Below are 57,671 nucleotides of genomic sequence, written 5' to 3' on the forward strand. Positions count from 1 at the left end.
AATTCTGTGCTAAACGTGCCCCTTGACCCCGTGATTTCCCTCTGAAAGGGAACGATTCTTCGCTAATCGTTCCTCTTCATCCCGCGAACTCCTTTTGTAAGGACACGATTCTGTGCTAAACGTGCCCCTTGACCCCGTGATTTCCCTCTGTAAAGGAACGATTCTTCGCTAATCGTTCCTCTTCATCCCGCGAATTCTTTTTATAAGGACACAATTCTGTGCTAAGCGTGCCCCTTCATCCCGCGCACTCCCTATATAAACTCTATTAAAAAGAGAAATGAAGAACATTTCTCTAACTGCATTAATTTAGGTGAATTACAATCATTGTATGATGACATATGGGAATGCATCCGTCTGTTATGATATATTAAAGGTAATCACGTCTTGATAAGGGGTTGAGTTCGATGGAATGGTCCAATAGAGATGAACAGGTTCTGGAGGAGATCCGGCAATGGCAGGATTCCTTATATGATTATGAAGCGAATGACCTTGAGAATACATATGTGAAATGGCTGGACAGTGCTTTTTCAAAGCTGCCGCTTGAGCTGCAGGAACAGTTTTTTCAAAGGCTGGACGGCTGGTTGTTTCACCTTCATTCGCTGTTACAGGGTTCACAGCTGCAGAATGATGCAAGGGAGCGGATTTTAAAGACGGCACGTGCTTTCAATCAGGAAATCGAAACCATACAAGACTTGCATTTGTTAACAGTGGATCAGCTTCACTATATTGCGATGCAGCATACTGGAAGGCATCAGCTGTACTCTTTTCTCCAAGGCGGAATGACGGGGAGCGGAGGAGCCGCTGTGCTCAGCGCAGACCTGCCGGCATTGGGTGTCATTAACTTGCGCTCGGTGCAGCTTGTGGCAATTTCGTATGGGTTTGACGTTCAGTCACCTTTTGAAATGATGACATCACTCAAGGTGTTTCATGCAGCTACCCTGCCGTCCAGGTTGAAAGCTGAAGCTTGGGAAGAGTTGATGGATGATCTTGAAAAAAAAGAAAATGACTATTTTTATGACGGTACTGAAAAACTGACGGATTATACATGGCTGGAAGGACCGCTGAAGCATATGCTGAAAGGCCTGGTCATCACCATGTTCAGGAAAAAGCGTATGTCAGGAATGCCTTTGATCAGCATGGCTGTCGGAGCAGGGTTCAATTACCAATTCACGAAGAAGATAAATGATTTTGCAGAGAAATATTATCAGTACCGCTACTTATCCAGTAAGCGAAGTGAGATGGAATAAAAAAAGGCTGCCTTGTGGATTTTATCCGCGGCAGCTTTTTTGGTTAATCACCTAACAAGTAGGAGGAATAGGAGCCGATGATTTTGACTTTGCATCCAAGGGCTTCCATTTCGTTAATTGCACCAGGAAGCAGGACCTCATCCATATCCTGTTGGACATCAATAAGAAAAAAATAGTCGCCTAGTCTTGTTTTCAACGGTCTTGATTCAATTTTACTGAGGTTCAAATTCCTCCAGGCAAAAGCTGAAAGTACTTGATGAAGGGCTCCGGAGCGGTCCTTCGGCAGTGTAACCATCAGCGTGGTTTTCTGCGTGCTTTTGCTGGCGGGAAGCTCGAGTTTCACGGGTTTCTTATGAAGGACGATGAATCGTGTATGATTATAGGCAAAGTCATGAATGTTTTCATGAACGATTTCAAGACCATAAACTTTGGCAGCCAGCTCATTTCCGATTGCCCCAAGTGTTTCTTCAGGATGTTCACTCAAATATTTGGCTGCCGCAGCAGTGGAAGTCGTCTGCTCCAAAAGGGTTCCGCGGTATGTAGTGTTAAGAAACTTATGACATTGGGCCAAGGCATGGGGATGAGACAGAATTTTTTCCAATTCTTGTACAGAGCGTCTGTTGCTTGGGTGGACCATGAGATGCTGCTGAATTGGAGAGGTAAGTTCCGCCGCGATGGATAAGTCAGCTTCATGAAACAAGTAATCCACTGTAATATGTACGGACCCCTCGAGTGAATTTTCCATAGGAACAACCGCATAATCAACTTCTTCTTTAATTGCAGCCTCAATGCAGTCAGGTATTGTCACACGTGGTATTGCTTCGCTTTTTGGAAAAGCTTTTTTCACAGCCAGATCGGTGAATGAAGCTTGAGGCCCCAGATAAGCAATCTTCAATGAACCACTTCCTCTCAAGAAATTATTGAATATTCTAGCATGTTATTGCTTGGATTGTATAGATATTATTCAGAAAAAATCTCTTCTTTAAAAAAGGCTCTTTTCGTAGACTTTGTTGCTATTCACTATAAATTTCAACTAATATCCTGGTATATCGTCGTGAAAACCCCCGGTGAGAAGGCAAGAAAAGAGCTGCTCGTCCCTTTTCGAGAGTAAAACCTTTGTATACAGGGGAAAAATCCGGCACCTGGGATTTTTCCGAAAGCAACAATATATGTGAAAACAGCCTTAAAAACACAATAAAAAAGCTTGCAGAGGAATGCTCTGCAAGCTTTAAAAAGGTGATTAATCCCGGTCGTCTGTCCGGACGACAAGGACATCGCACTCAGCTGAACGGGTGATGTGTTCTGACACACTGCCGATCAGGAATCTTTCCATCGCACTCAATCCCGTGGCCCCGCAGACAATCAGGTCTGCCTGCACTTTTTTTGCTCCGTCTTTGGGAATGACGACTTTAGGTGACCCATACTCAATCAACGTATGGACATCGGTTAACCCTGCCCGCTGTGCCTGCTCTTTATAAGAAGTCATGATTTCATCAGCATACTTACTTGCCTGTTCACCAACCGCTTGATCATAAGATTCAACTGTTGCGAAAGATCTTGAATCAATGACATGGATGATTGAGAGTTTTGCTTCATTACGCAGGGCAATATCGATTGATTTCTTAAATGCCCATTCTGCTTCCTTTGATCCATCAACAGCCACGAGTATATTCTTGTACTTTAAAGTCATGTCTAATCCCTCCTCATCTAAAGTTTACTATATATTTCCTATAATAACTGTTACAGAATTTCAAAAGATATTAGTAATTATTTTTCCTGAAAAGGAGGAGATTAAACCATGGACAAAAAGAATCGATTGGAGCAGCAGAGTTTCTACGATGAAAAGGCAGCCGAGCAGACAGCAGCGCAAATCATGGCTTCATATGAGTCAGGACTGCATGATGGCGAAGCGGGACCTTTGAGTTCAGAAGCAGCGGATCAGGAAGGGAAGATGTAAAGAGAAAGCTGTCCGTCAAAATTTAGTCGGACAGCTTTTATTGGCTTTATGTTTAATCTTCTAAATGAAGATCATTAAGGACTTCAGCAAGAATATCTGCTGTTCGAAATTCTTCATCCAGTGTGTTTTCAACACCGCCGATATTTACTGATAAGGAATGATTAAACAAATCCTGATTATAGGTTGATTGTACAGGGCTATTATTTTTTATAAAGACCCCCCTGGACATTCCGGGAAGTTTTCTTTCTAAACTTTGATGAACCTTTTCCGCAAATTGCTTTACTTCCTCAAAGTTCTTTATGTTTGAAGATACAAAAAATGCTACCCTTCCAAGACTTTCTCCTTGGTACTCAAAAGTTGTCACATTTCTTGGCTGGCTGTCCCGATGCACATCAAGAACCATCTTTAAACTGTCACTATTTTGTTTTACCATCTCGGTTACATAAGGACGTGACATATCATAAGAACTTTCGTAGTCCAGGTTCTTATCCTCAAGCTCGGTAATAAAATCCAGGTATTCATGTTTCACTTTTATACCGCTTTCCTTCAAGGTCTTGGCGAGATGCTGTCCTACCAAGCTGATATTTCTTTTTTTGTTGTGTGCCTGTTCAGCATTAGTAATATTATTCAATTCGGGAATGAAAGATTCCCTGCTATGTGTGTGATAAATATAAATTTCAGTTTCTTTAATAGATGAAGAAGTCGTAGAAGGCAAAGTACTCATAATATCCTGTATATTAGAATGCAGATTTCCAAAGCTCAACCAGCAAATCAAAGCTATACTCGTCATCAATGAAAACGAGAGGTAGGAATATCGATAAACTCTTTTCTTTCTTAGATATTTTGCTTCTTCATCCACCAACATGGAAAGGGTCTTTTGGTTAAAATCTTTAGAAGGAAGGAATTCCTTGGAATGTTTTAGATGACTTAGAAGTTCTTGGTTCTTATGCATTATTTAATACCTCCTTCATGCCTGATATTTCAATATCTTCCTTTAACTTTTTCAGTGCTCTGTGATAGGTGACTTTTACTTTTGATATACTGCAATTTAAGATATCTGCGGTTTCTGCAACAGAAAAATCATTGATGCTGCGAAGGATGATAACAGTTCTGTAGGATGGTTTAAGTCGAAGTATGGCTTGTTGAATATTGCTTTTGATTTCATTATGAATTAATAAGTCCTGTGGGTCTAAGTTGACAGAGGTAATTTTTTTGAAGAACGAGTCTTTGACGATGGAATAAAACCTCTGCCTGCGAAAATGGTCAACAGCAGTGTGTTTCGCTATAGAAAATATCCATGTAGTTATTGTACAGCTGCCGTTGTATCGTGAAATCGATTTTATTACCTTTATAAATACCTCCTGTGTTAAATCTTCTGCCTCATCTTTACTGCCTGTGAAGCAGGCTAGAAACCGATAAACATCCTCATGATACTCCTGATATAACGTCTCAATATCGGGTCTGTTCATATCTCCCCTCCTTGTAGCATTCAATCATTAATCGTTTTAATGATAAAAAGGTTACACTATTCCTGAAAAGAAACATCAAGTTAATATATACAAGAAAAAATCTTCATTACCTTTTTCCATAGCATTTATGTAAATCACACAAATCGCACTCTTCAGGCTGAATTCAGACTTATATAATAAAGAAAATCGTCTTGAATCCCATGAGAAGTTTCAAATAAATAAGTATGCAGAAATAAAAGTTAAAGGACCAATACTTTTCTTTACATGTTCAGTATTTTTCATCCTCACCATCGTAAAAAATTCTCTCTTGTTTTAAATATAGCTGTTAACTCTTTGGGAGAATTGCCTCCTGCTTCAATTATTTTCCCTAAGTTGAAAGGCGCACTTGTATTAGCGTGAAGCTTTATTTGTTCAACTGCTTCTATGACTGAAAGCCACTGACTCTTATCAATTTGATTCTTTTTTATAACAACATTCTTCATTTCTTCGGTTATAAGGAAACTTAATGAACCGGAAATAGTTATTGTCACCACCTGCTGCACTAGCCTGAAGGGGAAAGAAACAATACTTCCCAAGTGGAATTGCCGTAATAGCGTATTTTTACTGCCTGAACTTGCCCTCCATAAAAACATAAATTTCTTCAAACTGCTGATAATATTGCTCTGCTCCAAGAGTCATGAGTGACACCTCAGGATTATGGGAAAAATATTTTCGATGGTTTTGAGGTTTAGGTGCTTTCGACTTTCCTGAATATCAAATTGGTAATTGGTTGGTTTCAATACTTGACGGCCAAGTCTAAAAAGGTTAAATCTCTTATGTTAGCTGAGAGGTAATAATGGTCTCGAAGGGTTGATTGGAGTGGAAGGCGTACGACCTCCTGCGGGATTAGCGGGACAGGTGAGACCCCGCAAGCGCAGCTGAGGAGGCTCACCGCCAGCCCCACGGAGTCGTGCGCAAGTAGCGGAAATCAACCATCCATTTCCAATAAGGGATTTTAAATAAGCGGAGCCGCCATGTCTAAAGAACATGACGGCTTTTATTATGGTCATCCAGCTTTTTTTCGGACTGGCTCGAAACCATACTATACACCATAAAGGTCAGCAGGAAACTGATGAAGCCTGGTGACCAGCCTTCAGGTATCAAGAAATAGATCACAAGGGAAGCGGCTATTGTATAAATAGCTTTAAGATTATACTTGAATGTTCCTGATGCAAGTTTGGCCAGATCTTCCTCTGAAATTCTCGCTTTCTTGATATACAAGTAGTCAGCCGCAATTACGGCAGATAACGGGATGACAAAGGCTCCAAGCAGGGAAATGTAATCCTGTGCATTGTTGACGAGTACCGGAAAGCAGCTTAAGAAAATGCCTGCTGCTCCAAATACAAGAGCACTTTTAATCCTTCCGAGAGCAGGGATTGCATTGAGGAGGCTGAATCCTCCTGTGTAGGCGTTGCTGAGATTGATGGATATCATAGAAACCATCGAGCAGATTCCAATCAATAGAGTAAGAAGCATGGAGTCAGTCTGCTCAGTGGCAGCAACAAAGGGATTGGAATTTTGAAATAACGCAGCACTGAATGTCCCAAGCAGGGCAGTCATGAAGAAACCGAAAACGTTTCCTGCAAACAGTCCCCAAAAACCCTGCTTTCCAGACTTTGCGTACCGAGTTATATCAGATGATGCGCTTACGCCGGAAACATATTGGACGAAAGCAAGGCTAGCAAAAAACACAAAAGCCCCTAAAGAGAATTCCCCGCCTGAAAATAAAATGCTGCTTCCCATTTTGTCCGCTGCCGTAGTAATGAAAATAAGAAGGATGGCAGCTTGCCCAAGCAAAAGAAACGGCATGAACATCTTTGTCGCTTTTTTCACCGCCTCAAAACCGATCAGCGCCAAAACCGTCATGATCAATGCAAGGGATATAGCGACGGGGATAAGCGGCAGTTCAACACCTAAAGATTTATTTACAAGAGACAAAACAACCAATGTCCCGCCAATGGTCTGGACGCTGAACCAATAGAGGGATGTCAGCGAACGGACTGGTGAAGCGACAAGCCTGGAAAGCTTCGTTCCAATCATCGACCTGATGACATATTGTGCGGGAAGTCCATATCGGGCCCCCGGCAGCGAGAGGACAGAAACAAAGAAGAAAGCAAGACCGGCTCCCAGCAAAGTACTGAGGATAGCCCAGCCCATTGACAGTCCGCCTTCCAATACAGCTAATGCAGGTACAAGAAAGTTCCCTGAGTTGACTGAAAAGGAAAGTTGTATAATGAAGTATTCAAACCAGGTCGTGTTCTTTAACTTTTGTGGAACGGATTCTAGCCCTAATCTTTCTATTGCTGGATTTTTCATGTAGAGAACTCCTTATTTACATCGTCGGATTAATTCTATTTCTATTGTAAAGGAAGTTTGCTAAAAAGGAAGAGAAGGAAAAAAATCAGTAGCGGGAACCCATACAGGATAGGGAAAATTCAGGCTTTTCTGTCTAAATGTAAATGCTTACATTTTCGTCAAAATTGTTTAGCATTTTAATTATGATAGTGTTATATTTGATTAAGAAGTTTTACATATGGATGAATCAAGGAGGTTTTTTTAATGCGTATCGGAGTACCTACAGAAATAAAAAACAATGAAAACCGTGTGGCAATGACACCGGCAGGAGTGGTGAACCTTACCCTGTTTGGTCATGAAGTATATATTGAATCCGGTGCGGGCCTCGGATCTGGTTTTACAGATGAAGATTATACTGCCGCTGGAGGACACATTGTAGGAAGCGCAGCTGAAGCATGGTCCATGGATATGGTCATGAAAGTGAAAGAACCGCTGCAAAGCGAATACCAGTATTTCCGTGAAGGATTAATCCTGTTTACATATTTACATCTGGCTCCGGAACCTGAACTGACAAAAGCGCTTATTGAAAATAAAGTCGTCGGCATCGCTTATGAAACAGTGGAAGTGAACCGTACATTGCCGCTGTTGACACCAATGAGTGAAGTGGCAGGCAGGATGTCCACTCAAATCGGAGCTCAGTTCCTTGAAAAGATCCATGGTGGAAAAGGAGTTCTTTTATCCGGCGTACCGGGAGTTTCACGCAGCCGTGTAACGATCATCGGAGGCGGCGTCGCTGGAACAAATGCCGCGAAGATTGCTGTAGGAATGGGTGCACAGGTAACCATCCTTGACTTGAGCCCTGAACGCCTTCGCCAGCTTGATGATATTTTCGGAGGCGATGTACAAACTTTGATGTCCAATCCGCTTAATATCGAGAAGGCGGTCGCAGAATCTGACCTGGTAATCGGCGCTGTATTGATTCCGGGAGCCAAAGCACCAAAGCTTGTAACAGAAGACATGATCAAGTCCATGATGCCTGGTTCAGTGGTAGTGGATATCGCTATTGACCAGGGCGGAATCTTTGAAACGACTGACCGCATCACAACGCATGACGACCCTACTTATGTGAAGCACGGTGTCGTTCACTATGCAGTTGCCAATATGCCTGGGGCTGTGCCGCGTACGTCCACGATTGCACTGACGAATGTGACGGTGCCGTATGCAATCCAGATTGCCAACAAGGGCTACAAAGATGCCTGCCTTGATAACGAAGCATTGCTTAAAGGCATCAACACATTGAACGGTTATGTGACTTATAAAGCAGTAGCTGAAGCACATGATCTTGATTACTCGGATACAAAAACACTGCTTGCACAAGCATGATTTTACAAAAGGCTGTTTCGCTGAAAAGGTGAAACAGCCTTTTTTCTTTGGAATTGGATTTTTCAGGGAGTGCTTTTTAAGACTCTATTTTTGGGGTAAAAAAGAAGGGGATGCTTGATTGAAGGAGGAGTTGTCCCATCAATCAAGAAATAAGTATGAGTGACAAGTATTTTGAGGGAGGGCTTACGAATGAAAGTTTCTTATCATGGACACTCAGTAGTGAAAATTGGTACAGACAGCCACACGATTTTGATCGACCCGTTTATCAGCGGTAATGAACTTACCGACCTGAAAGCTGAAAACGAAAAACCGGATGTGATCCTGCTTTCGCATGGTCACAATGACCATGTTGGAGACACAGTCGAACTGGCGAAGAGAAATGACGCCCTTGTCGTAGCGCCATTTGAATTGGCTACATACCTAAGCTGGCAGGGAGTGAACACCCATCCCTTGCACATTGGCGGGGGATACGATTTTGATTTTGGAAGAGTGAAGCTGACTCAGGCTTTCCATGGCTCTTCCTATGAGACGGATGACCAGCAGATCATCTACACAGGAATGCCAGCGGGGATCCTTCTTACAGTCGAAGGCAAGACTATCTATCATGCGGGAGATACCGGTCTCTTCTCTGATATGAAATTGATCGGCATGCGCAACACTATTGACCTTGCATTCCTGCCAATCGGGGACAACTTTACGATGGGGCCGGATGATGCAGCGCTGGCAGCAGAATTCATCAATGCCAAAACAGTTGTGCCGGTCCACTACAATACTTTCCCGCCGATCAAGCAGGATCCAGAGAAATTTGTATCCATGCTGAAAGGCCAGGAAGGAAAAGTCATGCATCCAGGAGATGTCATCGAACTTTAATGTATGTTTGAAACACTGATCCGTTAAACGGGTCGGTGTTTTTTTTAGGGATGGAAGCTTTATTCCAGCGTGATTTTTGGTTTGTGAAGGATTGATGTATGAAAAGAGCGGTGATTGCGGCATGATTTTTGGTTTGAGCTGATTTGATGTATGAATAAGACCGTAATTCCAGCATGATTTTTGGTATGAGAGGATTTGATGTATGAAAAAAGCGGTGATTCCGGCATGATTTTTGGTATTAGAGGATTTGATGTATGAAAAAAGCGATGATTCCGGCATAATTTTCCGGTTTGAGAGAATTTGATGTATGAATAAGACCATAATTCCGGCATGATTTTTGGTATGAGCGGATTTGATGTATGAATAAGACCGTAATTCCAGCATGATTTTCCGGTTTGAAAGGATTTGATGTATGAATAAGACCGTAATTCCAGCATGATTTTTGGTATGAGAGGATTTGATGTATGAAAAAAGCGGTGATTCCGGCATGATTTTTGGTATTAGAGGATTTGATGTAGGAATAAGACCATGATTCCAGCATGATTTTCCGGTTTGAAAGGATTTGATGTAGGAATAAGACCGTAATTCCAGCATGATTGTCCGGTTTGAAAGGATTTGATGTATGAATAAGACCATGATTCCGGCATGATTTTCCGGTTTAAGAGAATTTGATGTATGAATAAGACCGTAATTCTGGCATGATTTTTGGTATGAGAGGATTTGATGTATGAATAAAGCGATAATTCCAGCATGATTTTTGGTATGAGAGGATTTGATGTATGAATAAAGCGGTAATTCCAGCATGATTTTCCGGTTTGAAAGGATTTGATGTAGGAATAAGGCCATGATTCCAGCATGAATCCCAATTTAAGAGGTTTTCATGTATGAATAAGCCCCTCTTTCAACTATTATTTACGATTTAACCAAGATTGTGGCTGTATAAATATTGCCAGGCTCTTTTCATTGCTCCAGACTGCAGCAGCCGGGTGAAAGAAAAAATAATGAGAACGGTTTGTCCCGCATACATATAAATCAAGGAAGGAAAAGGAGGAAGGACATGAAGAAGCAGCGATATTTGATTTGCTTATTGCTTGCCGGAATGATGCTCTATTATGCGGTTCCCCGCTTGGATGTTTTTGCTGACGGGTTGCAGGGAGTTTTCGGGCTGAGCTGGCTGGGATTTGCGGCGATTGTCATTGCAGGCAACTTAACGGGAATGCTCTTTACCCCTCGTGCTGCCAAAGCGAAAGGCAAGCGTTTCAAACCGAAGAAAGAGGTAAAGAAGCTTCGTTCTTTTGGCTGAACGATAAGGAGAAAATTGAAACACCAGGCTTTTCACTTTATAATGAAAGGTATATTCAGGCAACTTAAAAAAGGGTGAAAAGCTTGGCGACTAAACATGAGCAGATAATTGAGTATATAGATACACTGCCAATCGGAGAAAAGATATCCGTCAGGCAAATTGCAAAAGCATTGAATGTGAGTGAAGGAACCGCATACAGAGCCATTAAGGATGCGGAAACCAAAGGTTATGTCAGCACAATTGAAAGAGTCGGGACCATCAGGATAGAAAGAAAGAAAAAAGAAAACATTGAAAAGCTGACTTTTGCGGAAGTGGTCAACATTATTGATGGACAAGTCCTCGGCGGCCGGTCAGGGTTACATAAAATGCTGAATAAGTTTGTGATCGGCGCCATGAAGCTGGAAGCGATGATGCGATATACAGAAGCGGGGAACCTGCTGATTGTCGGCAATCGGACACAGGCCCATGAACTGGCATTGAAGGCCGGTGCCGCCGTCTTGATAACCGGCGGCTTCGATACGGACGAGAGTGTTAAGAGGATTGCAGATGAGCTTGAACTTCCGGTGATTTCAACCAGTTATGATACTTTTACTGTTGCGGCCATGATCAACCGGGCGATCTATGATCAACTGATTAAGAAAGATATCGTCCTGGTAGAGGATATCCTGACAGCTGAAGACCAGACGGTTTATTTACACGTTGGCGACACTCTTGAAGATTGGTATGAAAAAAATCAATCTACCTTCCACAGCCGGTTCCCTGTCATTGACCGGAATAGAAAGGTTCAGGGAATGGTGACTTCAAAAGACGTTATGGGCCAGGAAAAGAGCGTCATGATTGACAAGATCATGACGAAGAAACCGATTACGGTAAGGCCCAATACAAGTGTTGCCTCTGCTGCCCACATGATGATATGGGAAGGGATTGAAGTTCTGCCTGTAGTGGACGAGCAAAACAGGCTTCAGGGAATCATCAGCCGCCAGGACGTCCTGAAAGCAATGCAAATGATCCAGAGGCAGCCTCAGGTTGGAGAAACGATTGATGATAATATTACGAGCAGCATGGCTACTTCCGAGAGATCGGATTCAGGGCAAGTAAGTTATCGATTCCCGGTGACTCCGCAAATGACTAACGGGCTCGGAACGATGTCTTATGGTGTTTTCACCACCCTGGTTACCGAAGCCGCCAACAGAGCGTTGAAGTATTATAAAAAAGGCGACCTCGTTGTCGAGAATATGACTGTGTATTTCATCAGGCCTGTTCAGATGGAAAGCATCATCGATATCCGCCCCAATGTACTGGATGTAGGGCGGAAGTTCGGGAAGGTCGACGTTGAAGTCTTTCATGAATCAGTGCTTGTGGGGAAAGCGATGATGATCTGTCAGCTGATCGATAAGCATTAAAAAAACCTGCATCCAATTTTGGATGCAGGTTTTGAGAATCTTATCGGTTATCCAATTCCTCTGCCTCTTTAATGACCTGAGGCAGGAAGTGCTTGTACACTTTATAGCCCATCCAGGCACTGGCTGCACCAATCAGGATGAAAATTGCAGAAATGATGTAAGTGAAAGTGCTTTGAAATAGGAACAGCTGATTGACTCCAAATAAGGCGACAAACAGCCCCAAGGCTATGCTTGACTTACCTGAAAGCCATTTTTTCTCGATGAAACGATTGCTTCTTACCGATTTCACTTTATAGTAAAAATAAAAAGAGAATGAAAGAATGATCAAAAATACTAAAACAGGCATATCATGAATCCTCCAAATATCGTTTATAGACCTTCCTATAGTTTAACGGTATTTCCGCAGGATTCCAAATGAACTTTTTATGTCTAAAGGAGTTTGTCATGATAGAACAAATTATTGAAACGATTAAAGAGTACCAGACGATTATCGTTCACAGGCATGTCCGCCCTGATCCGGACGCATATGGTTCCCAGGGCGGACTTGTGGAGATACTGAGGGCTTCATTCCCGGACAAGGATATTTATGCTGTTGGAAAAGAGGAACCGACTCTTCATTATCTAAGAAGGCTGGATCAAATTGAAGATAATGTCTACAAGGGCGCATTGATCATTGTTTGTGATACCGCTAATTCTGCCCGTATTTGTGACGAACGCTATAAACTTGGGGATAAATTGATCAAGATCGATCACCATCCAAACGAAGATCCATATGGGGATCTGCTCTGGGTCGATACTGATGCCAGTTCCGTCAGCGAAATGATCTATCTTTTTTATAAGCAAGGGAAAGATCATGGCTTGAGAATCACTGACGAGGCGGCCAGGCTGTTATATGGCGGGATTGTCGGCGATACCGGGCGTTTCCTATACCCAAGCACTACCCAGCGGACATTCGATGTGGCTGGTGAACTTATCCGCTATGACTTTGACCGTAATGAACTCTATAACAAAATGTATGAGTCCGACCCAAAGGTACTCAAACTGCACGGGTATGTACTCCAGAACTTTGAGATGTTTGAAAACAATGTGGGCAGCATTACGATCACCAAGGAAATACTGGACCGGTTCAATCTCGTCCCGGCAGAAGCGTCCTTGCTTGTCAGTACACTTGGGAATGTAAAAGGAATCAAGGCATGGGTCTTCTTCATTGAGGAAAGTGACCAGATTCGTGTGCGTTTCCGCTCAAAAGGACCGGTGATCAACACCCTTGCCAAAAAATACAACGGAGGAGGCCATCCGCTTGCATCAGGTGCTTCCATCTTTGATTGGGAGCAGAAAGAGGCCATACTAAAAGAATTGATCGAAATTTGTGGTGAAAATTAAATATAATAATTGGGGTAAGAGGGAATTCGCTGGCGGATTGCCTCTTTTTTATTGTCTCCTTTCGTAAACTTTGTTGCTATTCAATATAAATTTCAATATAAATTTCAAAGAATATCCCGGTATATCGTCGTAAAAACCCCCCCGTGAGAAGGAAAAAAAAGAGCTGTTCGTTCTTTTTCGAGAGTAAAACCTTTGTGCACAGGGGAAAAGTCCGGCACCTGGGATTTTTCCGAAAGCAACAATATAGGCGAAAACAGCCTTTTTATTTTTCAAGAAAGGCAGGATCCCTGCTAAAATACTGGCCATCAAGCCCTCAAACTCTTTCATTCGAAGAAGGAATTTCTCTTCCGAAAATGATGTATTCATAAGGGACATTAGGGAAGAATCCGTCGCTGAGCTCCTTCCAGCCCGTTTTTTTGTAAAAATGGATCGCCGCTTCATTATCCTTTCTCGTTGTCAGCAAAGCTTTTGACTCTGGTCTCATTTCCAATAATTTCTTCACTAACTCTTGAGCGATCCCGCATCTCCTGTATTCGGGGTGGACTCCTAATTCTGCCAGCTCCATACAATTCTCCATCCAGTTCTGCTTTTCGTTTAAATGCCTCCACAATAATTCATGATAGTATTGGCCTTTGCAAGACGAATATCCATATATGAATCCTATGAGTTTTTTGTCTGAGACAGCGAAGTAACCCTCAAAATTGGGATATTGAAAGTGGCGTGTGAATTGTTCCTGCATCTGTATCGGGTCGGCACCATAAAGGATTGTGTACAGATTTAGCATTTTAATAATATACTTACTTCTGGTGGTGATTGGAATCAGTTCCATTGCTGCACTCCTTCCTGTGGAAATTTGTTGCATTAAAGGAGAATATACATTATTTTATGCATTCCGTTTGAGTATGACCACCACTTCTGCTTTAAGTAATAGATAGGTTGATCATTCTTGCTTGAATAAACCCGAGGCATGAAACACAGGGGACGACTGTCTTGAACCGGTAATTTAAGAATAGTAAAACACGTAAAAATATCCGGTGACCTCCTTCGTCACCGGATATTTATATTCATTTAGAGACCATCGGCCGGTATCAATGCATCATCATTTCATGAGCGATATCATCGCCGCTTAAGCCGGAAGGGTAATAGGTTGGCCAGTTGGTGACTTCTTCCAGAAGCGCTTCCCGGTCATCCCCCCAATACAAATGGAAGTGATGGGCATCGGTTGGAGCAATGCTGTGGTCACTGAATTGGATATAGTCCGGCATCTTTCCTTCCTCCTCGCCGGTAAGCTTGAAGATGTAGCGGACTCCACGGTTTCCAGCTTCATAATTTAGAATTTCATATCCGTCATAGGCATATGTTCCAGACGATTTTTTCCCGTCTTCAAAGAAAGTGAACGTATCTTCACCAATAATGATCCGTTCTACGCCTGTTTTGTACCCTGTTGTATAGTAATCTTTATATTCTTCTTCGGTCTTGTCTCCATCTTCAGCTTTGTGTGCAAATACTTCATCGAGCGTCCCATCCAGTAAATATGGATAAACGGACTGCCAGTCACCTTCCCAGTCAGATAACTCACGATCTTTAATTTGCTCATCCTCAAAGTAACCGTCATAAATCTTCTGCGCTTCTTCATCCAATTCATGTCCATGGTCGTGGTCATGGTCATGGTCATGGTCTTCCTGTTCTATGGCAGGTGCTTGTTCCAATGCTGTTTTTAATTGTGCAAGATTATGTCTCATCAGTGTAAAATAGTCCTCGCCATTTGCAATATCTTCATCTGTAAGAACAGACAGATTATGCAGCCTGAGAGTTTCGGCACCTATTTCATCTCGTACAACTTCAGCGATTTTTGTGGTGATGTTTTGTTCAAAGAAGATATGTTTTAAGCCATATTCTTTAGCTGTCTCCACAAGGGTCTGCAGCTCTTTCTGAGACGGTTCCTGTGTCGGACTTAAGCCGCTGACAGCAATCTGATGTACTCCATATGCTTCTTCCCAGTAACCATAAGCAGCATGTGAGACGATGAAGTGATTACCTGGTGCGGCATCCAGTTCAGTGGAAAACTCCTGATTCAATGCCTCTAGATCAGCCTTGAGCGTTTCAAAATTTTCATTGAATAGGTTCTCTTCTTCAGGATTCATTTCTATTAATAAATCTTTTATGTTCTCAGCTAATTTAACTGAGCGGATTGGATCCAGCCATACGTGAGGATCATAATCTCCATGGTCATGATCATCTCCATCGCCATGATCGTGGCCATGGGATCCTTCGCTGAGCTCAATTCCATCCGATGCCTCAATGACTTTCACATCTTCGGACTCTGCAGCTTCAGCGATCTTTTCTGCATACGCCTCAAGTCCGGCGCCATTCATGATAAACGCGTCCGCTTCAGCGATCCTCATGACATCTTTAGAAGTAGGCTCATATGTATGTGAATCTGATCCCGGCGGTAAAATTGTTTCAACCTCAGCTTCTTCACCGGCAATCCTTTCTGCAAAAAATTGCAGTGGATATACTGTAGTGAAAATTTTTACCGGATCAGTCGGCGACGCTCCCTGTTCCCCGCTGTTACTCTCCTTTTTCTCTCCGCAAGCAGCAAGGGTAAAGACAGTTAATAAGCACAATAATGCCATCCATTTCTTTTTCATTTAAAATCCTCCTTTTACTTTCTCATGGACTCTTTTCGTAAACTTTGTTGCTATTCAATATAAATTTCAAAGAATATCCTGTTAAATCCCAGTAAAAACCCCGGTGAGCAGGAAAGAAAAGAGCTGCCCGTTCTTTTTCGGGGGTAAACCTTTGGATACAGTGGAAAAATCCGTCACCTGGGATTTTTCTGAAAGCAACAATAAAAGCAACAATATATGCGAAAACAGCCTTCTCATAAAAGAATATATCGTAACTATTACGATTTGTAAATAGTAATCATTCTTATTTGAACAGGTTTTTATGAAAATGATGCCATTTGAAGGTGCCATATGCAATTCGCAAATTTCAACTAACTGCGGCACTGCTGGATGTTCGGTGTCCTGTTATGGCTGAAGTTAAGGGAGAATGAAGATATAAAAAACACTCAGAGAACAAATCCCCTGAGTGCCCTGCCAGTCACCCATCATACTCCAATTCAAGAATAATCTGGATCACCGTGTAAAAGTAGATTTCCTTAATTTTCACCTTGTACCTCTTGTCATTGATTTTAAGAATCTTGTTTTCAATCGTCTTCTTTACCAGATCCTTATTTTTGTAAACAGAATCAAGGTCCTTGGCCAGCAGGGGGCTGAGGTCGCTTTTGATTTCCTCTTCGGCCTGGAAGACACTGAGTGAGTCATTGATCCTGTACTCTTTCGCATTGACGATCTCAAGTTTGATGTCCTGGATGGTCAGCAGTTTGCTGTTTTCCTTATTAAGTTCTTTAAAATCTTCCTGCCAATGGGAGATATCAACTTCCAAATCATTAATGGTCTTTTGCTGCTCTTTGATCAAAGAGGTTTGTTCCTCTTGGAGGACCCCGAACATAAACAGAAAGACCATCCAGCTGATGACACCTCCGATCAAAGCTCCGGCAAAGAACCTCTGCCATGATGGCTGCCTGTAATAAGGAGGGATTCTCATGGCGAGATATGCTCCTGCGTGAGCCAGTATATGAAGAGCGCTGCAGTCTGGGCTCCCCCCATGGCAGAAAGAATCAGAAGAAACTGTTTGAACACTTCTTTGGTCTCGCCATTCAAGAATCCTTTTTCAAAGCTATAAAGTGTATCAAACGTCCCGCCGATGGCTGCAATGATAGCCCAGATTCTTAGAATACTGGACAGGCGGGAGATTTCCGTCAACAGCGGCTGCCCTGTCATGAAAGCCGCAAGCCCGCCGAGCAGGCAGCCTCCCAGCAGAACACCCATTGCAATAAAGTAACTTTTGAAAAGCTCCGGAAAGAAAGCTTCAGCCATTCTCATCAACTCCGAATTCAATAATCTTCTTGGCAAGGCGTCACCTGATGGAAGCTTCCATATGTCCTTGAATTGTGCTTACTTATATATATGGGACTGGCTGCGGACATATGAAGGATACAAGTGGAGAAAAAAGCGAACATATTTTCCTTTTTAGTTATAGTTTCTTATAATGAAAGGAAGGAGAATGAGAAAAGGAGTGTGAGTGCTCATGTCGTTTGTCCACTTGCAGGTGTCAAGCGCTTATAGCTTATTATCGAGCACAGCTTCGATCAAAACGCTTGTACAAAAAGCTGTACAGAATAACTACCGTGCAATGGCAATCACGGATCGAAATGTGATGTATGGGGTCGTTCCGTTTTATAATGAATGCCGCAAGAATGATATTAAGCCGATTATCGGCATGACGGCAGATGTAATGAGCGAAAGTGAAGGGAAGAGCTTTCCACTTGTCCTGCTTGCCAAAAATAATGCAGGTTATCGAAATCTGTTGAAGATATCAAGTGTGATAGGGACAAAATCCCCTGAAGGAATTCCTTATAAGTGGCTGAAAGGCTATGGGGAAGGCCTTATTGGCATTACTCCGGGAACTAAAGGAGAAATCGAACAGTATTTGCTGGCAGAAGAATGGGAGAAAGCGGAAGAAGTCCTCCGCAGGCTGCAGCAGATCTTTGGTGAAGATTTTTACCTTTCGCTTCAAAATCATGGCCTTCAAGAGGAAAGAAAGATAGAAGAAGGCTTTCAAAGGTTGAACCGGAAATTTTCTGTGCGCCGGGTTGTGTCAAATGATGTCCAATTTATAGAAAAAGAGGACGCATTCGCTCACGAATGCCTCCTTGCCATCCGGGATGGAGTGAAGCTTGCAGATGATGAACGGGAAACACTGCCGAACGACCAGTATTACTTAAAGAGCAGGGATGAGATGCTCGAGTTGTTCGGCCGCCATGAGGATGCCTTGGAAAACACGATGATTGTTGCAGGCCAATGCAATGTGGAAATCGCTTTTAACCAAAACCTTCTGCCCAAATACCCGCTTCCTCCCGGTGAAAAGGCTGACGGCTTTCTTCAGCGGGTCTGTATGCAGGGGCTTAAAGAGAGAGGGCTTGAGAACAGGCAGGAATATGCAGACAGGCTGAACTATGAGCTGTCGGTGATACAAAAGATGAACTTCAGTGATTATTTCCTCATAGTCTGGGACTTTATGAAGTACGCAAGGGACCGGCATATATTGACCGGGCCAGGAAGGGGATCGGCCGCAGGTTCGCTTGTGGCCTACGTCCTCCGGATCACAGATGTGGATCCGATCCATCATGATCTTTTATTTGAAAGGTTCCTCAATCCCGAAAGGATTTCCATGCCTGATATCGATATAGACTTTCCGGATTACCGTCGTGAAGAAGTCATTGAATATGTCCATCAGAAATACGGGGAACTGCATGTCGCCCAGATCATTACGTTTGGAACCCTTGCAGCCAAAGCCGCCCTCAGGGATACGGCAAGGGCCTTTGGGTTTAACTCCAAGGAATTGGAGCAGCTTTCAAGGTTTATTTCGTCAAGGCACGGCAGGTCCTTGAAGGCGTCTTATGATGAATCGGCTGACTTTAGGAACTTCATCAATGAGTCGCAGCATAAACAAAGGCTGTTTCAGACAGCATTGAAATTGGAAGGGCTGCCGCGGCACGCGTCCACACATGCTGCGGGTGTCATCATCAGTGAAAGGCCGCTCGTCGATTTGATTCCGATCCAGGCTGGTCAGGGAGGTGTGCACCTGACTCAATACCCGATGGAAATATTAGAAGAAATCGGAATGTTGAAAATGGATTTCCTTGGCCTGAGGAACCTGACGATTCTTGACAGGCTTGTTTCATCTATAAAAAAAGGGACAGGCAGGAGGTTAACCCTGGATAATCTTCCTCAAAATGACCAAAAAACCTTTGAACTTTTGAGCCAGGGAAGGACTGACGGTGTGTTTCAGCTCGAGTCAGAAGGCATGAAAAATGTTCTTGTGAAGCTGAAGCCGGGTTCATTTGAAGATATTGTGGCTGTCAACGCGTTGTTCAGGCCGGGGCCGATGGAAAATATCCCTTTGTTTATCGCCAGGAAACATGGTGAGGAGAAAATCGATTACCCTCACCCGGACTTGAAAGAAATTCTCGGGGTTACCTACGGAGTCATTGTCTATCAGGAACAGATCATGCAGATTGCCTCCAGGATGGCAGGTTTCACTTTGGGAGAAGCGGATTTGCTCAGGAGAGCCGTCAGCAAGAAGAAACGGGATGTCCTGGACAGTGAACGGAAGCATTTTATCGAAGGTGCACTCAAGAAAGGGTATTCCCATGAAACAGCCCAGGAAATTTATGACCTGATTGTACGTTTTGCGAATTACGGTTTTAACCGTTCACATGCTGTTGCCTATAGTATGATCGCATACCAGCTTGCCTATCTGAAAGCCAACTACCCAACCTATTTCTTAGCTGCCCTGCTGACTTCGGTGATAGGAAATGATACAAAGGTTTCCCAATATATCCGGGAAGCCAAGCAGAATGATATCAATATTCTTCCGCCTTCGATCAATCTCAGCCAGTACCCTTTTAAAGTCGAGAAGGGAGGGATTCGTTATAGTCTGGGAGCGATAAGGGGTGTCGGGGCTGCGGCGCTTAAAGAAATCCATCAGGAAAGGCAGGAAAAACCATTTGCTGATTTGTTTGATTTCTGCCTAAGGGTTTCACTCAAAGCCGTAAACAGAAAGACTTTGGAGTCCCTTGTGTTCTCAGGAGCGTTTGATGACTTCGGCGAAGACCGTTCAACGCTGCTTGCCAGCCTGGATGTCGCCATTGAGCACTCTGAATTGGTCCGGCCTCAGGATCAGGACTATGATCTGTTTGAGGAGGAAGAGGCTTTCTTTTTAAAACCGAAGTATATGGAAGTTGAAGATATGCCCCTTGAGAAAAAACTCGAGTATGAGAAGCAAGTGCTGGGACTATATCTATCCGATCACCCGGTTACCCCATATGAAGGGTTGTTCAAAGGTGTTTCTGCCATCGATCTTTTTGATCTGGAGCCTGGAAACAAGCACATCAGGGCCGGCGTTTATATAACAGCCATCAAGACCATCAGGACCAAGAAAGGGGAAGTCATGGCGTTTATAACGGTAAGTGATTCCAGCGGTGAAATGGAAGGGGTCGTCTTTCCCAATGCATACCGGCAATATTCCGCTTCCCTGAAAGAAGGGAATACTGTGATGATGGAAGGGGCAGTGGAGGAACGGAATGGCAAGCTCCAGCTCCTTGTAAATAAAGTATTCACAGTAGATGAAGTAAAGAATCTTTCGGATGAGATCAACAAAAGGCTTTATTTAAAGATTGATTCTTCAGCAGGTGAGAAATTCGCCGCTTTAAAGCAGATACTCCAAAAGTTCAAGGGGACAACTCCGGTCATCATTCACTTCGAAGCTGAACACCGCACTGTCCAGCTTCCGAATAATCAATGGGTGAACCCGACGGCCGGATGCCTCCGGGAACTGAGCGGGATAGCCGGAGAAAGAAATACAGTCTTGAAATAATTGCCGGAACATCAGAAGCCGTAAATTTATAATAATTACTTTACTTACTTAACCATTTATTATATTGTTTAAAGGGAAAAGGGTGGTCTGACCACCTGGCTGTTATTTTGTTATTTAAAAATTATGAAGCGTTACTGCAGATACTTTAAGGAGTGAACCAGCTTGTCATTACGTGAAGAAGCGTTGCACATGCACAGAATAAACCAGGGGAAACTGGAATCGAAGTCAAAGGTGGAGGTCAGGAATGCCAAGGACCTCAGCCTTGCATATTCACCTGGTGTAGCTGAACCTTGTAAAGTGATCTACGACAAACCTGAAACGGTCTATGAATATACGATGAAAGGCAATATGGTTGCAGTTGTTTCAGATGGGACAGCTGTACTTGGGCTTGGCAATATCGGACCGTCCGCGGCTCTTCCAGTCATGGAAGGAAAAGCGGTTTTGTTCAAAAGCTTTGCTGGAGTTGATGCATTCCCAATCTGTCTTGATACAACCGATGTGGACAAGATCGTTGAAACGGTAAAATTGATGGAACCGACTTTCGGCGGGGTGAACCTGGAAGATATCGCTGCACCGAACTGTTTTGTCATAGAAGAACGACTAAAGAAAGAAACCAATATTCCCATTTTTCACGATGACCAGCATGGAACTGCGATTGTCACTGCAGCCGGGCTTGTGAATGCCCTTAAAATCGTCGGGAAAAAGATGTCCGAAATCAAAGTTGTGGCAAACGGGGCAGGGGCAGCTGGAATTGCCATCATCAAGCTTCTTCACAATTACGGCGTCAGGGACATCGTCATGTGTGATACAAGGGGCGCCATATACGAAGGCCGCCCGAACGGAATGAACGATATCAAGAATGAAGTAGCCAAGTTTACAAACCGCGACCGTAAAGAAGGCGGACTGGAAGATGTCATCAAGGATGCGGATGTTTTTATTGGCGTATCGGTTGCAGGTGCCCTGACGGAAGAAATGGTCAGCTCCATGAAGGAGGATCCCATCATATTCGCCATGGCCAACCCAGTCCCGGAAATAATGCCTGAAAGTGCAAAAGCCGCAGGGGCAAAGGTAGTGGGTACCGGCCGTTCTGATTTCCCTAACCAGGTTAACAATGTATTGGCGTTCCCAGGGATTTTCAGAGGTGCTCTGGATGTAAGGGCAACACATATCAACGAGAAGATGAAGCAGGCGGCAGTTGAAGCGATCGCTGCACTCGTCGATGAAAAGGATCTGGATGAGGATTATGTCATACCGGCACCCTTTGATGCCCGTGTAGCACCGGCCGTTGCAGCAGCAGTAGCCCAAGCTGCGATGGAGACTGGTGTTGCAAGGCAGAAAGTCGATCCTGAAGAAGTACGCAGGAAGACTGAACAACTGGCTGTGATCGGAAAGGGTGAATAATCCGGAAAATGGATGCAGCAAAGCCTAACTCAAAGGTATTCATAGAAATTGTAGATAGAATAAGGGATATGATCTCGAATGATGATTTGCAGCCCGGAGATAAGATCCCATCCGAAAGGGAGTTGTCTGAACGCCTGAAAGCCGGGCGTTCTTCCATTAGGGAGGCTTTACGCGCCCTCGAACTATTGGGCCTTATTGAAACAAGGCGGGGTGAAGGCACTTTCCTGAAAGATTTCAGGAATCATCATTTAGTGGAACTGCTCGGAACCTTTATCCTTAAGGATGACAAGGCAAGAGGGGATGTTTTGCTGACAAAGGAATGGATTGAAAAAGAGAGTTTAAGAACGCTCTTCCATTCCGGCACCAATCCTGATTTCCTGCAAAGCTGGATTGATTCAGAGGGTATCCATACTGTCGACGGCTTTTTGAGGAAAATCATCCATCAATCGAATAATCTTTTAGGGGAAAAGATTTGGTATATACTCTCCCAATATGGTTCCGTGGGCCAAAATGCAATACCCATGAATGAAAAATGTATAGATGCATGCAAAGGCCTGCTGAATTCTCTTAAAGAAAGAGATGAGGACAAAATGTGGGAATTTTATCATTTGCTAAAAGATTGAATGTGAACAGTGACCACAGCGAAACTTGTCGAGAAAATGCCGACATGTTCCTACATCCTTTTCGCTTTAAGTAGGATAGAGTGAATAAGAGCATGTCCTGCCATAAGTTATCAATATAATAAACCATAGTTTATCCTTTCCTAGAGGACAGGTACTGACACTAGTGTAAATAAGGAGGTTTCACTCTTGCTTAAGGATCTTTTTGTTAAATCGAAAAAGAAGAAATACGCAACCATCCCCTCCGATGCGGCTAAACAAGACGTACCGGAAGGAATCATGACAAAATGCCCAAACTGTAAAAAGATCATGTACACAAAAGAACTTCAGAAAAACCTGAAAGTCTGCCTTCATTGTGATTTTCATCATAAAATGAATGCATTCGAACGTTTGGACAGTTTCTTTGATGAAGGAACTTTTGAAGAACTGGATGCTGATTTGATATCAGAGAACCCGCTTGACTTTCCTGATTACATAGAAAAGCTGGAAAAAGACCGTGAAAAAACTAATATAAATGAAGCAGTGGTGACGGGTGCCGGAAAAGTAGATGGCTTTGAAGCTGTCACCGCCATTATGGATTCCCGTTTCCGGATGGGAAGCATGGGGTCTGTGGTGGGCGAAAAGATCACAAGGGCTATCGAAGAGGCAGACAGAAGGAATTGTCCGTTCATCATCTTTACGGCATCAGGCGGAGCGCGTATGCAGGAAGGGGTATTGTCCCTGATGCAAATGGCGAAAACGTCTGTAGCCTTAAAAAGATTCAGTGACAACGGAGGATTATTCATCTCTATCATGACTCATCCGACAACCGGTGGAGTTTCAGCGAGCTTCGCCTCACTAGGAGATTATAACTTTGCCGAGCCTGGCGCTTTAATCGGGTTTGCGGGCCGGAGGATCATTGAACAAACAATCAGGGAAGACCTCCCGGAAGACTTCCAAACTGCCGAGTTCCTGTTGAAACATGGTCAGTTGGATGATGTTATTTCACGATTGGACTTAAAAGAGAAGATCTCAAACATCCTGGAGATCCATCAGTGGGACGGTGAATTGACATGGTAAATGAAATGGAATTTGAAAAGCCGGTGATACAGCTTAGAAATAAGATTACGGAGCTGAAGGAATTCACTAAGAAATCCGATGTTGACCTTTCCTCTGAAATTGAAAAGCTGGAAGCCCGTCTGCAAAAGCTTGAAAACGACCTTTATGAGAATATGAAGCCGTGGGAAAGGGTGCAGGTAGCCAGACACCCGAGCAGGCCGACCACATTGGATTATATCAGTCTTCTTTTTACCGATTTCCATGAAATGCATGGGGACCGCCTATATGGAGAAGATGAAGCCATTGTGTCAGGGATAGCTAAATTCAAGGGGCTTCCTGTAACAGTCATCGGCCACCAGCGCGGAAAGGATACGAAAGAAAATATCCGCCGCAACTTTGGGATGCCTCATCCGGAAGGTTATCGTAAAGCCCTCAGGCTGATGAAGCAGGCAGATAAGTTTGGCAGGCCGATTATCTGCTTTATTGATACAAAAGGTGCTTATCCCGGAAAAGCCGCAGAGGAACGCGGGCAGAGTGAAGCCATCGCACGGAACTTGTTTGAAATGGCAGGATTGAGTGTCCCGGTAATCTGTATTGTGATTGGAGAAGGCGGAAGCGGCGGAGCCCTTGCATTGGGTGTCGGGAATCATATTCATATGCTGGAGAACTCCACCTACTCAGTTATATCCCCGGAAGGTGCAGCAGCACTCCTTTGGAAGGACTCTACTCAGGCTAAAAGGGCAGCTGAAACAATGAAAATCACTGCTCCTGATTTGAAGGAACTGGGAATCATTGATGAAATCATCCCTGAGGTAAAGGGCGGCGCCCATAAGGATGTCAAGGAGCAGGCCGGGAACATCGGTGAAGTCCTTAAAGCCTCTCTGGAGCAGCTTGTGCCCCAGACTTCAGAACAGTTAATTCAAGGGCGTTATGAAAAATATAAACTAATGGGTGAATATACTGTTTTAGATGAGCATACTAGGGTAAATTCTTAAGCGTGGAGCCTTTCCACGCTTTTGCTCTTTAAGGGCGGGGATTAATTTGGATGGTGCGGTCCTGAAGCTGGATTTTCAGCGGCACTGTCCGGGAGATCCGGATGTTCAGGGTGAAACTTACAGGATCCGTATGATGAATGGGAGCATGACGAAACGAGACTGTTTTCCTAGCAGGGAAAAACCAATACAGCGATGGTGAAAACGCATTATTTTACAGTTAAACGCTTTCATTAGTGTGAACATTTCGTATTTTTGGCCTGAGGCTCTATATTCGTTGTTTGCAGCCAATCTTCATGTTATTTTAGAAATAATCCCTAGGTATTTTGCCTATAATAATAAGTGTTGATTTTGTATCCCCGAAACTCTTCTTTATTGCTCTCCAAAAAGCTCAAAACAAATTTACTATACATAAAGACATATAAGAGGTGGTTACTTATGAAAAGAATAGGTGTATTGACAAGCGGCGGAGATTCTCCGGGTATGAACGCTGCGGTACGGGCAGTGGTCAGACAGGCTATTTATCAAGGCATCGAAGTATATGGAGTATATCAAGGATATAATGGCTTGATCAACGGAAACATCAAAAAGCTGGAGCTCGGTTCCGTAGGTGATATCATCCATCGCGGAGGCACCATGCTCTATACTGCACGCTGTGAGGAATTCAAGACAAAAGAAGGACAGCAAAAGGGCATAGAACAGCTTAAGAAGCACGGAATCGAAGGTTTGGTTGTAATAGGGGGAGACGGTTCTTACCGCGGAGCGAAAGCACTGACCGAACTCGGTTACCCTTGTGTGGGAGTGCCGGGCACAATTGATAATGATATTCCCGGAACGGAGTACACGATCGGGTTCGATACAGCCTTGAATACAGTCATTGATGCCATCGATAAAATCCGTGATACAGCTACTTCACATGAAAGGACGTTCATTGTAGAAGTCATGGGCCGGAATGCCGGTGATCTCGCACTTTGGGCTGGACTTGCAGGCGGAGCAGAGACGATTCTTATCCCTGAGGACAATCATGATATGGAAGATATCGCGAGCCGTTTGAAAAAAGGACAGGAACGTGGCAAGAAGCACAGTATCATCATCGTCGCTGAAGGAGTCATGAGCGGTAATGAATTTGCTGCCAAACTTAAAGAAGCAACAAATCTGGAAACCCGTGTTTCCGTACTGGGTCATATCCAGCGAGGGGGCTCGCCAACGGCATCTGACCGTGTGCTTGCCAGCCGCCTGGGTTCCCATGCAGTTGATCTGCTTGCGGAAGGCAGAGGCGGAAGAGCAGTGGGAATCGAGAAAAATCAATTGGTTGATTATGATATCATTGAAGCACTGGCTAAGGAACATGTGCTAGATTTGAATATGTACAAACTTTCTAAAGAATTGTCCATCTAATAGAGCCGGCAAGCAGCTTAAAATGACAGGAAATATCCAGGAGGCATGTAGAAATGAGAAAAACTAAAATCGTATGTACTATCGGACCCGCAAGTGAATCGGTAGAAAAATTGACAGAATTGATTGAAGCAGGAATGAATGTGGCCCGTTTGAACTTCTCACATGGTGACCATGAAGAGCATGGGGCAAGGATTAAGAACATCAGGACAGCTTCTGAAAATACAGGGAAGACTGTCGGTATCCTTTTAGATACAAAGGGTCCTGAAATCCGTACCAACAACATGGAAAATGGCGCAATCGAGCTTGAGAGAGGTACAGAAATCATTGTATCGATGAAAGAAGTTCTCGGAACGACTGAAAAGTTCTCCATTACTTATGAAAATTTGATTGATGATGTACACGTTGGTTCCAAGATCCTTTTGGATGACGGGCTGATCGGTCTTGAGGTCATCTCCCTAGATAAAGGAGCCGGAGAGATCAGGACGAAAGTACTTAACTCAGGTACACTGAAAAACAAAAAAGGTGTCAATGTTCCCGGAGTGTCAGTCAACCTGCCTGGAATCACTGACAAGGATGCCAATGACATCCTGTTTGGAATCGAACAGGGTGTTGACTTTATCGCTGCTTCCTTCGTAAGGCGTGCTTCCGATGTATTGGAAATCCGTCAGCTGCTCGAGGAAAATAATGCTGCAAACATTCAAATCGTGCCTAAAATTGAAAACCAGGAAGGTGTCGATAATATCGACGAAGTACTGGAAGTTTCCGATGGTTTGATGGTAGCCCGCGGCGACCTTGGAGTGGAAATCCCCGCTGAAGAAGTTCCGCTTGTACAAAAAGCGTTGATTAAAAAATGTAATGCTTTGGGCAAACCTGTCATCACTGCTACTCAAATGCTTGATTCCATGCAGCGCAATCCCCGTCCTACGAGAGCTGAAGCGAGTGATGTCGCAAATGCCATATTTGACGGGACGGATGCAATCATGCTTTCAGGTGAAACTGCTGCTGGCGCTTATCCGACAGAGGCCGTTCAAACGATGCATAATATTGCCTCCCGTGCAGAAACAGCACTTGATTACAAAGATATCCTGTCAACGCGAAGCAAAGACACAGGCCATAATATGACGGATGCAATCGGACAATCCGTCGCCCATACGGCTATTAACTTATCCGTCAATGCGATTGTCGCTCCGACAGAAAGCGGCCATACAGCCCGCATGATCTCTAAGTACCGTCCTAAAGCACCTATCATTGCTGTGACAGCTAATGATTCTGTATCCCGCAAGCTTGCTCTGGTATGGGGAGTGCATTCTCAAATGGGCAGGAAGGTTTCCACTACAGATGAAATGCTGGAAATGGCCGTTGAGGAAAGCGTGAATTCAGGTGTCATTACCCATGGTGACCGCATCATCATCACGGCTGGTGTTCCAATCGGAGAGTCCGGTACAACGAATCTCATGAAGATCCATGTTGTCGGCGATATCCTTGCAAAAGGCCAGGGGATCGGCCGCAAGACAGCATATGGAAAAGCAGTGATCGCGAAAAATGCTGCAGAAGCCATTGAGAAAGTACAGCCTGGTTCCGTTCTTGTAACTGTCGGAAGCGACAAGGAAATGGTTCCGGCCCTCGAGAAGTGTTCCGCATTGATTACAGAAGAAGGCGGGCTTACAAGCCACGCTGCGGTCGTTGGGATCAATATCGGCATCCCAGTCATCGTCGGAGTGGAAAATGCACTGTCCATTTTGAAGGATGGCCAGGAAATCACGGTTGATTCCTCCAGAGGCGTCATCTACGACGGACATGCAAGCGTATTGTAATGAATATATCCTGTTTGATAAAGTGATGTCTCTCCTTTGAGGCATCACTTTTTTCTTTAATTGTTGAAAAGTTGTCGCAGGCGGGCATCAGCCTGATTTGAATTCATATGATATAATGGTTATAGGTTGTCCAAGAAATGGGGGAATCGGAATATATGAGATACATGATGTTGTTTTTAATCATAGTGCCTGCACTTGAAATCGGGCTTTTAATTCTTTCGGGGCAGGCATTTGGAGTACCCGCAACAATACTATTAATCATTGCCACAGGTATTCTGGGTGCTTATCTGGCAAAGAAACAAGGCCTTCAAGCCATAAGGAATGTACAGGACCAAATCAGGACCGGCCAGCTTCCCGGAGATGTCATCGTGGATGGTCTGTCAATCCTGGTAGGGGGAGTATTGCTTCTTACACCTGGTTTCATCACAGATGCTTTAGGCTTCACGCTGTTGTTTCCGCAGACAAGGAAAATGATCAAACCATTCATCTATAGATTATTCAGGAGATGGATTAACAACGGTAATGTTATAATCTATCGATAGTATTCAGAAGCTTCGTTCTATGAACGGAGCTTTTTTGTGCGTTGAAAGGCCATAGGAGTGAAAAGAGGAAGGCCAGCAGAAGGAAAAGGTGCCTGGAGTGTGTTTAGAGTTTAAAAGAGAGGAACGTATAAGAAATAAGCTCTAGCGGAGTCCAAGTTGGAGGCAGCAGTAAAATCAAAGGTCTCCAGCCGGTTGCCGGAGACCAAGGTAATTTCAAGATAATCAAGAGTATTGACAATAATAGTTCCAAACTAATAAAAATCCACAGAATCTCAGAAAAGCAGTTAAAAGTTTAATGTAACTCACATAATAGTAAAACCTTTCTGAAAAGTCGTGAACCGTTCATTGTTTTATGTCGGGCTTTCCTTTAATGAAAATCCATAAATCATGGAACACTCCGGCATTTCGCAGTGTGGATAGAATCACGAGGGTAACAGGCCCGAGGATAAGGCCTAGAAAACCGACGAGCTTGAATCCTACAAAAAGGGCGATCAAAGTTGCTAATGGATCCAGTCCGATGCTGGAGGATAAAACTTTAGGCTCCATGATCTGCCTTTGGACCACAACGATGAGATAGAGTACTCCCAAGCCGACAGCCAGTCCGATGTTTCCCATGATCAACTCGTAGATGATCCACGGAATGAAGACGGCGCCGGTCCCCAGATAAGGTAGGATATCCACTAATCCACTGACCAGTGCGATAGTGATGGCGTAATCAACTCTTAGGATCAAAAGTCCGATCAGCACAATCACGGCTGTAATTGAAACTAATGTGAACTGTGCACGGATGAAGCCCAGGAGAGCTTTCTTCAAATCGTGAAAGACCCTCCTGCCGCTTGCGGCAGCTTTAACAGGAACATATCTGGAGAACTTCTCCGAGAGATGGTACCAATCTTTGCTGATGAAGAAAGTTGCCAGTGCAGAAAAAATCAGCACTGTGGCCGCATTTGGGATCCACGATACGAGATTGGGCAGTTTCTGAAAGAAGTTCTGCAGGAAATCTCCTGCAGAGGATGCAATCCTTTCGCCAGCTGCCTGGATGTTCTCCAGGATTGCTCCTTGCTGGCCGGCTTCCAAGTCTTTGAACAGCCCGCTGATTTGATGATAAAACGGGATGACTTGTCCTGCAACGAAGTTTTCAAAATACTCCACCAGGGTATCGACATGCCGTGGGACCACATCTGCCAGGTAGTTGGCGCCGGATACGATTTCTGTTATCAGCAATGTAATGAGGCCGATGAACACAGCTATGATCAGTATGAGTGCAATCGCCACAGCCAATCCCCTAGGCATCTTGGCTTTTCCCTCCAGAAAGTTCACGATTGGGTTAATTAGAAGGGCAATTACTAAAGCAATGATGAATGGATATGTCACTTTTGAGATATAGTAGATAGCAATCCCTGTCAATATCACTACTGCTGCAACAAACAAAAATCGCAAGCAGCGGTAAAGAAATTCTAGATTCATTCATTTCCCCCCTGCCATTATTAACGATATATCTCTATTATATTTTAGTTGGGCGCTTTCATGAAAGAAAGATTCATCAGTAAAGGCTGTTTTCGCATAAATAATTCTTTTGAAATCCCTTGGAGCATGGTTATCCTTCAGCTATTGAAGCTTTTTTCTCTCAAGCGGGCTACAGCTCTATCTTTCCCGTTTACAAAGGAATTCTGTTATATCTTATATGTACTTATATGTTTAGTACTGAATAGGAAGACCAGATTCATGAGTAATGCCTGCATATTCTTTCAATTCCTTGTTGTATACTTGGAAAAAGGTATTGAGAAACTATGGAAATTAAATAGTTTCTCTCTATACTATCATCCACAGTCAAATTGATATTTAATTGAAAGATAGTACCCTCATTCGGTTCTGTGTAAACCCTTATATCACAATAGGTTACTGGCATGAACTCGCCAAAACAGCCAGGATTCGAATTAATGGAAATATTATGTTACGATAAGGAAAGAAGAAGGGGAGTTTATTTTTCTAATAAAATAATTAATAGAGAAATTAATTCGTTTTCATTCACAAAAGTCAGATAATTGTTTATAATAGAAAATGAAAGCGCATCCCATAATTCGAATTTCAAGTTTATCCTGAAATCCCTTGGCGGGTGTGCGGTACTATGTTGAGCGAGCGCTCGATAGCGTTTGTTTAATTACATTTATAGTTATTTTTTAAACAAGCCTTTTTTCAAGAGACTTGTATCTCTTAGGAAATAGTTCATCTTTAGTGGACAACTGGCGAAATTTAGATAAAGGAGAGGTTTTTAAATGACAACAACCCGTGGATTAGAAGGTGTTGTAGCTACTACTTCATCAATCAGTTCCATCATTGATGACACCCTTACATATGTAGGCTATAACATCGATGATTTAACAAACAATGCCAGCTTTGAAGAGATCATCTATCTATTATGGAACCTTAAATTGCCTACAGCTTCAGAACTTGAAGAGCTGAAAAAGGACTTGGCAGAGAATGCAGCACTGCCTAAAGAAGTAATCGAGCACTTCAATATGTATCCAATTAAAGAAGTTCACCCAATGGCTGCCCTGAGGTCTGCAGTATCATTGCTGGGGTTATATGATGAGGAAGCGGATGTAATGGAAGAAGGAGCGAACTTCCGCAAAGCTGTTCGATTGCAAGCGAAGATCCCTACCATCGTTACATCTTTCGCGCGCATACGCAGTGGGAAAGAACCGATCGCTCCAAGAACCGACCTTGGTTTCGCTGCTAACTTCCTGTACATGCTTACAGGCAATGAACCTGCTGATATCGAAGTTGAAGCGTTCAATAAAGCTCTTGTCCTTCATGCGGACCATGAATTGAATGCATCCACTTTTACAGCGCGTGTCTGTGTGGCCACTCTATCTGATGTATATTCCGGAGTGACTGCTGCAATCGGCGCTTTGAAAGGCCCTCTTCACGGAGGTGCCAACGAACAGGTGATGAAGATGCTTACTGAGATCGGTTCAGTGGATAATGTTGATTCTGTGATCCGCCAGAAGCTTGCTGACAAAGAAAAAATCATGGGCTTCGGCCACCGTGTTTACCAGCAGGGTGACCCAAGGGCGAAACATTTGAAAGAGATGTCCAAGAAGCTGACTGAACTGAGGGGCGAAAGCAAATATTATGAAATGTCAACGAAGATTGAAGAAATCGTGACATCTGAAAAAGGCCTTCCGCCGAATGTTGACTTCTATTCTGCTTCTGTTTATCACAGCCTTGGCATCGACCATGATCTATTTACACCGATCTTTGCAGTCAGCAGGGTATCAGGATGGCTTGCCCATATCCTTGAGCAGTACTCCAACAACCGCTTGATCCGTCCTCGTGCAGATTATACAGGTCCGGGAAAACAGGAATATATCCCTGTAGAAAAACGCGGTTAATATTTTACAAATAGCTGAATATCTGGTGTAATGACAATGGAAAAGGCTTTGCTGTCAGAAAGCCCTGCCTTTTCTGTCAACTATAATAATGGGTCTGATTGCAAGGGTATTCATACCCTTTATCAGTCCCTTTAATCATGAACTTGGAGGTAATAGTATGTCTGAAGGTCAAAAAATCACTGTTGAAAACGGCAGCTTGAATGTGCCAAACAATCCAATCGTCCCTTTCATTGAAGGTGACGGAACTGGTCCTGATATCTGGGCTTCTGCTTCACGCGTATTAGATGCGGCAGTTGAAAAAGCATACAATGGTGAGCGCAAGCTTGTCTGGAAAGAAGTATTGGCTGGTGAAAAAGCTTATAATCAAACTGGCGAATGGCTGCCAAGCGAAACACTTGACGCGGTACGCGAATATTTCATCGCAATCAAAGGACCTCTTACTACACCAATCGGAGGCGGAATCCGTTCATTGAACGTTGCTCTTCGCCAGGAATTGGACTTGTTCACCTGCCTGCGTCCTGTCCGTTATTTTGAAGGTGTGCCTTCCCCTGTAAAGCGTCCTGAAGACACTGACATGGTCATCTTCCGTGAGAATACAGAGGATATCTATGCGGGCATTGAATATGCCAAAGGTTCTGATGAAGTGAAGAAGCTGATTTCCTTCCTTCAAAATGAAATGGGCGTAAACAAAATCCGTTTCCCTGAAACTTCCGGTATCGGCATCAAGCCAGTATCTGAAGAAGGAACACAGCGCCTTGTCCGTGCTGCGATCAACTATGCAATCTCAGAAGGCCGCAAATCCGTAACCCTTGTACATAAAGGAAACATCATGAAGTTTACTGAAGGTGCTTTCAAGAACTGGGGTTATGAGCTTGCTGAGAAAGAATTCGGCGAGAAAGTATTCACATGGGCTGAATATGACCGCATCAAGGATGAAAAAGGCACAGATGCAGCTAACCAGGCACAATCCGAAGCAGAAGCAGCAGGCAAAATCATCGTGAAAGATGCCATTGCTGATATTTTCCTTCAGCAGATCCTGACTCGTCCTGCAGAATTTGATGTTGTAGCTACAATGAACTTGAATGGCGACTACATCTCAGATGCACTTGCTGCACAAGTAGGTGGTATCGGAATCGCTCCTGGAGCAAATATTAACTACGATACAGGACATGCGATCTTCGAAGCAACTCATGGTACAGCACCTAAATATGCTGGACAAGATAAAGTAAACCCATCTTCAGTCATCCTTTCCGGTGTACTTATGCTTGAACACCTTGGCTGGACTGAAGCTGCAACTATGATTACAAAATCAATGGAAAAAACGATTGCTTCCAAAGTTGTGACATATGACTTTGCCCGTCTTATGGATGGTGCTACAGAAGTTAAATGTTCTGAATTCGGTACAGCATTGATCGAAAATATGTAATAACCATTCCATTCTTGGAATGATATGAATCGGCTTGCATTTATGCAAGCCGATTCTGTTCAAAACTAATAAATGGGGGCGGTTCTTTTGGCTATCAGACGTAAGAAAGTTTCAGTTATCGGCGGAGGATTCACAGGGGCTACTACAGCTTTGATGCTCGCACAGAAGGAATTGGGAGATGTCGTGCTGGTGGATATTCCACAAATGGAAGATCCTACAAAAGGCAAAGCTCTGGACATGGAAGAAGCCGGACCGGTCCAAGGATTCGATGCGAAGATTACCGGCACTTCGAACTATGAAGATACAAAGGATTCAGATATCATAGTCATTACGGCTGGTATTGCCCGCAAGCCAGGCATGAGCCGTGATGACCTGGTTCAGACGAATCAAAAAATCATGAAATCCGTAACCCAGGAAATTGTCAAGTATTCTCCTGAAAGTATCATCATTGTTCTGACTAACCCGGTTGATGCGATGACTTACACTGTATTCAAAGAATCAGGATTCCCAAAAAATCGGGTGATCGGCCAATCCGGGGTATTGGACACTGCTCGTTTCCGCACATTTGTTGCACAGGAATTGAATCTTTCAGTTAAGGACATAACAGGCTTTGTTTTGGGAGGCCATGGGGATGACATGGTTCCGCTTGTTCGATATTCCTATGCAGGCGGGATCCCGCTTGAAAAATTGATATCAAAGGACCGGCTGGATGCCATTGTGGAACGCACACGGAAAGGCGGCGGGGAAATCGTCGGCCTCTTAGGCAACGGAAGCGCCTACTATGCTCCTGCTGCCTCCCTTGTTCAAATGGTGGAAGCGATTTTGAAAGACCAGCGCCGTGTTATCCCTGCTATTGCATATCTGGAAGGAGAGTACGGTTTCGAAGGAATCTACCTTGGTGTACCGACGATTCTTGGCGGCAATGGCCTTGAGCAGATTATCGAGCTTGAATTGGAAGAAGAGGAAAAAGCAGCACTATCCAAGTCGGCAGACTCTGTCAAAAATGTAATGGACGTTTTAAAATAAGAATAATACTAGAAGAAAGAAACCGAATCCGATTGCTTGGATTCGGTTTCTTTTCTTGGGATTAGTAAAAAGGAAGGGGCCAATGTAGAGAAAATAGAATCGTTCAGATGAAAAATAGCAGTATGCTCTTTTCTTATGAAGGACTTCCACTTTCGATTCCGATGCCCGTCTCCGAAGCAGGACACGTGATTTGGAAATGAACCGGGAATCCATATAGTAACAATACATGATGATTCATCCATTATATTGAACTAATTTGAGTATCTTTGAAAATTTCTTCTTTGTAAGGTCATACTATAAATGGTATTATATAAATAGACAGACAATAAAGAGTATTTTTTCTATTCTTAATTGTAAACGGTTACAACGGAGGTGCGCCAGCATGTTATTAGGTAAAAAACGAAAGCCGGGCAGAAAGATTGAAGATATATCAGTTGGTGAAAAGCTGACATTGACAGAAAAGATCGAAGACAAAGATCTGCTGCTGTATCTTGGATTGACCAATGATGCGAATCCTTTATACATACAGCATGACTATGCATCACAGACTCCATTCAAGAAACCTTTGGTACCTGCGGTTATGCTGACCGGGATCATCAGTTCAGCAATCTCTAAATATTTGCCGGGCCCGGGTTCACATATCATGAAACAGGTACTTGAGTTTCCAAAGCCTGTTTACCATTATGATACCATCCAATTTCTCTTTGAAGTGAAGAATATAGACAGCGGAAGTCACCTGGTTACAGTTGATGTAATTGGAACGAATGAGCAGGAAGAGACAGTCATTAGTGGCTCGATTGAAGTTTGTCCGCCACATAAGCTTGAGAAAATGAACGGCAATGCACTTGAAAATTTTTAAATAGCAGAATCAGACTGACCGGATGCCGGTTGGTCTTTTTTTTGTCAATTACAAGGCTCGATCGAAGGAACTTCAGGGGAATTGAGCGATTGGTATGGGAATGTAGGGATTGTTTATATTATAATAAAATCACAATTAAATATTTTTGGATGACGGGGTTTTTAATACAGGTATACGGAGGAACACTTTTATGAGTAAAAAGATTCTTGTAGTTGATGATGAGCAGTCCATTGTCACGCTGCTTAAGTACAATCTTGAGCAGGCAGGCTATACGGTAATCACAGCCTATGACGGTGAAGAAGGCAGGGATTTGGCCTTGGAAGAGCTTCCTGATTTAATGATCCTTGATTTAATGCTTCCAAAAATTGACGGAATTGAAGTATGTAAACAAATTAGACAGCAAAAAGTGATGATACCGATCTTAATGCTTACCGCCAAAGATGATGAATTCGATAAAGTATTAGGACTTGAACTTGGCGCAGATGATTATATGACTAAACCGTTCAGCCCGCGGGAAGTAATGGCAAGGGTAAAGGCGATCCTGCGCAGAAGCCAGGCAGTCATCGATGCAGCCGAACACCTGCGGTCAGAACAAAAGGATTATCTTCAAGTAGGAGAACTGAAGGTCTATCCTGAGCAATATGAGGCTTACTTTGAAGAAGATTTGTTGGAGCTGACTCCGAAGGAATTTGAACTGCTGTTGTACCTTACTGAAAACCGCGGCAGGGTACTGACCCGTGACCAGCTGCTTAGTGCAGTTTGGAATTATGACTTTGCAGGCGATACTAGGATCGTCGATGTACATATAAGCCACTTAAGGGAGAAAATCGAAACAAATACAAAGAAGCCGGCTTATATCAAAACGATAAGGGGCCTTGGCTATAAGCTGGAAGAGCAGAAAGGTTCATGATCAGGTTCAGATCGAGGCTTTTGTTTGCCCTTATCATGTTGATTATTGTGGTGCTTGTCTGTCTTGGTGTCCTTCTGGGCCAGATGTTCAAGAGCTACTATCTTCAATCTTTCAATAACAGGATTGAGAAAGAAGCAAAGCTGGTTGTAAATGAGGTCATAACCGGCCGGCAGCCTGAAGCCGTTTCAAATGAACAGATAGAAGAGATCAGCAGGCTGCTGGATATCCGGGTCACAATTACCGGTGCAGATGGCCGAATCATTAAGGACAGCGGACCTTTTTCTGATATTGATGAGGAAAAGCAAAGCAGTGCCATTTCAGGAATCACGAAAGATTGGAGCAGCAGCCGGGAAGAAAACACCTTGATGAAAAACGGAAGTGATGTTGTCTACTACTGGCAGCCTCTCGAAGGCGATGAGGATTCTTCGTTGTTAATATTGAGTTCCCGTGTAGATATACTGATTGCGGGTTACAAGCAGATTTGGACAGTTTTATCCATATCCCTCGGCCTTGCACTGGTTGTCATCATAATGCTGGGTACCAGGATCACCTCGCGTTATACGAAACCGATTGATTCTGCAACACAGGTGGCGATGGAGCTTGCAAAAGGGAACTACCGGGCAAGAACATACGAGGACCGGATGGATGAAACCAGCATGTTGAGTACATCCATCAATATATTGGCCAGGAACTTACAGGATATGACTTCAGCACAAGAAATCCAGCAGAACCGTTTGACCACACTCATTGAAAACATGGGAAGCGGCCTGCTACTGATTGATCACCGAGGATATGCTGTGTTGACCAACAAGGCGTTCAACGAGTTCTTTGCCATAGATTCTGACCGCACTAACAATAAACGCTACTACGACCTCATCACATTTCCTGAAGTGAATAAATTAGTTGAAGAAATATTTATGACAGAGCAAAAGATCCGAAAACAGCTGCTTCTTCCTCTAAAGATTGAACGAAGGCATTTTGAGGTCTACGGTGCCCCTATAATCGGCATGAAGGAAGAGTGGAAAGGAATTGTGCTGGTCTTTCATGATATCACCGAATTGAAGAAGCTGGAGCAGATGAGGAAGGATTTCGTCGCTAATGTATCCCATGAGCTCAGAACTCCCATTACCTCCATTAAAGGGTTCAGTGAAACGCTATTGGACGGGGCGATGGAGGATAAAGAAACACTGGAGATGTTCCTGAATATAATTTTGCGTGAAAGCGACAGGCTTCAATCATTGATTACTGATTTGCTTGATCTTTCGAAAATGGAAAAGCAGGGGTTTGAACTTAATGCAGCAGAGGCCGATATAGGGGATATACTGGAAGAAGTGAAGGCGATCCTAGAGAATAAGCCGGATAAAAAGGATGTTCAGCTTACGCTTCATAGAGGTGAGGCTGCGATGGCAGAGGTGGATAGTTACCGGATCAAACAAGTCTTCATCAATTTGATTGGAAATGCCCTTACCTATACTCCAAAAGGCGGAGAAGTCTCCGTTTATATAAGCCGTACTGCTTCAAGTGTGGTCATTGAAGTCCGGGACAACGGCATCGGGATTGAAGAAAAGGAAATCCCGCGGATCTTTGAAAGGTTCTACAGGGTTGATAAGGCAAGAAGCCGCGACTCCGGCGGGACCGGACTCGGGCTGGCCATAGTTAAACATTTAATAGAGGCTCACGGAGGAACTATTGAGGTGGAAAGTAAAGTCAAAGAAGGCACTGCCTTCACTGTAACCCTGCCGAAAAAGATTCCTGTGGACAGCTGGGAGAAAGATTATTGAGAAAAAAAGCAACTTTACACAAGCTTTACATTTTTTTCAATGAAGCTTAATAAAAGGGTGTTACTATACTAAGTGAAAACCCCTTCATCCAAGGAGCCATGAAAAGGTGAGAACTGACCCCGTTCTCACCTTTTTCTATTATTGTGTTATCCTCACTTGCCTTTTTCCCTTATCTTAGCACCAGCTTTTTTTCCTGTGGTGCAGTTTTGATTAGCAATTGTTCAGTATTAGGTACTATTTGGTTTTCAATGAGGAGGCAGGAGCCAGGAAGTGCGGAATAGACGTAATTCTCCACAGGGGGGTGCTGCATCATTCTGATCAGCTGCATTCCCGCCTCACCATGCGTGCTTTCCGGCTCCTCCCTGTGATCAGTCAGCATCTTTTCAAGGGGCAGGCGGCATTTCTTTATCTCATGAGAATCGGCACACCCCAGTCCACTTCTGCTATGCATTCCTTTCAATCAGTCATTCCCTTGTCTCTATTGGTCCTAATGAGCCATTTACCTTATGGAAGAAAAACCTATCAAAACAGGCTGTTGGTTTTCATTATTGTAATATAATTGAAACCTTTTTGTTATCCAGCCCGTATAGAAGGTATCGAGATTGAAAGGGGAATGGAAATGAGCCTGAAGCAAATTTATAAGGTTACGGGACTGGTGGCAGGAGCTGTTATACTGATTTTGGTTCTGTTCACATCCTGGTTTACTGTCGATGAATCCGACCAGGCTGTCGTCCTGACATTTGGGGAGGCCGGTCAGACAATTACAGAATCCGGCTTGAAGTTCAAGATGCCTTGGCCGATTCAGACAGTAGAAAAATTATCAAAGGAAACATACAGCCTCCAATTTGGCTATGAAGAAAAAGACGGTGAAATCACTGAGTTTCCTAAAGAAACGAAGATGATCACTGGTGACGAGTATATTGTACTGGCTGACTTAGTTGTTCAGTGGAAAATTACGAATCCGGAAAAATATTTATTCAATGCAGAAGATCCTAAAGAAATTCTCTACGATGCAACTTCTTCATCATTGAGAAGCATCATAGGGAGCACTGAAATTGATGAAGCGCTGACTTCAGGGAAAGCAGAAATCGAAGCGAATGTCAGGGATCTTCTCGTAACATTGGTGGAAAAATATGATATCGGCGTTTCAGTGACCGGAGTCAAACTTCAAGACGTTGAGCTTCCTAACGAAGATGTGCGGAAAGCCTTCACTGATGTAACGGATGCTCGTGAAACCATGAATACCAAAATCAATGAAGCTGAAAAATATCAGAATCAAAGGCTGAATGAGTCACAAGGTGAAAAGGATGCAATCCTTTCCAGAGCGACAGGGGATAAAGCTGCCCGTATCGAGCAGGCTCGGGGGGATGTAGCGGTCTTTGATAAATTATATGCTGAATATAAAGGGAATCCGGAGATTACAAAGCAGCGATTGATCTTGGAAACTCTTGAACAGGTTTTACCCGATGCAGAGGTTTATATCATGAATGATGAAGGAAACACAATGAAATATTTTCCGATTCGCCCGTTAGAAAAAGAGAAGCCTGTCCAAGGTCAAGAAGGGAATGCTGAAAATGAGTGATTCCAATATTACCAATTTAAATGAGAAGAAGAAGCCGGATATCGAATGGAGGAAGTACACGAAGGTTGGCATTTTCCTCATATCCGTGATAGCTGTATTGCTGCTGGTACTGCTGAATGTTTTCATCGTTAAGGAAGGGGAATACCGGGTTGTACGCCAGTTTGGTGAAGTAGTCCGGATTGAAGAGGAACCAGGGCTTAATTATAAGATTCCTTTCATCCAGACCGTATCCACCCTCCCAAAATATCAAATGACCTACGATGTTTCCGAAGCAGAGATCAATACAAAAGACAAAAAAAGAATGCTGATCGATAATTATGCCGTCTGGAGAATAGAAGATCCAATCAAGATGATTTCCAATGCAAGGAATGTCATCAATGCAGAAACAAGAATGGAAGAGTTCATCTATTCGGTTGTACGTGCCGAGCTTGGTAAGCTTAACTATGCAGAAGTCATCAATGATGAAAAATCTGCCAGGGGAAGCCTCAATGACAGGGTGACCGAGAGAGTGAATGAACTTCTGGATAAAGGGAATTATGGTATCGCAGTAACAGATATCAGAATGAAACGGACCGACTTACCTGAAGCAAACGAGAACTCCGTCTATACCCGGATGATTTCTGAAAGGGAAAAAACCGCTCAGGAGTATCTTTCCAAAGGAGATGCCCAGAAACAGAGAATCATGGCAGATACCGACCGGGAAGTCACTGAACTGCTCGCCAAAGCAAAGGCGGATGCCAATGTCATCAGGGCAGAAGGTGAGTCAGCGGCTGCCAAGGTATATAATGAATCCTTCTCCAAGGATCCTGAGTTCTATCAGTTATTCAGGACGCTTGAATCGTATAAAAAAACCGTTGATGGGGAAACAGTCCTGGTCCTTCCATCCGACTCTCCGTACGCCAAGCTGCTGCAAGGCTATACAGAGTAGATTCAAACTAAATACGTAAGCTGGCAAGCCTGCCATGAACAGGGCCGTTATTTTTCCTTTCTATTCTGAACATGATAGAATGAAGGAAAGATAGCGGTTCTTTTGTCGTATTTTCAACGGACAAAAACCATGACCAGGGAGGTTCATTATGAAGAAAAAATTAGTTCTTATCGACGGTAACAGTATCGCGTACCGTGCCTTTTTTGCCCTGCCCTTATTGAACAATGATAAAGGGGTACATACAAATGCGGTCTATGGTTTTACCACCATGCTGCAGAAGATCATGACAGATGAAAAGCCGACGCATATACTTGTCGCGTTCGATGCAGGAAAGACAACCTTCAGGCATAAGACATACGGAGAATACAAAGGGGGAAGGCAGAAGACGCCGCCTGAACTCTCTGAGCAGTTTCCTTATATCAGAGAATTGCTTGACGCCTATCAGATCCCAAGGTACGAACTTGAGAATTATGAAGCAGATGATATTATCGGAACCCTTTCCCTGCAGGCTGAGAAGGACGGGTACGAGGTGAAGATCATTTCCGGAGATAAGGATTTGACACAGCTCAGCTCTGAAACAACGACGGTTGGGATCACACGAAAAGGAATCACGGATATTGAGATGTATACACCTGAACACATCATGGAGAAGTGGGAAATCACCCCTGACCGGATCATCGATATGAAAGGTTTGATGGGTGACAGCTCAGATAATATCCCTGGAGTGCCGGGGGTAGGAGAGAAAACGGCCATCAAGCTGCTGAAACAGTTTGGAACCATTGAAAAGCTCCTGGACTCCATTGACGAAGTAAGCGGAAAGAAACTGAAGGAAAAGCTTGAGGAAAACAAAGATCAGGCAGTCATGAGTAAAGAACTTGCCACGATTCTGCGTGAGGCTCCTGTAAAGGTGACTGTAGAAGAACTCAACTATGAAGGAAGCGACGATAAGAAGCTCAAAGAGTTTTTCAAAGAGCTTGGCTTCAACTCCCTTTTGGAGAAGATGGGAGAAACAGTGGAAGAAGAGCAGGATCTGCAGGATGTTTCTTTTGAAATATTGACTGAAATCAATGATGGGCATCTTAAAGAGGACTCCTCTCTGTATATTGAAGTGATGGAAGATAATTATTTCAACGGTGAGATTGTTGGAATCAGCATGAGAAATCAGTCCGGTAATTACTTCTTTACGCTGGAAACGGCCCTTTCTTCCAAAGCTTTCAAAGAGTGGGCGGCGGATGAATCCATCAAGAAATCCGTATACGATGCCAAAATGTCCATCGTCTCTTTGCGACGCCAGGATATTAAACTGAACGGCGTCGATTTCGACTTGCTGATTGCTTCCTACATACTCAATCCGGCTGAATCCGCTGACGACTTTGCCTCTGTTGCAAAAAGACACGGTGCTTCTGCCATTGAATCAGATGAGGCGGTATATGGAAAAGGTGCCAAACGGAAGGTGCCGGCTGAAGAGAAACTGGCAGAGCATCTCGCTAGAAAAGCGAATGTAGTTTATGAACTGAAGAGCATATGTGAAGAATCACTAAAGGAAAATGATCAGTATCAGCTGTTTACTGATCTGGAGCTGCCGCTGGCCATCATTCTCGCTGATATGGAGTATACGGGTGTCGCAGTGGACGTGGATCGTTTGAAAGAAATGAAGGAAGAGCTCGCAAACCGACTTGATGAGATGGAAAAGAAAATCCATGAACTGGCCGGTGAGGTTTTCAACATTAATTCGCCGAAACAATTGGGTGTGGTTCTTTTTGAAAAGCTGGAACTGCCAGTCATCAAAAAGACGAAAACGGGATATTCCACCTCTGCAGATGTTCTTGAAAAGCTGCAGTCCAAGCATGAAATCGTGGAGCACATCCTGAATTACAGACAGCTCGGTAAATTGCAGTCCACCTATATTGAAGGCCTGTTAAAAGTGGTCCATGATGACGGCCATAAAGTCCATACACGATTTAATCAGGCATTGACCCAAACAGGCAGGCTCAGCTCAACCGATCCGAATCTGCAGAATATTCCTATCCGTCTGGAAGAAGGCCGGAAAATCAGACAGGCCTTTGTGCCGTCTGAAAAAAATTGGCTGATGTTCGCTGCCGACTATTCGCAGATTGAACTGCGTGTCCTGGCTCACATTGCAGGTGATGAAAAGCTGATCCATGCTTTCAATGAAGGTATGGACATCCATACGAAAACAGCAATGGATGTTTTCCATGTCGATGCAGACAGTGTCACTTCCAATATGAGAAGGCATGCCAAGGCTGTCAATTTCGGTATTGTCTATGGAATCAGCGACTTTGGCCTTTCCCAAAGTTTGGGCATTACCAGGAAAGAAGCCGGGGAATTCATTCAAAGGTATCTGGACAGTTATCCAGGAGTCAAAGAATATATGGATGACATCATCAGCGAAGCGAAACAGAAAGGGTTCGTCAAAACCCTGCTGCAAAGACGCAGATATATACCGGAAATCACGAGCCGGAATTTTAATCTCCGCAGCTTTGCTGAGAGGACAGCGATGAATACCCCGATCCAGGGAAGTGCCGCTGACATCATCAAGAAAGCCATGATCGATATGGCTGAAAGGCTTGAAAAGGAAAATCTTCAATCCCGCCTGCTTCTGCAAGTGCACGATGAATTAATTTTTGAAGCGCCGGAGGAAGAAATTGAGCGATTAAAAGAAATTGTACCTGATGTAATGGAAAATGCAGTAGAACTGAATGTTCCATTGAAAGTGGATTATTCATACGGACCTACTTGGTATGATGCAAAATAATGAAACTGGGGTGATCTGAGTGCCGGAGCTGCCGGAAGTGGAAACCGTCAGAAGAACCCTGGCGGAATTGGTGACTGGAAAGAGAATTAAGAGTGTATCTGTTTTTTGGCCGAAGATGGTCAAGCTTCCCGATGAAGTGGAAGAGTTTAAAGTGTCGCTGCAAGGTGAAACCATTCAGGGGGTCGACCGCAGAGGGAAATTCCTCGTCCTGCAAACGGATCACTTCTCCCTTGTTTCGCATCTCAGGATGGAAGGCCGTTATGGGGTGTTTCCAGGTGAGGAACCTGTCGATAAACATACCCATGTCATCTTCCACTTTGAAGACGGATCGGAATTAAGGTATAAGGATGTCAGGAAATTCGGTACCATGCATTTGTTTCCCAAGGGAGAAGAAGGATTGAGCCTGCCTTTATCACAGCTGGGCCCGGAACCGTTTTCCCCGGGATTCACCGTCGGCTACCTATCAGGGAAACTTGCCAAAACCGAAAGGGCTGTCAAAGCAGTGCTGCTGGATCAGACTGTCCTGGTCGGACTTGGAAATATATACGTGGATGAGGCCCTTTTTCGAAGCGGTATTCATCCTGCCAGAAAGGCCAAGTCGATAAAAAAAGCAGAATTGATAAAGCTTCATAAGGAAATCGTGGATACTTTGAGTGAAGCGGTCGAACAAGGCGGGAGTACGATCAGGTCTTATGTGAACTCCCAGGGACAAATAGGCATGTTCCAACAGCAGCTGTTTGTCTATGGCCGAAAGGGCGAAGGATGCAGAACCTGCGGCAAACCGATTGAAAAGAACGTAACGGCCGGCCGGGGAACCCACTTTTGCCCTAATTGCCAGAAGTGATGTTTGCCCTTTTTCAGGCAGGTTCCCGGCAATCATATAGGTAAACCTTGAACGCTGCACTGACAATGTTCAAAAGCTCTTAACAATTGATAAGCTCCCCCCATATACTATCGTAGTTTTTAATGTAACGGGGATGGCCGGAGACAGAATCGGTTTCCGGTTCTCAACACTACTGTTAGATGTACGGGGGAGGAGCTTTTCAACATGAGTGGAGCATATTTGTTATTCATGCTTGCGTTCGCAGTCAGTCTCGACAGCTTCAGTACAGGGCTGACTTATGGACTGAGGAAGATGAGGATACCGATGAGGTCAATTGTGATCATTTCCTTTTGTTCTGCAGGCACGCTTTTGGCTGCTATGTCCATTGGAGGAGCAGCGGGAAATATCCTGCCGGAAGGAATTGCCGATAAAATCGGCGGACTGATTTTAATTGCACTTGGTGCTTTTGTCCTTTTGCAATTCTTTCGTTCCGGAAAAGACTATGCTATTGATGAAGAGAAAATCTTATTTAATTTTGAAATAGAATCGATCGGGCTCGTCATAAATATTTTAAAAAGGCCGACGGCGGCTGATTTTGACAGATCAGGAACCATTACCGGAGTGGAAGCTGTTATGCTGGGGCTCGCTTTGTCCCTCGATGCATTCGGTGCAGGACTCGGTGCGGCATTATTGGGGTATTCCCCCCTCTTGCTGGCCTTTACGGTCATGATCATGAGCGTGGTGTTTTTGTCGGCAGGTTTACAGATCGGCAAGAGTTTCGCTCACATGGGCTGGGTACAAAAAGTTTCCTTTCTGCCGGGGGTGCTCTTGATATTGATTGGCGTGCTTCGCTTCTGATGTGAAGAAAGGGATGACTTAAATGAAGGCAATTATCGGCCTTACTGGCGGGATTGCCAGTGGCAAGAGCACTGTATCGAAGCTCCTTGTTCAAAAGGGGTTTTCGGTAGTGGATGCGGATGCCGCCGCCCGGAAAGTCGTGGAACCTGGAGAACCTGCGCTTGGAAGGATCATCGAGGCATTTGGCAAGGGAATTCTGCTGTCCGATGGATCATTAAACCGGGCGGCTCTTGGTGATATTATCTTTAATGATGAAAAGCGGAGAAAAGAATTGAACGGTATCGTTCACCCTGCAGTTAGGGCACAGATGCTGTCCGAGAAGGATATGGCATTCAATAACGGAAAGAACACAGTCATTATGGATATTCCTTTGCTATATGAAAGTGACTTATCCTGGATGGTCGATAGAACCATTGTTGTATATGTTGACAGGGAAACCCAATTAACCAGGCTGATGGAGCGAAATTCTCTGGCTAAGGCAGAAGCATTGGCCAGGATTGAATCCCAGATGCCGCTGGAGAAGAAAAAAGAGCTTGCTGAAGCTGTACTGGATAACAGGGGGACAATTGAAAGCACACTGGCGCAGCTGGACGATTTGATTGTCCACTGGAATCTTGTGCCCTAAAAGAAGCTGAAATGGCTTCTTTTTTTATTTCAAGGACATAAGATTCTGAATAATTAATCATTTAAAATATGCGAATTTATCATTCCACTTTTTCATAAATATGTTATACTATTGCTAATTGAATCACACAAACAGTATAACGTTTATATAGAGGGGAGCCGAATTAATGAAGGCGAAAATTGCAATCAATGGGTTTGGGCGTATTGGAAGAATGGTGTTCAGAAAAGCGATTCTTGATGAGAATATTGATATTGTAGCGATAAATGCAAGTTATCCTGCGGAGACTCTTGCACACCTTATAAAGTATGACACAAATCATGGCACATTCACTGCTGATGTTTCGTCAGAAGAGAATGCCATCATTGTGAATGATAAACGTGTTAAATTGATCAGCAACCGTGATCCAAGGGAGCTCCCTTGGAAAGAACTTGAGATTGACATAGTGATCGAGGCCACGGGTAAGTTCAATTCCAAAGATAAAGCAAGCCTGCATCTTGAAGCCGGTGCAAAGAAGGTCATCCTGACCGCACCTGGTAAAAATGAAGATGTAACGATTGTTATGGGAGTAAATGAAAGCGCTCTAAATATTGATGAGCATGACATCATTTCCAATGCATCTTGTACAACAAACTGTCTTGCGCCAGTGGCAAAGGTACTCGATGAACAGTTTGGAATTGAAAATGGGCTGATGACCACGGTCCATGCGTATACGAATGACCAAAAGAACATTGATAATCCCCACAAAGATTTGAGAAGAGCAAGAGCTTGCGGCCAGTCCATCATCCCTACGACAACAGGTGCTGCTAAAGCGCTGTCGCTGGTACTTCCTCAACTGAAGGGCAAGCTTCATGGCATGGCACTGCGGGTTCCGACGCCGAATGTATCTCTTGTCGATTTGGTTGTTGATGTAAAAAGGGATGTAACAGCTGAAGAAATCAATGAAGCATTGATTACGGCTTCACAAGGGTCCCTGGATGGAATCCTGCAATTCACGACGGAACCTCTAGTATCCATTGACTTTAATACAAATCCTCATTCTGCCATCATTGACGGGCTTTCGACAATGGTCATCGGCGAACGCAAAGTCAAGGTGCTTGCTTGGTATGATAATGAGTGGGGCTATTCCTGCCGGGTTGTCGACCTTGCAAAATATGTTGCTCAGCAAATGAAAACGAGTGTAAACGTATAAAACCTTATAGAAGAACCGGGATTTCCGCCGGTTCTTTTTTTTGGCTCTTTTCGTAAACATTGTTGCTATTCAATATAATTTTCAAATAATATCCTGGTAAATCGCCGTAAAACCCCTGTGAGCAGGAAAGAAAAGAGCTGCTCGTTCTTTTTGGGAGTAAAGCTTTGAATACAGGGGAAAATCCGGTACCTGGGATATTTCCGAAAGCAACAATATATGCGAACATACCCTTCTGGGAAAGCGCATATCAAGGGTGCAGATGGGAACATGTTGAAAAAGGATGAAGCGGGTGGATAATCAGATAGTAAGTGATAAAAATCCTTTAAGAAGGCGCCTTCCAAGTTCCTTGATTTTTAAAAACCTCTTGGCGGGAAAATAATTGTTTTTTTTATTGCAAATCTGAAATAAACAAAGTATACTATTTTTCGTGAACTTCTTGAACGCAATTGTATAAATTGTTAACTACTTAAAGGGTTAGGACCTCTTCGGACTAACTTTCCCCCGTGGTAGTTATTATGTTGCCGAAGGATAGGTTCATTTTGACGAAAAAAATTATGTCAAAGGGGGAAACAACAAATGGAAACAATGGGTAGACATGTAATCTCAGAATTATGGGGTTGCGATTTTGAAAAGTTGAATAATGTTCATGAGATTGAAAAAACGTTTGTAGATGCTGCATTGAAATCAGGTGCAGAAGTTCGTGAGGTGGCTTTCCACAAATTTGCTCCACAAGGTGTGAGTGGAGTGGTGATCATTTCGGAATCTCACTTGACAATCCACAGCTTCCCGGAGCATGGTTATGCCAGCATTGATGTATATACATGCGGAGATCTTGATCCTAATATCGCTGCTGATTATATTGCAGAAGCCCTTAATGCGCAGACACGCGAAAATATCGAACTGCCGCGCGGAATGGGTCCTGTCCAAGTGAAACAATCAAAAGTGAATGCATTATAAAAATCCTGAGCCTTCTATCGAATAGAACGGCTCTTTTTCTATGCTCTTTTCGTAAACTTTGTTGCTATTCAATATGAATTTCAAATAATATCCTGGTAAATCGCCGTAAAAACCATGGTAAGCAGGAAAGAAAAGTGGTGCTCTTTCTTTATTGAGAGTAAAATCTCGGAATGCAGGGGAAAATCCGTCACTTGGGATTTTTCCAAAAGCAACAAAAATGCGAAAGCCGCCATTATATATAGGCTCTGTTAGTTAATATTGTTGTTATTCCCATTGGATGACTGGTGATTCTATTCAGGCTGAAGGTATGCCTGGCTATCAAGAAAGCAATTTGCATTCCTTCTTTAAGAAGTGAATGCTTTTTTTAACTGAAGAATTTAGGTACAATAAGTACAGGAATGTTTTTCGGAAAAATATATGAAAGTCTCTGAAAAGAATTGGCGAGACTTAATGAAGATCGCGGGGGAAAGAACTTGGGAGTATTTTCATCCATAATGACTATATTTAAATCAGACATCGAAACATCTGATTCAACTGCAGATAAGCAACTGAAAACACATTATTACAAATCTGCCCAGGATAAAGTTTTCCAGGCTGTGCTCGATTTGTTTTCATCGAGTGATTACAAGGTCATAGGCGAGTCAAGGGAACGCGGTGAAGTGACGGCGGAAAAAAGAGGATTCCCTGGATATTTTATCGTGGTAACTTCTATTAATGTGGCACCATTTGAGTCAGCCGTGGATTTTAAAATCAGTGCCGAGAAGAAGATACCGGGCTCCTATCCAAAAATGAGGCAGGAAATCATTTCTCACTATAATGTATTGGACAGCAGACTGAAAAGGGTATAAATTCCAGCTTGTGAATACAGGCTCAATTTTATATTATTTAAGTAGAGTAAGAATGAAACAGTCCGACTGTTACAATGAATACCGGAGCTGATATTATGAAATGTCCATCATGTAAATATAATGGAACCAGAGTTGTGGATTCCCGTCCGGTTGATGAAGGACGCTCGATCAGGAGAAGGCGTGAGTGTGAGGTGTGTTCTTACCGGTTTACCACATTTGAAAAGGTGGAGGAATTTCCTCTTATTGTGGTTAAGAAGGAAGGAACACGTGAAGAATTCAGCCGCGAAAAGATGCTGAGGGGGCTTATTAAAGCGTGTGAAAAACGCCCGGTATCCCTGGATACGTTGGACAGCATTACCGGCGATATTGAAAAAGAACTAAGAAATGAAGGTTCTTCAGAGGTTCAATCCGAAAAGATCGGTGAACTTGTGATGGACAGGCTGGCCAAGGTGGATGAGGTTGCGTATGTTCGTTTCGCCTCGGTTTACCGCCAGTTTAAAGACATCAATGTGTTTATAGATGAATTAAAGGATTTAATAAAAAAAGACTGACTTTGTTTGAGCTGAGGGACAACCTGGCTCTTTTTCTCTTTATTGCAAGTCATTGTTTTTGAAAGGTAAGGGAGAGCAGAATGATGAATCATTGGAATAAAATTCAGCCTGTCGACCGGTATACGGTTTGCTTAAACGGCATCATCCAGGAATATGAACGGAAAGCGGTCACCTTCTTGTACCAGCCCTTGATAGGACCGGTATGCTTCAGTTTATACATGACATTATTAAACGAAGTAGAAGAATACAGGTTGAATTCGGAACAGTCTACACATTATCATTTGATGAATTTTCTTTCTTCCAATTTACCGGATATTTACCAAGCCCGTTTGAAATTAGAAGGAATCGGGCTGTTGAAAACGTACGTAAAACAAGAAGGCGATCCCAGGGAGTTTATCTATGAGGTACAGCCGCCTCTTTCACCGCAGCAATTCTTTACTGACGGGATGCTGAATGTCTATCTTTTTCGGAAAATCGGTAAGACTCACTTTAATCGGTTAAAGAAATTTTTCTGTGATGAAGAAGCGGACTATACCGACTATCAAGAAGTCACCAGGTCCTTTCAGGACGTTTACGCTTCAAGTCAATCCATCAACTTGCTTGATGAGGATGCAGAAAAGGAAAGCTCCCTGGCTTCCAGCCAAAAGTTTACAAATCCCCAGAGTCCTGCAGGGGTTCCGGTCGATACCATCGACTTTGATTTCGACCTTCTGCTTGCCGGGCTTTCGCAGAATATGGTTCCTAGACGGGCTTTTACAGCACCTGTCAAAGAGACTGTCGCGAAGCTGAGCTGCCTGTACAGTATAAATCCGCTGCAAATGAAAAATGTGATACTCAGCGCTTTAACTGAAGATGATGATATCAATATCGAAGAACTCAGGAAAGCGGCGAGGGATTGGTATCAGCTTCAGAATGGGGGAGATCCCCTTCCTGATCTGCAGCCGAAAATCCAGAAGGTCCAAGCCTCTTCCGATAAGCAGCCTGCGTCAAAAGAAGAAGAGTTGATCCAATACTTGGAAATCACATCCCCTACAGATGTTCTCAAAGATATCTCAGGTGGAATCGAACCGGCGAAAAGTGATTTGAAGGCTATCGAGGAAGTCATGTTTTCGAAGAAACTGTCCACAGGCGTCACTAATGTCCTATTGCAGTATGTCCTGCTGAAGACAGATATGAAGCTGACAAAAGGATATATGGAGAAGATCGCTTCGCATTGGGTCCGGAAGAAGGTAACGACTGCACAGGAAGCGATGAATCTTGCAAAAAAAGAACACAGACAGTATCTGGAGTGGGCTGAAGGAAAAAAAGAGAATACTAAGAAAAGTTACAAGAAACCGGTGCGAACGGAAAAGCTTCCGGATTGGTTTGAAGAAAAACCGCCTGAGGAAGATGAAAAATCTGGTCAAAGCACCTCTGAATTTGAAGAACAAAGACGCAAGCTTGAAGAAAAGCTGAAGAAATATCGAAAGTAGGTGGCTAAGAGTGGAACCCATCAACCATACACTGAAGAAACTGGCCGGGTCACAGGCCTTTAAAGAAAGATACGAAAAGATGAGGCGGGAGATTCTGCAGGACGACTATGTTAAGCATTTCCTCGAACACAATCAAGGAAATGTCACGAGGACAATGATTGATAACAGCATGGTGAAATTATACGAATACATCTCACAAAGCAAGCAGTGTGTCGATTGTCCCAGCCTCGGTCAATGCAGGAACATGATGAAAGGCTATGATCCGCATCTTGTCATCAGAGGGAGCCTGATTGATATTGAGTATCACATCTGCCCCCGTAAAGAAATGGATGATGAGAAACGAAGATCAGAGAAGCTTATAAAGAGCCTCTACGTACCAAAAGATATACTGCTGGCCTCATTTTCAAATATAGATCTTGATTCGCCGGGGAGGCTGGAAGCGGTCGACCTTGCCAATGAATTTGTTGAGAACTATGAAGCAGGCAAGGCTCAAAAGGGCCTTTATCTGCATGGGAAATTCGGAGTCGGAAAATCGTATCTTCTGGGAGCAATCGCTAATCAGCTTGCTGAAAATAAGGTTTCCTCCCTTCTGGTGTATATGCCGGAGTTTGTCCGGGAGATGAAACAGTCCCTTAGTGATCATTCAATGGATGAAAAGCTAGATGCTGTCAAGAAGGCTCCCGTACTGATGCTGGATGATATAGGTGCCGAAACCATGTCAAGCTGGGTAAGGGACGAGATACTTGGGACGATCCTGCAATTCCGCATGCTGGAGAACCTCCCTACCTTCTTCACCTCAAACTTTGATTATGACGGCTTAAAGCATCACCTGACATACTCCCAGCGGGGAGAAGAGGAAAAGATGAAGGCAGCTCGTATTATGGAAAGAATCAAGTACCTGACAAAGCCCGTCCTGCTGGATGGAACCAATAGGAGAGAATAGAAGCAGGAGATTATTTCCTGCTTTTTTATATGGAAGCAGGGAAATCATTAGTTGATTTCCTCCTCTTCTTGCCAAGCGCCCGACACCAAGTGGCGTGCAGTGAGCCGCCTGGTGGGGCCGTTCAACTTATAACTCCAGAAGAAATACTATCTCATTTGTATACACAGCAAATCTTAAATGCTTTTTGAATGAATTTCGGACTAGCCACTTCTAATTTGTCCCAGCTCCCCATATATATAAATCAGGGATTTGGCTTTAAAGGGGGGAGCGGGTTTGTTTGAAATGATTTTCAAACAAAATGGAGACGCAAGAAATCTCCAAAAGTTCTTAGAGAAAGAATCGTGTGCCACGTTGCTCCACGAAACTCTTTTTCAAAATCAAAAGCATTATATCGTTTCAATTAAGAAGCAGCAGAATAACCAAAACATCTTAGACGGACTGTTCTGTTTCATTATGAATGTCAAACGGCTGGAATGGGCTTCCTATATTTTGGCGGAATACTACTTTTATAAAGATCCGCATGAACAGGAACAAATATTGACAATCATTGGTGAGATGCTCTCTGGTGACAGGGAGGAATTGACCAGTTTGATGAATGATTGGAATGAAACCGAATTTCTTAAAGGAAACCTGGTTAGTTTAATGGAGAATAATGAGCCGGTCCATTTCGATTCCTTTGTGAAATTTCGGCTGAAGGCCCTTCATGAACGAATGGTTTTGTATGTTGAAAAGGCTATAGATGAATATAAATTGGAGCAGGACTACCAGATGTTTGTCCAGATGCTTAGGGATTATCTGGCCAGTAAAAACGAACAGCAAACCTGCATTCATTTATACTTTTCAAACAGTGACTTATTGTTTTTTAACGCGGAATTGAAAGAGATGAAACGAAACGAATTGTTCAGTGTTGTGGATAAAAGGCTTTTGACGAACCACCCTGTCTATGTAGACTCTTATACAATTGCCCCGCTGCTCTCAATGGCACCAAAGCAGATCAATGTTTACTGCAGTGAACCCGAATTGAAATTGATTCGAACCATAGAAAATATATTCGAAGAGCGGGTCAGGATCCTGCCATTATCGGCTTTCCCGGGGAATGTCCATCCAGCCATCCCGGATGCTGCCAACGAATAGCAAATTTTGCAGCGATACGCTTGATTTTCCTCATCTAACCGACTATAATTACCTACATATTAACTTCATATACCAAGGTTTTGATGAGGACAAAAGTATTCAAAAACGGTTCACAGAGAGGGAAGCAGCGGCTGGAACTTCCCAATACGATTGAAATACTTACCGCCTCTGAACTTCAACCAGGAAAACGAACAAGGCCCGGAGCGTATCTAAATACGTGAGGAGCCGAACGAGCGAAGTCGACGCGGAAATTCGCCCGCGAACCCCCATCTCTGACGAACGAGAAGCAAGAAGTTCAAGGAGAAGAGGGAGAGAGGCCCGGAGCGTATCTAAATACGTGAGGAGCCGAACGAGTGAAGTCGACGCAGAAATTCGCCGGCGACCCCCCATCTCTGACGAACGAGAAGCAAGAAGTTCAAAGAGAAGAGGGAGAGAGGCCCGGAGCGTATCTAAATACGTGAGGAGCCGAACGAGCGAAGTCGACGCAGAAATTCGCCGGCGACCCCCCATCTCTGACGAACGAGAAGCAAGAAGTTCAAGGAGAAGAGGGAGAGAGGCCCGGAGCGTATCTAAATACGTGAGGAGCCGAACGAGTGAAGTCGACGCGGAAATTCGCCGCTTATCGTTCGTCAGTATTGGTTGACGGCAGCAGCCGTTATATGATCCGGAGTCATTTGTACTCATTAATCATCATTAATGAACAAATGAGAAGTTGGGTGGAACCACGAGAAACTAATTTAGCAAACCTCGTCCCTTCATTTATTGAAGGGGCTGGGTTTTTTTATTTTCTAAAAAAGCCGCCATCACTGGACAAAACTTACTAATTAAGGAGGAAAATCATTATGTCAGAAGCATTGAAAATCACTTTCCCTGATGGAAACGCAAAGGAATTTCCAAAGGGAACAACAACTGAAGAAATTGCTTCTTCCATCAGTTCAGGACTGAAGAAAAAAGCATTGGCCGGCAAAATCAACGGCAAACTTATAGATCTTAGAACGCCAATCAAAGAAGACGGCGCAATTGAAATTGTCACACCTGACCATGAGGATGCTTTGGAAACCCTTCGGCACAGTACTGCCCACTTGATGGCGCAGGCAGTCAAAAGATTGTATCCTGATGCGAAATTGGGAATCGGTCCTGTGATCGAAGGCGGCTTCTACTACGATATCGATACGGAGCATTCCATTACATCCGAGGACTTGCCGAAGATTGAAAAAGAAATGAAGAAAATCTCTGAATCGAATCTTGAGGTTGTGAGAAAAGATGTCAGCCGTGATGAAGCTCAGAGAATGTATGAAGAAGTTGGCGATGAATATAAGATTGAACTTCTTGAGGCCATCCCTGAAGACGAGCAAGTCTCTATTTATGAGCAGGGTGACTTCTTTGACCTTTGCCGGGGAATCCATGTCCCGTCAACAGGTAAAATCAAAGAGTTTAAACTGTTAAGTGTAGCTGGTGCATATTGGCGCGGAAACAGCGACAACAAAATGCTTCAGCGCATTTATGGAACAGCCTTCTTCAAAAAAGAAGATTTAAAAGAGCATTTGCGTCTGCTTGAGGAAGCGAAAGAGCGTGACCACCGCAAAATCGGGAAAGAATTGAACCTGTTCATGAACTCTCAGAAAGTCGGACAAGGGCTGCCGATGTGGCTGCCAAAAGGCGCGACAATCCGCCGCATCATCGAGCGTTATATTGTCGATAAGGAAGAAAAGCTCGGTTACGACCATGTTTACACTCCTGTCATGGGAAGCGTTGATTTATATAAAACAAGCGGCCACTGGGATCATTACCAGGAGAACATGTTCCCTGTCATGGATATGGATAATGAACAATTGGTTCTTCGCCCGATGAACTGCCCGCACCATATGATGATTTACAAAAACAGCATTCACAGCTATCGTGAACTGCCGATCCGGATTGCCGAACTAGGGACAATGCACCGTTATGAGATGTCAGGTGCACTTTCAGGGCTTCAGCGTGTAAGAGGCATGACTCTGAATGATGCCCACCTGTTTGTCCGCCCAGACCAAATCAAGGAAGAGTTCAAACGGGTAGTCCGCCTCGTGCTTGAAGTCTATAAGGATTTTGATCTGAATGACTATTCCTTCAGGCTTTCCTATAGAGATCCGCAGGATACTGAAAAGTATTTTGATGATGATGAAATGTGGGAAAGAGCACAGGCAATGCTGAAAGAAGCAATGGACGAAATGGAAATCGACTATTTTGAAGCAGAAGGCGAAGCAGCATTCTACGGTCCTAAATTGGATGTACAAGTGAAAACAGCGCTGGGCAAAGAAGAGACGCTTTCCACAGTGCAGCTGGACTTCCTGCTTCCTGAGCGCTTTGACTTAACATATATCGGGGAAGACGGAAAACATCACCGCCCGGTTGTCATCCATCGTGGAGTAGTATCGACAATGGAACGTTTTGTTGCATTCCTGATTGAAGAATATAAAGGGGCATTCCCGACATGGCTGGCTCCGGTTCAGGTCCAGGTGATCCCTGTTTCACCTGACGTGCATTTTGATTATGCGAAAAAAGTGCAGGAAGATCTTCAAGCGCAAGGGCTGCGTGTCGAGCTTGACAGCCGTGATGAAAAAATCGGCTACAAGATCCGTGAAGCACAGATGAGCAAAATCCCATACATGCTGGTTGTAGGGGATAATGAAATCGAAGAAGAAGCCGTCAATGTACGAAAATATGGTGAGCAAAATTCAGAGACAGTACCATTATCCGAGTTCATTCAAAAAGTGACAGAAGAAGTAAATCGCTGATAGACAAAGAAGGCCGCACCTGGATGAACAGGTGCGGCCTTCAATCTAACTAAACAATCAGGAGTTTTCGATTGTAAACTGTTTTTCCCCTCCATCAGTGAAATCAACTTCCAGTTCAATCTTTTTGTAATCTTCCCTCAGTCCAAATGCATCGACCAATTGCTGAGCAACTTCTTCATCCGGTGTATCCTCGTTAAAATCCAGTTTATCGAAAGCGGGTTTTATCTCGCCGAAAGCCAAACTGTCATCTTCGGCATCGTATTCTTTATCAGTGAGTTTATCCGTTATATCGACATCCTGGCCATCGCCTTGCTTCTCATATTCAACAGCATATGCTTCTTCAAGATCGGGATAATCCACTTCTAAATCGAAATAATCGTATGCAATCACATTGTCCGCTTCCTCCTCCGTCAGATTTCCTTCCTGGTCGGGGTTTTGCCCTTCTTCAGACGAGTCCTGGCAGGCTCCTAACATTAGCGTTAAAGAAAGCGCGGTACCGGCGGTGAAAAGTCTATTCAAAAAAAACACTCCTTTGATAATCAATAGTACTAATCTTTAGCACAAATTATTATTTTTCAAACATTTTTATAAGAAACCTGTTGCGTTATGCACCGACTTTTGATAATATAATTCTTGTTGCAAAGGAAAGCGATCATTTGACAGTGAAAACTGGTTATGATATAGTACTAAGGTAATTGAATACAGTTTGCGGTAAAGAAGAGGCTACCCGCTTCTCACCTGATTGACGCACTAGGCAGTTGGCAGGTTTTACGAAATGTACTTATGACGTTTAACGTCTTATTGATGCGGGTGTGCTATTGTGCCACCGGCGTTTTTTTATGGCTTAAATTCAATAAACCATTCTGGCCCTGCAGGTATTTGCTCTATGCGGATCTTGCCCAAACGATGTATTCTCAAAAAACCTTGGAGGTGTCTGACTATTAGCAAAGACATGTTCGTTAACGAAGGCATACGTGCTCGTGAAATCCGTCTGATTGATCAAAACGGTGAGCAGCTTGGAATCAAATCCAAAAATGAAGCGTTGGAAATCGCTGGTCGTGTGAATCTTGATCTTGTATTGGTTGCTCCGAATGCAAAACCGCCAGTGGGCCGTATCATGGACCACGGCAAGTATAAGTTCGAGCAGCAAAAGAAAGAGAAAGAAGCTCGCAAAAACCAGAAAATCATCAATTTGAAAGAGGTTCGTCTGAGCCCCGGCATCGAAGAACATGATTTCAATACAAAGCTTCGCAATGCTCGCAAGTTCCTTGAAAAAGGGGACAAAGTCAAAGCTTCCATCCGCTTTAAAGGCCGTGCCATCACTCATAAAGAGATTGGTCAACGCGTCTTGGATCGTTTCTCTGAAGCCTGCAAAGATGTAGCTACAGTAGAATCGAAGCCAAAGATGGAAGGACGCAGTATGTTCTTAGTATTAGCACCAACTAATGAAAAGTAATGGATCGAGGAGGAATTTCAAATGCCAAAAATGAAAACTCACCGCGGCTCAGCTAAGCGTTTTAAAAAGACAGGTTCTGGAAAATTAAAACGTTCTCATGCTTACACAAGCCACTTGTTCGCTAACAAATCTACAAAGCAGAAGCGTAAACTGCGCAAAGGCGCCGTTGTTTCTGCAGGTGACTTCAAACGCATTCGTCATATGCTTGACAACCTATAAAATCGAATTGGATCTACCACACTAGGAGGGAAATAATATGCCACGTGTAAAAGGCGGTACAGTAACACGCAGACGTCGCAAAAGAGTTCTTAAATTAGCAAAAGGATTTTTCGGATCAAAACATACATTATACAAAGTAGCTAACCAGCAGGTTATGAAATCTTATATGTATGCTTACCGCGATCGTCGCCAGAAAAAGCGCGACTTCCGTAAGCTTTGGATCACTCGTATCAATGCAGCTGCACGCATGAACGGTCTTTCTTACAGCCGCATGATGCATGGTCTTAAACTTGCAGGTATCGAAGTAAACCGTAAGATGCTTGCTGATCTTGCTGTAAACGACGAAAAAGCATTTGCTCAATTAGCAGAAGCTGCAAAATCCCAAAACAACAAGTAATATTGTTGGTCAAAGCCATTCTCTTTGGAGAGTGGCTTTTTTTGATTGCTTAAACTTGGTTTTTAAGAGTGATTATTTC

At 43.6% G+C, this 57,671-nt stretch carries 54 protein-coding genes and 1 other annotated feature; of the genes, 39 read left to right on the plus strand and 15 right to left on the minus strand.

The genetic code is table 11. The annotated features are described in order from the left end of the window. The first annotated feature begins 404 nt into the window (after positions 1–404). Complete coding sequence (locus D3H55_RS18045; protein WP_119548709.1) at positions 405–1,247, plus strand: EcsC family protein; 843 nt, start codon at positions 405–407, stop codon at positions 1,245–1,247. A 43-nt stretch (positions 1,248–1,290) separates the two neighbouring features. Here D3H55_RS18045 and pheA read toward each other — a convergent pair whose 3' ends face one another. Together pheA and D3H55_RS18060 are read right to left on the minus strand one after the other, a co-directional pair. Next, positions 1,291–2,142, minus strand: coding sequence for a prephenate dehydratase (gene pheA, locus D3H55_RS18050; RefSeq protein WP_119548710.1), 852 nt, complete (start codon positions 2,140–2,142; stop codon positions 1,291–1,293). Between the two features lie 345 nt (positions 2,143–2,487). Next, on the minus strand, positions 2,488–2,937 hold the full coding sequence (locus tag D3H55_RS18060) for a universal stress protein (protein ID WP_119548712.1): 450 nt from the start codon (positions 2,935–2,937) through the stop codon (positions 2,488–2,490). Positions 2,938–3,045: 108 nt separating this feature from the next. On the opposite strand from D3H55_RS18060, the gene D3H55_RS24485 reads away from it, so the two are divergent. Then, complete coding sequence (locus tag D3H55_RS24485; RefSeq protein ID WP_168413163.1) at positions 3,046–3,204, plus strand: hypothetical protein; 159 nt, start codon at positions 3,046–3,048, stop codon at positions 3,202–3,204. A 52-nt stretch (positions 3,205–3,256) separates the two neighbouring features. Here the strand turns inward: D3H55_RS24485 and spoIIP are convergent, their stop codons facing one another. The 4 genes from spoIIP to D3H55_RS18080 form a co-directional block, all read right to left on the minus strand. Continuing rightward, positions 3,257–4,156, minus strand: a complete 900-nt coding sequence (gene spoIIP, locus D3H55_RS18065) for a stage II sporulation protein P (protein WP_119548713.1) — start codon at positions 4,154–4,156, stop codon at positions 3,257–3,259. Further along, positions 4,149–4,673, minus strand: coding sequence for an RNA polymerase sigma factor (locus D3H55_RS18070; RefSeq protein WP_119548714.1), 525 nt, complete (start codon positions 4,671–4,673; stop codon positions 4,149–4,151). The genes spoIIP and D3H55_RS18070 overlap by 8 nt, the downstream gene beginning before the upstream one ends. 284 nt (positions 4,674–4,957) lie before the next feature. Continuing rightward, positions 4,958–5,317 carry a hypothetical protein gene (locus D3H55_RS18075; protein WP_168413164.1) on the minus strand — a complete coding sequence of 120 codons (360 nt, stop codon included), beginning with the start codon at positions 5,315–5,317 and terminating at the stop codon, positions 4,958–4,960. A gap of 373 nt (positions 5,318–5,690) precedes the next feature. Further along, entirely contained in the window at positions 5,691–7,028 is a 1,338-nt protein-coding gene (locus D3H55_RS18080) for a purine-cytosine permease family protein (RefSeq protein ID WP_119548716.1), read from the minus strand. A 243-nt stretch (positions 7,029–7,271) separates the two neighbouring features. On the opposite strand from D3H55_RS18080, the gene ald reads away from it, so the two are divergent. The 4 genes from ald to D3H55_RS18105 all read left to right on the plus strand — a co-directional run bounded on the left by ald (position 7,272) and on the right by D3H55_RS18105 (position 11,966). Continuing rightward, positions 7,272–8,390 carry an alanine dehydrogenase gene (gene ald, locus D3H55_RS18085; RefSeq protein ID WP_119548717.1) on the plus strand — a complete coding sequence of 373 codons (1,119 nt, stop codon included), beginning with the start codon at positions 7,272–7,274 and terminating at the stop codon, positions 8,388–8,390. 189 nt (positions 8,391–8,579) lie between these two features. Further along, a complete protein-coding gene (locus D3H55_RS18090) occupies positions 8,580–9,260 on the plus strand; it encodes a metal-dependent hydrolase (protein WP_119548718.1) in 681 nt (226 codons plus the stop codon). A gap of 1,057 nt (positions 9,261–10,317) precedes the next feature. Beyond that, positions 10,318–10,563, plus strand: a complete 246-nt coding sequence (locus tag D3H55_RS18100) for a hypothetical protein (protein ID WP_119548720.1) — start codon at positions 10,318–10,320, stop codon at positions 10,561–10,563. Between the two features lie 83 nt (positions 10,564–10,646). After that, a complete protein-coding gene (locus tag D3H55_RS18105; RefSeq protein ID WP_119548721.1) occupies positions 10,647–11,966 on the plus strand; it encodes a CBS domain-containing protein in 1,320 nt (439 codons plus the stop codon). Between the two features lie 40 nt (positions 11,967–12,006). On the opposite strand, the gene D3H55_RS18110 is transcribed toward D3H55_RS18105, so the two are convergent. Next, complete coding sequence (locus D3H55_RS18110) at positions 12,007–12,312, minus strand: YtpI family protein (RefSeq protein WP_119548722.1); 306 nt, start codon at positions 12,310–12,312, stop codon at positions 12,007–12,009. A 98-nt stretch (positions 12,313–12,410) separates the two neighbouring features. On the opposite strand from D3H55_RS18110, the gene D3H55_RS18115 reads away from it, so the two are divergent. Continuing rightward, a complete protein-coding gene (locus tag D3H55_RS18115) occupies positions 12,411–13,349 on the plus strand; it encodes a DHH family phosphoesterase (RefSeq protein ID WP_119548723.1) in 939 nt (312 codons plus the stop codon). A gap of 48 nt (positions 13,350–13,397) precedes the next feature. Here the strand turns inward: D3H55_RS18115 and D3H55_RS18120 are convergent, their stop codons facing one another. The 5 genes from D3H55_RS18120 to ytrH form a co-directional block, all read right to left on the minus strand. Beyond that, positions 13,398–13,676, minus strand: coding sequence for a hypothetical protein (locus tag D3H55_RS18120; RefSeq protein WP_119548724.1), 279 nt, complete (start codon positions 13,674–13,676; stop codon positions 13,398–13,400). After that, positions 13,663–14,178 (minus strand): GNAT family N-acetyltransferase, encoded by a 516-nt coding sequence (locus tag D3H55_RS18125; protein ID WP_168413165.1) that lies wholly within the window; start codon positions 14,176–14,178, stop codon positions 13,663–13,665. Before D3H55_RS18125 ends, D3H55_RS18120 begins: the two co-directional genes overlap by 14 nt. Before the next feature lie 259 nt (positions 14,179–14,437). Continuing rightward, positions 14,438–16,000, minus strand: coding sequence for a metal ABC transporter solute-binding protein, Zn/Mn family (locus D3H55_RS18130; RefSeq protein WP_119548726.1), 1,563 nt, complete (start codon positions 15,998–16,000; stop codon positions 14,438–14,440). 457 nt (positions 16,001–16,457) lie between these two features. After that, positions 16,458–16,964 carry a sporulation membrane protein YtrI gene (ytrI, locus tag D3H55_RS18135; protein ID WP_119548727.1) on the minus strand — a complete coding sequence of 169 codons (507 nt, stop codon included), beginning with the start codon at positions 16,962–16,964 and terminating at the stop codon, positions 16,458–16,460. Beyond that, on the minus strand, positions 16,961–17,296 hold the full coding sequence (ytrH, locus tag D3H55_RS18140; RefSeq protein WP_119548728.1) for a sporulation membrane protein YtrH: 336 nt from the start codon (positions 17,294–17,296) through the stop codon (positions 16,961–16,963). Before ytrH ends, ytrI begins: the two co-directional genes overlap by 4 nt. Positions 17,297–17,507: 211 nt before the next feature. On the opposite strand from ytrH, the gene dnaE reads away from it, so the two are divergent. The 8 genes from dnaE to D3H55_RS18180 all read left to right on the plus strand — a co-directional run bounded on the left by dnaE (position 17,508) and on the right by D3H55_RS18180 (position 28,663). Beyond that, positions 17,508–20,858, plus strand: coding sequence for a DNA polymerase III subunit alpha (gene dnaE / locus D3H55_RS18145; protein WP_119548729.1), 3,351 nt, complete (start codon positions 17,508–17,510; stop codon positions 20,856–20,858). Positions 20,859–21,020: 162 nt separating this feature from the next. Beyond that, the gene (gene ystJ, locus D3H55_RS18150) at positions 21,021–22,259 is read left to right on the plus strand and encodes an NADP-dependent malic enzyme (protein ID WP_119548730.1); all 1,239 of its coding nucleotides are present in this window, start codon (positions 21,021–21,023) and stop codon (positions 22,257–22,259) included. An 8-nt stretch (positions 22,260–22,267) separates the two neighbouring features. Further along, positions 22,268–22,882, plus strand: coding sequence for a FadR/GntR family transcriptional regulator (locus tag D3H55_RS18155; RefSeq protein ID WP_119548731.1), 615 nt, complete (start codon positions 22,268–22,270; stop codon positions 22,880–22,882). Between the two features lie 186 nt (positions 22,883–23,068). Continuing rightward, on the plus strand, positions 23,069–23,938 hold the full coding sequence (gene accD / locus D3H55_RS18160) for an acetyl-CoA carboxylase, carboxyltransferase subunit beta (RefSeq protein ID WP_119548732.1): 870 nt from the start codon (positions 23,069–23,071) through the stop codon (positions 23,936–23,938). Next, positions 23,932–24,912, plus strand: a complete 981-nt coding sequence (gene accA, locus D3H55_RS18165; RefSeq protein WP_119548733.1) for an acetyl-CoA carboxylase carboxyl transferase subunit alpha — start codon at positions 23,932–23,934, stop codon at positions 24,910–24,912. Before accD ends, accA begins: the two co-directional genes overlap by 7 nt. A gap of 435 nt (positions 24,913–25,347) precedes the next feature. Beyond that, complete coding sequence (gene pfkA / locus D3H55_RS18170) at positions 25,348–26,307, plus strand: 6-phosphofructokinase (protein WP_119548734.1); 960 nt, start codon at positions 25,348–25,350, stop codon at positions 26,305–26,307. 53 nt (positions 26,308–26,360) lie between these two features. Next, positions 26,361–28,121 (plus strand): pyruvate kinase, encoded by a 1,761-nt coding sequence (pyk, locus tag D3H55_RS18175; RefSeq protein ID WP_119548735.1) that lies wholly within the window; start codon positions 26,361–26,363, stop codon positions 28,119–28,121. A 155-nt stretch (positions 28,122–28,276) separates the two neighbouring features. Next, positions 28,277–28,663 carry an FxsA family protein gene (locus tag D3H55_RS18180; RefSeq protein WP_119548766.1) on the plus strand — a complete coding sequence of 129 codons (387 nt, stop codon included), beginning with the start codon at positions 28,277–28,279 and terminating at the stop codon, positions 28,661–28,663. A gap of 342 nt (positions 28,664–29,005) precedes the next feature. Here D3H55_RS18180 and ytvI read toward each other — a convergent pair whose 3' ends face one another. Continuing rightward, positions 29,006–30,130 carry a sporulation integral membrane protein YtvI gene (gene ytvI, locus D3H55_RS18185; RefSeq protein ID WP_119548736.1) on the minus strand — a complete coding sequence of 375 codons (1,125 nt, stop codon included), beginning with the start codon at positions 30,128–30,130 and terminating at the stop codon, positions 29,006–29,008. Positions 30,131–30,939: 809 nt separating this feature from the next. Here ytvI and citZ point away from each other — a divergent pair. From citZ to pnpS, 6 genes are all read left to right on the plus strand, one after another. Continuing rightward, entirely contained in the window at positions 30,940–32,058 is a 1,119-nt protein-coding gene (gene citZ, locus D3H55_RS18190; protein ID WP_119548737.1) for a citrate synthase, read from the plus strand. Positions 32,059–32,215: 157 nt separating this feature from the next. Next, positions 32,216–33,484 (plus strand): NADP-dependent isocitrate dehydrogenase, encoded by a 1,269-nt coding sequence (gene icd / locus D3H55_RS18195; protein ID WP_119548738.1) that lies wholly within the window; start codon positions 32,216–32,218, stop codon positions 33,482–33,484. 87 nt (positions 33,485–33,571) lie between these two features. Continuing rightward, positions 33,572–34,510, plus strand: coding sequence for a malate dehydrogenase (mdh, locus tag D3H55_RS18200; RefSeq protein ID WP_119548739.1), 939 nt, complete (start codon positions 33,572–33,574; stop codon positions 34,508–34,510). A 382-nt stretch (positions 34,511–34,892) separates the two neighbouring features. Next, positions 34,893–35,369, plus strand: coding sequence for a MaoC/PaaZ C-terminal domain-containing protein (locus tag D3H55_RS18210; RefSeq protein WP_119548741.1), 477 nt, complete (start codon positions 34,893–34,895; stop codon positions 35,367–35,369). Between the two features lie 190 nt (positions 35,370–35,559). Next, positions 35,560–36,279 (plus strand): response regulator transcription factor, encoded by a 720-nt coding sequence (locus D3H55_RS18215; protein ID WP_119548742.1) that lies wholly within the window; start codon positions 35,560–35,562, stop codon positions 36,277–36,279. Next, complete coding sequence (gene pnpS / locus D3H55_RS18220; RefSeq protein ID WP_119548743.1) at positions 36,276–38,060, plus strand: two-component system histidine kinase PnpS; 1,785 nt, start codon at positions 36,276–36,278, stop codon at positions 38,058–38,060. The genes D3H55_RS18215 and pnpS overlap by 4 nt, the downstream gene beginning before the upstream one ends. Before the next feature lie 169 nt (positions 38,061–38,229). Here the strand turns inward: pnpS and D3H55_RS18225 are convergent, their stop codons facing one another. Beyond that, a complete protein-coding gene (locus tag D3H55_RS18225; RefSeq protein WP_168413166.1) occupies positions 38,230–38,511 on the minus strand; it encodes a hypothetical protein in 282 nt (93 codons plus the stop codon). Positions 38,512–38,679: 168 nt separating this feature from the next. Between D3H55_RS18225 and hflK the strand changes: the two genes are divergently transcribed. The 15 genes from hflK to thrS all read left to right on the plus strand — a co-directional run bounded on the left by hflK (position 38,680) and on the right by thrS (position 55,520). Continuing rightward, on the plus strand, positions 38,680–39,642 hold the full coding sequence (gene hflK, locus D3H55_RS18230) for an FtsH protease activity modulator HflK (RefSeq protein WP_168413167.1): 963 nt from the start codon (positions 38,680–38,682) through the stop codon (positions 39,640–39,642). Then, entirely contained in the window at positions 39,635–40,570 is a 936-nt protein-coding gene (gene hflC / locus D3H55_RS18235) for a protease modulator HflC (RefSeq protein WP_119548746.1), read from the plus strand. Before hflK ends, hflC begins: the two co-directional genes overlap by 8 nt. 148 nt (positions 40,571–40,718) lie before the next feature. Continuing rightward, positions 40,719–43,346 carry a DNA polymerase I gene (polA, locus tag D3H55_RS18240; RefSeq protein WP_119548747.1) on the plus strand — a complete coding sequence of 876 codons (2,628 nt, stop codon included), beginning with the start codon at positions 40,719–40,721 and terminating at the stop codon, positions 43,344–43,346. A 19-nt stretch (positions 43,347–43,365) separates the two neighbouring features. Further along, entirely contained in the window at positions 43,366–44,190 is an 825-nt protein-coding gene (mutM, locus tag D3H55_RS18245) for a DNA-formamidopyrimidine glycosylase (RefSeq protein WP_119548748.1), read from the plus strand. A 204-nt stretch (positions 44,191–44,394) separates the two neighbouring features. Then, positions 44,395–45,027, plus strand: coding sequence for a sporulation membrane protein YtaF (gene ytaF, locus D3H55_RS18250; protein WP_119548749.1), 633 nt, complete (start codon positions 44,395–44,397; stop codon positions 45,025–45,027). A 22-nt stretch (positions 45,028–45,049) separates the two neighbouring features. Next, entirely contained in the window at positions 45,050–45,652 is a 603-nt protein-coding gene (coaE, locus tag D3H55_RS18255) for a dephospho-CoA kinase (protein WP_119548750.1), read from the plus strand. A gap of 166 nt (positions 45,653–45,818) precedes the next feature. Then, positions 45,819–46,841 carry a glyceraldehyde-3-phosphate dehydrogenase gene (locus D3H55_RS18260; RefSeq protein WP_119548751.1) on the plus strand — a complete coding sequence of 341 codons (1,023 nt, stop codon included), beginning with the start codon at positions 45,819–45,821 and terminating at the stop codon, positions 46,839–46,841. A gap of 576 nt (positions 46,842–47,417) precedes the next feature. Beyond that, a complete protein-coding gene (speD, locus tag D3H55_RS18270) occupies positions 47,418–47,798 on the plus strand; it encodes an adenosylmethionine decarboxylase (RefSeq protein WP_119548753.1) in 381 nt (126 codons plus the stop codon). Between the two features lie 494 nt (positions 47,799–48,292). Further along, positions 48,293–48,646, plus strand: a complete 354-nt coding sequence (locus tag D3H55_RS18275; protein WP_136035745.1) for a cytosolic protein — start codon at positions 48,293–48,295, stop codon at positions 48,644–48,646. 95 nt (positions 48,647–48,741) lie between these two features. Beyond that, positions 48,742–49,197 carry a transcriptional regulator NrdR gene (gene nrdR, locus D3H55_RS18280; protein ID WP_119548755.1) on the plus strand — a complete coding sequence of 152 codons (456 nt, stop codon included), beginning with the start codon at positions 48,742–48,744 and terminating at the stop codon, positions 49,195–49,197. Between the two features lie 80 nt (positions 49,198–49,277). Then, on the plus strand, positions 49,278–50,669 hold the full coding sequence (locus D3H55_RS18285) for a replication initiation and membrane attachment family protein (protein WP_119548756.1): 1,392 nt from the start codon (positions 49,278–49,280) through the stop codon (positions 50,667–50,669). Between the two features lie 10 nt (positions 50,670–50,679). Continuing rightward, complete coding sequence (gene dnaI, locus D3H55_RS18290; RefSeq protein WP_119548757.1) at positions 50,680–51,612, plus strand: primosomal protein DnaI; 933 nt, start codon at positions 50,680–50,682, stop codon at positions 51,610–51,612. 282 nt (positions 51,613–51,894) lie between these two features. After that, positions 51,895–52,746 carry a sporulation protein YtxC gene (ytxC, locus tag D3H55_RS18295; RefSeq protein ID WP_240628665.1) on the plus strand — a complete coding sequence of 284 codons (852 nt, stop codon included), beginning with the start codon at positions 51,895–51,897 and terminating at the stop codon, positions 52,744–52,746. A 593-nt stretch (positions 52,747–53,339) separates the two neighbouring features. Further along, positions 53,340–53,570, plus strand: a complete 231-nt coding sequence (locus tag D3H55_RS24490) for a hypothetical protein (RefSeq protein ID WP_168413168.1) — start codon at positions 53,340–53,342, stop codon at positions 53,568–53,570. A gap of 18 nt (positions 53,571–53,588) precedes the next feature. Then, positions 53,589–55,520 (plus strand): threonine--tRNA ligase, encoded by a 1,932-nt coding sequence (thrS, locus tag D3H55_RS18300; RefSeq protein ID WP_119548759.1) that lies wholly within the window; start codon positions 53,589–53,591, stop codon positions 55,518–55,520. 57 nt (positions 55,521–55,577) lie between these two features. On the opposite strand, the gene D3H55_RS18305 is transcribed toward thrS, so the two are convergent. After that, positions 55,578–56,039 (minus strand): YusW family protein, encoded by a 462-nt coding sequence (locus D3H55_RS18305; RefSeq protein ID WP_119548760.1) that lies wholly within the window; start codon positions 56,037–56,039, stop codon positions 55,578–55,580. Positions 56,040–56,228: 189 nt separating this feature from the next. Continuing rightward, positions 56,229–56,365: a sequence feature (ribosomal protein L20 leader region), on the plus strand. A gap of 41 nt (positions 56,366–56,406) precedes the next feature. Between D3H55_RS18305 and infC the strand changes: the two genes are divergently transcribed. Genes infC through rplT form a run of 3 tightly spaced genes read left to right on the plus strand, consistent with a single transcriptional unit; the run spans position 56,407 to position 57,592 of the window. Further along, positions 56,407–56,976, plus strand: coding sequence for a translation initiation factor IF-3 (gene infC / locus D3H55_RS18310; protein WP_119548761.1), 570 nt, complete (start codon positions 56,407–56,409; stop codon positions 56,974–56,976). 21 nt (positions 56,977–56,997) lie between these two features. Further along, positions 56,998–57,195, plus strand: coding sequence for a 50S ribosomal protein L35 (gene rpmI, locus D3H55_RS18315; RefSeq protein WP_119548762.1), 198 nt, complete (start codon positions 56,998–57,000; stop codon positions 57,193–57,195). A gap of 37 nt (positions 57,196–57,232) precedes the next feature. After that, on the plus strand, positions 57,233–57,592 hold the full coding sequence (gene rplT / locus D3H55_RS18320; protein ID WP_119548763.1) for a 50S ribosomal protein L20: 360 nt from the start codon (positions 57,233–57,235) through the stop codon (positions 57,590–57,592). Positions 57,593–57,671 lie beyond the last annotated feature (79 nt).

The sequence above is a fragment of the Bacillus salacetis genome (genome assembly GCF_003581585.1).
Taxonomy (GTDB): domain Bacteria; phylum Bacillota; class Bacilli; order Bacillales; family Bacillaceae_B; genus Rossellomorea; species Rossellomorea salacetis.

Coding starts and splice junctions, on each gene's coding strand:
- D3H55_RS18045 (WP_119548709.1), top strand. CDS start 405: ATGGAATGGTCCAATAGAGATGAACAGGTTCTGGAGGAGATCCGGCAA.
- D3H55_RS18060 (WP_119548712.1), bottom strand. CDS start 2,937: ATGACTTTAAAGTACAAGAATATACTCGTGGCTGTTGATGGATCAAAG.
- D3H55_RS24485 (WP_168413163.1), top strand. CDS start 3,046: ATGGACAAAAAGAATCGATTGGAGCAGCAGAGTTTCTACGATGAAAAG.
- spoIIP (WP_119548713.1), bottom strand. CDS start 4,156: ATGCATAAGAACCAAGAACTTCTAAGTCATCTAAAACATTCCAAGGAA.
- D3H55_RS18070 (WP_119548714.1), bottom strand. CDS start 4,673: ATGAACAGACCCGATATTGAGACGTTATATCAGGAGTATCATGAGGAT.
- D3H55_RS18080 (WP_119548716.1), bottom strand. CDS start 7,028: ATGAAAAATCCAGCAATAGAAAGATTAGGGCTAGAATCCGTTCCACAA.
- ald (WP_119548717.1), top strand. CDS start 7,272: ATGCGTATCGGAGTACCTACAGAAATAAAAAACAATGAAAACCGTGTG.
- D3H55_RS18090 (WP_119548718.1), top strand. CDS start 8,580: ATGAAAGTTTCTTATCATGGACACTCAGTAGTGAAAATTGGTACAGAC.
- D3H55_RS18100 (WP_119548720.1), top strand. CDS start 10,318: ATGAAGAAGCAGCGATATTTGATTTGCTTATTGCTTGCCGGAATGATG.
- D3H55_RS18110 (WP_119548722.1), bottom strand. CDS start 12,312: ATGCCTGTTTTAGTATTTTTGATCATTCTTTCATTCTCTTTTTATTTT.
- D3H55_RS18115 (WP_119548723.1), top strand. CDS start 12,411: ATGATAGAACAAATTATTGAAACGATTAAAGAGTACCAGACGATTATC.
- D3H55_RS18120 (WP_119548724.1), bottom strand. CDS start 13,676: ATGAAAGAGTTTGAGGGCTTGATGGCCAGTATTTTAGCAGGGATCCTG.
- D3H55_RS18125 (WP_168413165.1), bottom strand. CDS start 14,178: ATGGAACTGATTCCAATCACCACCAGAAGTAAGTATATTATTAAAATG.
- D3H55_RS18130 (WP_119548726.1), bottom strand. CDS start 16,000: ATGAAAAAGAAATGGATGGCATTATTGTGCTTATTAACTGTCTTTACC.
- ytrI (WP_119548727.1), bottom strand. CDS start 16,964: ATGAGAATCCCTCCTTATTACAGGCAGCCATCATGGCAGAGGTTCTTT.
- ytrH (WP_119548728.1), bottom strand. CDS start 17,296: ATGGCTGAAGCTTTCTTTCCGGAGCTTTTCAAAAGTTACTTTATTGCA.
- dnaE (WP_119548729.1), top strand. CDS start 17,508: ATGTCGTTTGTCCACTTGCAGGTGTCAAGCGCTTATAGCTTATTATCG.
- D3H55_RS18155 (WP_119548731.1), top strand. CDS start 22,268: ATGGATGCAGCAAAGCCTAACTCAAAGGTATTCATAGAAATTGTAGAT.
- accA (WP_119548733.1), top strand. CDS start 23,932: ATGGTAAATGAAATGGAATTTGAAAAGCCGGTGATACAGCTTAGAAAT.
- pfkA (WP_119548734.1), top strand. CDS start 25,348: ATGAAAAGAATAGGTGTATTGACAAGCGGCGGAGATTCTCCGGGTATG.
- pyk (WP_119548735.1), top strand. CDS start 26,361: ATGAGAAAAACTAAAATCGTATGTACTATCGGACCCGCAAGTGAATCG.
- D3H55_RS18180 (WP_119548766.1), top strand. CDS start 28,277: ATGAGATACATGATGTTGTTTTTAATCATAGTGCCTGCACTTGAAATC.
- ytvI (WP_119548736.1), bottom strand. CDS start 30,130: ATGAATCTAGAATTTCTTTACCGCTGCTTGCGATTTTTGTTTGTTGCA.
- citZ (WP_119548737.1), top strand. CDS start 30,940: ATGACAACAACCCGTGGATTAGAAGGTGTTGTAGCTACTACTTCATCA.
- icd (WP_119548738.1), top strand. CDS start 32,216: ATGTCTGAAGGTCAAAAAATCACTGTTGAAAACGGCAGCTTGAATGTG.
- D3H55_RS18210 (WP_119548741.1), top strand. CDS start 34,893: ATGTTATTAGGTAAAAAACGAAAGCCGGGCAGAAAGATTGAAGATATA.
- D3H55_RS18215 (WP_119548742.1), top strand. CDS start 35,560: ATGAGTAAAAAGATTCTTGTAGTTGATGATGAGCAGTCCATTGTCACG.
- pnpS (WP_119548743.1), top strand. CDS start 36,276: ATGATCAGGTTCAGATCGAGGCTTTTGTTTGCCCTTATCATGTTGATT.
- D3H55_RS18225 (WP_168413166.1), bottom strand. CDS start 38,511: ATGCATAGCAGAAGTGGACTGGGGTGTGCCGATTCTCATGAGATAAAG.
- hflK (WP_168413167.1), top strand. CDS start 38,680: ATGAGCCTGAAGCAAATTTATAAGGTTACGGGACTGGTGGCAGGAGCT.
- hflC (WP_119548746.1), top strand. CDS start 39,635: ATGAGTGATTCCAATATTACCAATTTAAATGAGAAGAAGAAGCCGGAT.
- polA (WP_119548747.1), top strand. CDS start 40,719: ATGAAGAAAAAATTAGTTCTTATCGACGGTAACAGTATCGCGTACCGT.
- ytaF (WP_119548749.1), top strand. CDS start 44,395: ATGAGTGGAGCATATTTGTTATTCATGCTTGCGTTCGCAGTCAGTCTC.
- coaE (WP_119548750.1), top strand. CDS start 45,050: ATGAAGGCAATTATCGGCCTTACTGGCGGGATTGCCAGTGGCAAGAGC.
- D3H55_RS18260 (WP_119548751.1), top strand. CDS start 45,819: ATGAAGGCGAAAATTGCAATCAATGGGTTTGGGCGTATTGGAAGAATG.
- speD (WP_119548753.1), top strand. CDS start 47,418: ATGGAAACAATGGGTAGACATGTAATCTCAGAATTATGGGGTTGCGAT.
- D3H55_RS18275 (WP_136035745.1), top strand. CDS start 48,293: ATGACTATATTTAAATCAGACATCGAAACATCTGATTCAACTGCAGAT.
- nrdR (WP_119548755.1), top strand. CDS start 48,742: ATGAAATGTCCATCATGTAAATATAATGGAACCAGAGTTGTGGATTCC.
- D3H55_RS18285 (WP_119548756.1), top strand. CDS start 49,278: ATGATGAATCATTGGAATAAAATTCAGCCTGTCGACCGGTATACGGTT.
- ytxC (WP_240628665.1), top strand. CDS start 51,895: ATGATTTTCAAACAAAATGGAGACGCAAGAAATCTCCAAAAGTTCTTA.
- thrS (WP_119548759.1), top strand. CDS start 53,589: ATGTCAGAAGCATTGAAAATCACTTTCCCTGATGGAAACGCAAAGGAA.
- infC (WP_119548761.1), top strand. CDS start 56,407: ATGCGGATCTTGCCCAAACGATGTATTCTCAAAAAACCTTGGAGGTGT.
- rpmI (WP_119548762.1), top strand. CDS start 56,998: ATGCCAAAAATGAAAACTCACCGCGGCTCAGCTAAGCGTTTTAAAAAG.
- rplT (WP_119548763.1), top strand. CDS start 57,233: ATGCCACGTGTAAAAGGCGGTACAGTAACACGCAGACGTCGCAAAAGA.